This is a genomic window from Shewanella sp. BJSY2023SW001 (assembly GCF_047314685.1).
Taxonomy (GTDB): domain Bacteria; phylum Pseudomonadota; class Gammaproteobacteria; order Enterobacterales; family Shewanellaceae; genus Shewanella; species Shewanella indica.
In genome coordinates, this window is the sequence record NZ_JBKORF010000082.1 from 1 (window position 1) to 55,633 (window position 55,633).

Annotated in this window: 57 protein-coding genes and 4 tRNA genes (1 of these 61 cut by a window edge); 46 read left to right on the forward strand and 15 right to left on the reverse strand. The window is 51.5% G+C overall.

The window, feature by feature from the left end; all coding sequences use genetic code 11:
- The first annotated feature begins 291 nt into the window (after nucleotides 1-291).
- The 4 genes from ACMHXH_RS18675 to ACMHXH_RS18690 all read left to right on the forward strand — a co-directional run bounded on the left by ACMHXH_RS18675 (nucleotide 292) and on the right by ACMHXH_RS18690 (nucleotide 854).
- Nucleotides 292-367: transfer RNA gene (locus tag ACMHXH_RS18675), tRNA-Glu, on the forward strand.
- 35 nt (nucleotides 368-402) lie between these two features.
- Nucleotides 403-478, forward strand: a tRNA-Ala gene (locus tag ACMHXH_RS18680).
- A gap of 189 nt (nucleotides 479-667) precedes the next feature.
- A tRNA-Glu gene (locus ACMHXH_RS18685) sits at nucleotides 668-743 on the forward strand.
- 35 nt (nucleotides 744-778) lie between these two features.
- Nucleotides 779-854, forward strand: a tRNA-Ala gene (locus tag ACMHXH_RS18690).
- A 390-nt stretch (nucleotides 855-1,244) separates the two neighbouring features.
- Here the strand turns inward: ACMHXH_RS18690 and ACMHXH_RS18695 are convergent.
- The gene (locus ACMHXH_RS18695; RefSeq protein WP_039033819.1) at nucleotides 1,245-3,074 is read right to left on the reverse strand and encodes an ABC transporter ATP-binding protein; all 1,830 of its coding nucleotides are present in this window, start codon (nucleotides 3,072-3,074) and stop codon (nucleotides 1,245-1,247) included.
- 278 nt (nucleotides 3,075-3,352) lie between these two features.
- Between ACMHXH_RS18695 and ACMHXH_RS18700 the strand changes: the two genes are divergently transcribed.
- The 7 genes from ACMHXH_RS18700 to ACMHXH_RS18730 all read left to right on the forward strand — a co-directional run bounded on the left by ACMHXH_RS18700 (nucleotide 3,353) and on the right by ACMHXH_RS18730 (nucleotide 10,911).
- Nucleotides 3,353-4,930 (forward strand): DNA-3-methyladenine glycosylase 2 family protein, encoded by a 1,578-nt coding sequence (locus ACMHXH_RS18700; RefSeq protein ID WP_335912021.1) that lies wholly within the window; start codon nucleotides 3,353-3,355, stop codon nucleotides 4,928-4,930.
- Between the two features lie 113 nt (nucleotides 4,931-5,043).
- Nucleotides 5,044-5,613 carry a methylated-DNA--[protein]-cysteine S-methyltransferase gene (locus ACMHXH_RS18705; protein ID WP_413738463.1) on the forward strand — a complete coding sequence of 190 codons (570 nt, stop codon included), beginning with the start codon at nucleotides 5,044-5,046 and terminating at the stop codon, nucleotides 5,611-5,613.
- Nucleotides 5,614-5,700: 87 nt separating this feature from the next.
- Entirely contained in the window at nucleotides 5,701-6,174 is a 474-nt protein-coding gene (locus tag ACMHXH_RS18710; RefSeq protein WP_039033813.1) for a dual specificity protein phosphatase family protein, read from the forward strand.
- A gap of 84 nt (nucleotides 6,175-6,258) precedes the next feature.
- A complete protein-coding gene (locus ACMHXH_RS18715; protein ID WP_335912023.1) occupies nucleotides 6,259-7,776 on the forward strand; it encodes a phospholipase D family protein in 1,518 nt (505 codons plus the stop codon).
- A 75-nt stretch (nucleotides 7,777-7,851) separates the two neighbouring features.
- Nucleotides 7,852-8,748 carry a chemotaxis protein gene (locus ACMHXH_RS18720; protein WP_071476484.1) on the forward strand — a complete coding sequence of 299 codons (897 nt, stop codon included), beginning with the start codon at nucleotides 7,852-7,854 and terminating at the stop codon, nucleotides 8,746-8,748.
- 141 nt (nucleotides 8,749-8,889) lie between these two features.
- Entirely contained in the window at nucleotides 8,890-10,110 is a 1,221-nt protein-coding gene (gene sstT / locus ACMHXH_RS18725; protein WP_144361142.1) for a serine/threonine transporter SstT, read from the forward strand.
- Between the two features lie 465 nt (nucleotides 10,111-10,575).
- Nucleotides 10,576-10,911 (forward strand): hypothetical protein, encoded by a 336-nt coding sequence (locus ACMHXH_RS18730; protein ID WP_233962769.1) that lies wholly within the window; start codon nucleotides 10,576-10,578, stop codon nucleotides 10,909-10,911.
- A 98-nt stretch (nucleotides 10,912-11,009) separates the two neighbouring features.
- Here the strand turns inward: ACMHXH_RS18730 and ACMHXH_RS18735 are convergent, their stop codons facing one another.
- Both ACMHXH_RS18735 and ACMHXH_RS18740 read right to left on the reverse strand, forming a co-directional pair.
- Complete coding sequence (locus ACMHXH_RS18735; protein ID WP_039033816.1) at nucleotides 11,010-11,663, reverse strand: RluA family pseudouridine synthase; 654 nt, start codon at nucleotides 11,661-11,663, stop codon at nucleotides 11,010-11,012.
- 98 nt (nucleotides 11,664-11,761) lie between these two features.
- Nucleotides 11,762-12,355: an ACP phosphodiesterase gene (locus tag ACMHXH_RS18740; RefSeq protein WP_039033817.1), complete on the reverse strand. Its 594-nt coding sequence runs from the start codon at nucleotides 12,353-12,355 to the stop codon at nucleotides 11,762-11,764.
- Nucleotides 12,356-12,499: 144 nt separating this feature from the next.
- On the opposite strand from ACMHXH_RS18740, the gene ACMHXH_RS18745 reads away from it, so the two are divergent.
- The 10 genes from ACMHXH_RS18745 (at nucleotide 12,500) to ACMHXH_RS18790 (ending at nucleotide 20,690) form a co-directional block, all read left to right on the forward strand.
- Nucleotides 12,500-12,661, forward strand: coding sequence for a hypothetical protein (locus ACMHXH_RS18745; protein ID WP_157823027.1), 162 nt, complete (start codon nucleotides 12,500-12,502; stop codon nucleotides 12,659-12,661).
- A gap of 58 nt (nucleotides 12,662-12,719) precedes the next feature.
- On the forward strand, nucleotides 12,720-13,757 hold the full coding sequence (gene queA / locus ACMHXH_RS18750) for a tRNA preQ1(34) S-adenosylmethionine ribosyltransferase-isomerase QueA (RefSeq protein WP_335912026.1): 1,038 nt from the start codon (nucleotides 12,720-12,722) through the stop codon (nucleotides 13,755-13,757).
- Nucleotides 13,758-13,906: 149 nt separating this feature from the next.
- Nucleotides 13,907-15,031, forward strand: a complete 1,125-nt coding sequence (tgt, locus tag ACMHXH_RS18755) for a tRNA guanosine(34) transglycosylase Tgt (RefSeq protein ID WP_071476480.1) — start codon at nucleotides 13,907-13,909, stop codon at nucleotides 15,029-15,031.
- 28 nt (nucleotides 15,032-15,059) lie between these two features.
- Complete coding sequence (gene yajC / locus ACMHXH_RS18760; protein ID WP_025011473.1) at nucleotides 15,060-15,392, forward strand: preprotein translocase subunit YajC; 333 nt, start codon at nucleotides 15,060-15,062, stop codon at nucleotides 15,390-15,392.
- Between the two features lie 17 nt (nucleotides 15,393-15,409).
- Complete coding sequence (gene secD, locus ACMHXH_RS18765) at nucleotides 15,410-17,260, forward strand: protein translocase subunit SecD (RefSeq protein WP_039033823.1); 1,851 nt, start codon at nucleotides 15,410-15,412, stop codon at nucleotides 17,258-17,260.
- Nucleotides 17,261-17,271: 11 nt separating this feature from the next.
- Complete coding sequence (gene secF, locus ACMHXH_RS18770) at nucleotides 17,272-18,219, forward strand: protein translocase subunit SecF (protein WP_039033824.1); 948 nt, start codon at nucleotides 17,272-17,274, stop codon at nucleotides 18,217-18,219.
- Between the two features lie 249 nt (nucleotides 18,220-18,468).
- Nucleotides 18,469-18,786 carry a putative signal transducing protein gene (locus tag ACMHXH_RS18775; RefSeq protein ID WP_039033825.1) on the forward strand — a complete coding sequence of 106 codons (318 nt, stop codon included), beginning with the start codon at nucleotides 18,469-18,471 and terminating at the stop codon, nucleotides 18,784-18,786.
- Between the two features lie 30 nt (nucleotides 18,787-18,816).
- A complete protein-coding gene (locus ACMHXH_RS18780) occupies nucleotides 18,817-19,176 on the forward strand; it encodes a rhodanese-like domain-containing protein (RefSeq protein WP_039033826.1) in 360 nt (119 codons plus the stop codon).
- Nucleotides 19,176-20,087, forward strand: coding sequence for a bifunctional precorrin-2 dehydrogenase/sirohydrochlorin ferrochelatase (locus ACMHXH_RS18785; RefSeq protein WP_413738467.1), 912 nt, complete (start codon nucleotides 19,176-19,178; stop codon nucleotides 20,085-20,087). The genes ACMHXH_RS18780 and ACMHXH_RS18785 overlap by 1 nt, the downstream gene beginning before the upstream one ends.
- Before the next feature lie 54 nt (nucleotides 20,088-20,141).
- Entirely contained in the window at nucleotides 20,142-20,690 is a 549-nt protein-coding gene (locus ACMHXH_RS18790) for a YaeQ family protein (protein ID WP_039033828.1), read from the forward strand.
- A gap of 88 nt (nucleotides 20,691-20,778) precedes the next feature.
- Here the strand turns inward: ACMHXH_RS18790 and ACMHXH_RS18795 are convergent, their stop codons facing one another.
- From ACMHXH_RS18795 to ACMHXH_RS18805, 3 genes are all read right to left on the reverse strand, one after another.
- Nucleotides 20,779-22,221 carry a carbon starvation protein A gene (locus tag ACMHXH_RS18795; RefSeq protein WP_039033829.1) on the reverse strand — a complete coding sequence of 481 codons (1,443 nt, stop codon included), beginning with the start codon at nucleotides 22,219-22,221 and terminating at the stop codon, nucleotides 20,779-20,781.
- 134 nt (nucleotides 22,222-22,355) lie between these two features.
- Nucleotides 22,356-23,066 (reverse strand): two-component system response regulator BtsR, encoded by a 711-nt coding sequence (gene btsR / locus ACMHXH_RS18800; RefSeq protein WP_215774189.1) that lies wholly within the window; start codon nucleotides 23,064-23,066, stop codon nucleotides 22,356-22,358.
- The gene (locus tag ACMHXH_RS18805) at nucleotides 23,063-24,739 is read right to left on the reverse strand and encodes a sensor histidine kinase (protein WP_234501439.1); all 1,677 of its coding nucleotides are present in this window, start codon (nucleotides 24,737-24,739) and stop codon (nucleotides 23,063-23,065) included. Before ACMHXH_RS18805 ends, btsR begins: the two co-directional genes overlap by 4 nt.
- A 121-nt stretch (nucleotides 24,740-24,860) precedes the next feature.
- On the opposite strand from ACMHXH_RS18805, the gene ACMHXH_RS18810 reads away from it, so the two are divergent.
- Entirely contained in the window at nucleotides 24,861-25,103 is a 243-nt protein-coding gene (locus tag ACMHXH_RS18810) for a YecH family metal-binding protein (protein WP_039033832.1), read from the forward strand.
- On the opposite strand, the gene ACMHXH_RS18815 is transcribed toward ACMHXH_RS18810, so the two are convergent.
- The 6 genes from ACMHXH_RS18815 to suhB all read right to left on the reverse strand — a co-directional run bounded on the left by ACMHXH_RS18815 (nucleotide 25,097) and on the right by suhB (nucleotide 29,537).
- Complete coding sequence (locus ACMHXH_RS18815) at nucleotides 25,097-25,447, reverse strand: replication protein RepA (protein WP_039033833.1); 351 nt, start codon at nucleotides 25,445-25,447, stop codon at nucleotides 25,097-25,099. The genes ACMHXH_RS18810 and ACMHXH_RS18815 overlap by 7 nt on opposite strands.
- On the reverse strand, nucleotides 25,434-26,102 hold the full coding sequence (locus ACMHXH_RS18820) for an AAA family ATPase (RefSeq protein WP_039033834.1): 669 nt from the start codon (nucleotides 26,100-26,102) through the stop codon (nucleotides 25,434-25,436). The genes ACMHXH_RS18815 and ACMHXH_RS18820 overlap by 14 nt, the downstream gene beginning before the upstream one ends.
- A gap of 72 nt (nucleotides 26,103-26,174) precedes the next feature.
- Nucleotides 26,175-26,477 (reverse strand): PilZ domain-containing protein, encoded by a 303-nt coding sequence (locus tag ACMHXH_RS18825; RefSeq protein ID WP_039033835.1) that lies wholly within the window; start codon nucleotides 26,475-26,477, stop codon nucleotides 26,175-26,177.
- 271 nt (nucleotides 26,478-26,748) lie between these two features.
- Nucleotides 26,749-27,153 carry a phosphate-starvation-inducible protein PsiE gene (locus ACMHXH_RS18830; RefSeq protein ID WP_039033836.1) on the reverse strand — a complete coding sequence of 135 codons (405 nt, stop codon included), beginning with the start codon at nucleotides 27,151-27,153 and terminating at the stop codon, nucleotides 26,749-26,751.
- Between the two features lie 85 nt (nucleotides 27,154-27,238).
- A complete protein-coding gene (locus tag ACMHXH_RS18835; protein ID WP_052248038.1) occupies nucleotides 27,239-28,405 on the reverse strand; it encodes an NnrS family protein in 1,167 nt (388 codons plus the stop codon).
- A gap of 331 nt (nucleotides 28,406-28,736) precedes the next feature.
- On the reverse strand, nucleotides 28,737-29,537 hold the full coding sequence (suhB, locus tag ACMHXH_RS18840) for an inositol-1-monophosphatase (protein WP_039033837.1): 801 nt from the start codon (nucleotides 29,535-29,537) through the stop codon (nucleotides 28,737-28,739).
- A gap of 150 nt (nucleotides 29,538-29,687) precedes the next feature.
- Between suhB and trmJ the strand changes: the two genes are divergently transcribed.
- From trmJ to ACMHXH_RS18915, 15 genes are all read left to right on the forward strand, one after another.
- Complete coding sequence (gene trmJ, locus ACMHXH_RS18845; protein ID WP_039033838.1) at nucleotides 29,688-30,416, forward strand: tRNA (cytosine(32)/uridine(32)-2'-O)-methyltransferase TrmJ; 729 nt, start codon at nucleotides 29,688-29,690, stop codon at nucleotides 30,414-30,416.
- A gap of 14 nt (nucleotides 30,417-30,430) precedes the next feature.
- Nucleotides 30,431-31,252: a serine O-acetyltransferase gene (cysE, locus tag ACMHXH_RS18850; RefSeq protein WP_039033839.1), complete on the forward strand. Its 822-nt coding sequence runs from the start codon at nucleotides 30,431-30,433 to the stop codon at nucleotides 31,250-31,252.
- A gap of 197 nt (nucleotides 31,253-31,449) precedes the next feature.
- Nucleotides 31,450-31,911 (forward strand): Fe-S cluster assembly transcriptional regulator IscR, encoded by a 462-nt coding sequence (gene iscR / locus ACMHXH_RS18855; protein WP_025011489.1) that lies wholly within the window; start codon nucleotides 31,450-31,452, stop codon nucleotides 31,909-31,911.
- Nucleotides 31,912-31,992: 81 nt separating this feature from the next.
- Nucleotides 31,993-33,207 (forward strand): IscS subfamily cysteine desulfurase, encoded by a 1,215-nt coding sequence (locus ACMHXH_RS18860; RefSeq protein WP_039033840.1) that lies wholly within the window; start codon nucleotides 31,993-31,995, stop codon nucleotides 33,205-33,207.
- Nucleotides 33,208-33,239: 32 nt separating this feature from the next.
- Nucleotides 33,240-33,623: a Fe-S cluster assembly scaffold IscU gene (iscU, locus tag ACMHXH_RS18865; protein WP_039033841.1), complete on the forward strand. Its 384-nt coding sequence runs from the start codon at nucleotides 33,240-33,242 to the stop codon at nucleotides 33,621-33,623.
- A gap of 14 nt (nucleotides 33,624-33,637) precedes the next feature.
- A complete protein-coding gene (gene iscA, locus ACMHXH_RS18870; RefSeq protein ID WP_025011492.1) occupies nucleotides 33,638-33,961 on the forward strand; it encodes an iron-sulfur cluster assembly protein IscA in 324 nt (107 codons plus the stop codon).
- Between the two features lie 23 nt (nucleotides 33,962-33,984).
- Nucleotides 33,985-34,509 (forward strand): co-chaperone HscB, encoded by a 525-nt coding sequence (hscB, locus tag ACMHXH_RS18875; RefSeq protein WP_039033842.1) that lies wholly within the window; start codon nucleotides 33,985-33,987, stop codon nucleotides 34,507-34,509.
- 83 nt (nucleotides 34,510-34,592) lie between these two features.
- Nucleotides 34,593-36,455 (forward strand): Fe-S protein assembly chaperone HscA, encoded by a 1,863-nt coding sequence (gene hscA / locus ACMHXH_RS18880; RefSeq protein WP_101096039.1) that lies wholly within the window; start codon nucleotides 34,593-34,595, stop codon nucleotides 36,453-36,455.
- Nucleotides 36,456-36,463: 8 nt separating this feature from the next.
- On the forward strand, nucleotides 36,464-36,799 hold the full coding sequence (gene fdx / locus ACMHXH_RS18885; protein ID WP_039033844.1) for an ISC system 2Fe-2S type ferredoxin: 336 nt from the start codon (nucleotides 36,464-36,466) through the stop codon (nucleotides 36,797-36,799).
- Nucleotides 36,800-37,015: 216 nt separating this feature from the next.
- Nucleotides 37,016-37,915 (forward strand): 30S ribosomal protein S6--L-glutamate ligase, encoded by a 900-nt coding sequence (gene rimK / locus ACMHXH_RS18890; protein ID WP_071476477.1) that lies wholly within the window; start codon nucleotides 37,016-37,018, stop codon nucleotides 37,913-37,915.
- Nucleotides 37,916-38,006: 91 nt separating this feature from the next.
- The gene (gene iscX / locus ACMHXH_RS18895) at nucleotides 38,007-38,204 is read left to right on the forward strand and encodes a Fe-S cluster assembly protein IscX (RefSeq protein WP_039033846.1); all 198 of its coding nucleotides are present in this window, start codon (nucleotides 38,007-38,009) and stop codon (nucleotides 38,202-38,204) included.
- Between the two features lie 105 nt (nucleotides 38,205-38,309).
- Complete coding sequence (locus ACMHXH_RS18900; RefSeq protein WP_162835833.1) at nucleotides 38,310-38,477, forward strand: hypothetical protein; 168 nt, start codon at nucleotides 38,310-38,312, stop codon at nucleotides 38,475-38,477.
- A 126-nt stretch (nucleotides 38,478-38,603) separates the two neighbouring features.
- Nucleotides 38,604-39,035 (forward strand): nucleoside-diphosphate kinase, encoded by a 432-nt coding sequence (gene ndk / locus ACMHXH_RS18905; protein ID WP_025011497.1) that lies wholly within the window; start codon nucleotides 38,604-38,606, stop codon nucleotides 39,033-39,035.
- A gap of 389 nt (nucleotides 39,036-39,424) precedes the next feature.
- Entirely contained in the window at nucleotides 39,425-42,094 is a 2,670-nt protein-coding gene (locus tag ACMHXH_RS18910) for a TonB-dependent receptor (protein WP_071476476.1), read from the forward strand.
- Nucleotides 42,095-42,545: 451 nt separating this feature from the next.
- Nucleotides 42,546-45,197 carry a TonB-dependent receptor gene (locus tag ACMHXH_RS18915; RefSeq protein WP_039033848.1) on the forward strand — a complete coding sequence of 884 codons (2,652 nt, stop codon included), beginning with the start codon at nucleotides 42,546-42,548 and terminating at the stop codon, nucleotides 45,195-45,197.
- A 129-nt stretch (nucleotides 45,198-45,326) separates the two neighbouring features.
- On the opposite strand, the gene ACMHXH_RS18920 is transcribed toward ACMHXH_RS18915, so the two are convergent.
- Together ACMHXH_RS18920 and dusC are read right to left on the reverse strand one after the other, a co-directional pair.
- Complete coding sequence (locus ACMHXH_RS18920; protein ID WP_071476474.1) at nucleotides 45,327-45,668, reverse strand: TraR/DksA C4-type zinc finger protein; 342 nt, start codon at nucleotides 45,666-45,668, stop codon at nucleotides 45,327-45,329.
- Between the two features lie 126 nt (nucleotides 45,669-45,794).
- Nucleotides 45,795-46,748, reverse strand: coding sequence for a tRNA dihydrouridine(16) synthase DusC (dusC, locus tag ACMHXH_RS18925; protein ID WP_335912104.1), 954 nt, complete (start codon nucleotides 46,746-46,748; stop codon nucleotides 45,795-45,797).
- Nucleotides 46,749-47,041: 293 nt separating this feature from the next.
- Between dusC and ACMHXH_RS18930 the strand changes: the two genes are divergently transcribed.
- From ACMHXH_RS18930 to recR, 9 genes are all read left to right on the forward strand, one after another.
- Complete coding sequence (locus tag ACMHXH_RS18930; protein WP_039033850.1) at nucleotides 47,042-47,464, forward strand: hypothetical protein; 423 nt, start codon at nucleotides 47,042-47,044, stop codon at nucleotides 47,462-47,464.
- 58 nt (nucleotides 47,465-47,522) lie between these two features.
- Nucleotides 47,523-48,359, forward strand: coding sequence for a DUF692 domain-containing protein (locus ACMHXH_RS18935; protein WP_039033851.1), 837 nt, complete (start codon nucleotides 47,523-47,525; stop codon nucleotides 48,357-48,359).
- The gene (locus ACMHXH_RS18940; protein WP_052248029.1) at nucleotides 48,359-49,147 is read left to right on the forward strand and encodes a DUF2063 domain-containing protein; all 789 of its coding nucleotides are present in this window, start codon (nucleotides 48,359-48,361) and stop codon (nucleotides 49,145-49,147) included. Before ACMHXH_RS18935 ends, ACMHXH_RS18940 begins: the two co-directional genes overlap by 1 nt.
- A gap of 652 nt (nucleotides 49,148-49,799) precedes the next feature.
- Entirely contained in the window at nucleotides 49,800-50,174 is a 375-nt protein-coding gene (locus ACMHXH_RS18945; RefSeq protein ID WP_234501444.1) for a YbaN family protein, read from the forward strand.
- A gap of 87 nt (nucleotides 50,175-50,261) precedes the next feature.
- Nucleotides 50,262-50,657, forward strand: coding sequence for a response regulator (locus ACMHXH_RS18950; RefSeq protein ID WP_052248030.1), 396 nt, complete (start codon nucleotides 50,262-50,264; stop codon nucleotides 50,655-50,657).
- A 95-nt stretch (nucleotides 50,658-50,752) separates the two neighbouring features.
- A complete protein-coding gene (gene apt / locus ACMHXH_RS18955) occupies nucleotides 50,753-51,304 on the forward strand; it encodes an adenine phosphoribosyltransferase (RefSeq protein ID WP_039033853.1) in 552 nt (183 codons plus the stop codon).
- 121 nt (nucleotides 51,305-51,425) lie between these two features.
- The gene (dnaX, locus tag ACMHXH_RS18960; protein WP_335912035.1) at nucleotides 51,426-54,374 is read left to right on the forward strand and encodes a DNA polymerase III subunit gamma/tau; all 2,949 of its coding nucleotides are present in this window, start codon (nucleotides 51,426-51,428) and stop codon (nucleotides 54,372-54,374) included.
- 130 nt (nucleotides 54,375-54,504) lie between these two features.
- Nucleotides 54,505-54,834, forward strand: a complete 330-nt coding sequence (locus ACMHXH_RS18965) for a YbaB/EbfC family nucleoid-associated protein (RefSeq protein WP_025011505.1) — start codon at nucleotides 54,505-54,507, stop codon at nucleotides 54,832-54,834.
- Nucleotides 54,835-54,847: 13 nt separating this feature from the next.
- The gene (gene recR, locus ACMHXH_RS18970) at nucleotides 54,848-55,447 is read left to right on the forward strand and encodes a recombination mediator RecR (protein WP_039033855.1); all 600 of its coding nucleotides are present in this window, start codon (nucleotides 54,848-54,850) and stop codon (nucleotides 55,445-55,447) included.
- Nucleotides 55,448-55,488: 41 nt separating this feature from the next.
- Here the strand turns inward: recR and ACMHXH_RS18975 are convergent, their stop codons facing one another.
- Nucleotides 55,489-55,633, reverse strand: the end of a protein-coding gene (locus ACMHXH_RS18975) for an AraC family transcriptional regulator (RefSeq protein ID WP_234501446.1). It continues 389 nt past the right edge of the window; the window shows 145 of its 534 coding nt (coding positions 390-534); its start codon lies beyond the right edge, outside the window; it ends in the stop codon at nucleotides 55,489-55,491.

A 55,633-nucleotide genomic window follows, 5' to 3' on the forward strand; every position in this document is an offset into this window, starting at 1 on the left:
AGAGGCCTAGGACAGCGCCCACTTTCTCTGGGTAGAGAGTCGGCGGTAACCGTGGTTCGAATCCGCTAAGGGATGCCACATTTTGCAGTGTTTCGTAAAACCTGTACTCCTTTCACAGAGTCTAAACAGTGAGTCCGGGGTTGGCTTAGCCTAGAGGCCTAGGACAGCGCCCACTTTCTTTGGGTAGAGAGTCGGCGGTAACCGTGGTTAGAATTCCTTAGGGGATGCCACATTTTGCAGTGTTTCGCAAAACCTGTACTCCTTTCACAGAGTCTAAAACGTGAGTCCGGGGTCCCCTTCGTCTAGAGGCCTAGGACACCGCCCTTTCACGGCGGTAACAGGGGTTCGAATCCCCTAGGGGATGCCACATTTTTCAAGAGATTTTGTTTTTGACAGAATTTCGGGGCTATAGCTCAGCTGGGAGAGCGCTTGCATGGCATGCAAGAGGTCGACGGTTCGATCCCGTCTAGCTCCACCAAATACTGTTATCACAGAGTGTGAACAGTGAGTCCGGGCTTGGCTTAGCCAAGAGGCCTAGGACAGCGCCCACTTTCTCTGGGTAGAGAGTCGGCGGTAACCGTGGTTCGAATCCGCTAAGGGATGCCACATTTTGCAGTGTTTCGCAAAACCTGTACTCCTTTCACAGAGTCTAAAACGTGAGTCCGGGGTCCCCTTCGTCTAGAGGCCTAGGACACCGCCCTTTCACGGCGGTAACAGGGGTTCGAATCCCCTAGGGGATGCCACATTTTTCAAGAGATTTTGTTTTTGACAGAATTTCGGGGCTATAGCTCAGCTGGGAGAGCGCTTGCATGGCATGCAAGAGGTCGACGGTTCGATCCCGTCTAGCTCCACCATAGATTCTCTCTTCAAGAGAAACACTAACCACCTCAGGGTGGTTTTTTGTTATCTGTTTCTTCAACGTTTGCGTCCTAGCAAAAGTACGCTCTAACCCCGAATGGCTTGTTAGAGTATTTATCCAACCATGTATCGAAACGTGGCTCTAAAATGCAGTTCTTATTAACTGCTCTTATCAGGCACAGGCCTCATTACCGATACGCCAGATTGTTTTGCCCGGATACCCGCCTAGTTACTACTTGAATAAAAAGTCGCTACTTGAATAAGTATGTGGCAGTTAGTCAAGGTGAGTGTCTCTTTATATGGTATGGAAGGCTTAAAAAACCAGGAAGCCGTGATGGCTTCCTGAAATGTTGTTCTATGCCGAAAAGCAGGGCGGTAAAGATATCTCAGTCTACACCGATAAAACCGCCTGTTTGGTGAGCCCACAGCTGGGCGTAAATTCCTTTGCTGCGGATCAGTTCCTGATGGCTGCCTTGTTCGACCACTTTGCCCTGATCCAGCACTATCAATCTATCCATTGCGGCTATGGTTGATAGTCTGTGGGCGATAGCGATAACGGTTTTTCCTTCCATCAGTTGATAGAGGCTTTCCTGAATTGCTGCTTCCACTTCCGAGTCGAGTGCCGAGGTGGCTTCATCCAGGATCAATATTGGCGCATCTTTCAATAGCACTCTGGCGATGGCAATACGCTGCCTTTGACCGCCGGATAATTTGACGCCCCGTTCACCCACCTGGGCATCCAGCCCGGTATTTCCCGACGGATCTGTCAAAGAGGCGATGAATTCACTGGCTTGGGCCTTGATGATCGCCTGCTCCAGTTCCTCTTCCGTGGCATCGGGACGACCATAAAGAATATTTTCTCTGATGGATCTGTGCAGCAAGGAGGTATCCTGAGTCACCATGCCTATCTGTGAGCGCAGCGAATCCTGGGTAACTTTACGGATATCCTGACCGTCTATCAGAATTTTTCCCTTTTCCACATCATGAAAACGCATCAGCAGATTGACCAAGGTGGACTTACCGGCACCCGAGCGCCCCACCAGACCGACTTTTTCACCTGGCTTGATCTGTAAATCCAGGCCTTCCAGCACACCGCTCTGTTCTCCATAGTGAAAGCTGACCTTATCGAAATCGATTTGCCCTTGCTCAACCAAAATGGCTTTGGCGTCTTCGGCATCCAGAATGCGGGTGGGTTTGGACAGGGTGCTCATACCATCGGCCACTGTCCCTATATTTTCAAACAGTGAGCTGATTTCCCACATTATCCATTGCGACATGCCGTTGAGGCGCAGAGCCAGGCTGACGGCAATCGCTATGGCGCCAACACTGATGGCACTGTCGCTCCAGAGCCAGATGGATACGGCTGCCACGCTAAAGGCCAGGAAATAGTTCAGTAGCTGCACACTGACGTTAATTCCGGTGACCAGACGCATCTGCCTGTGCACGGTATCCAGGAAGGTTTTCATGCTCGACTGCGCGTATTCGGCTTCCTGCTGGGTGTGGGAGAAGAGTTTGACCGTGGCAATATTGGTGTAGCTGTCGACGATTCGACCTGTCATGGTTGAGCGGGCATCGGCTTGCTCGGTAGACACGGCTTTCAACTTGGGCACGAAATACCACTGCAGGCCGATATAGATGGCAAGCCATGCCAACATGGGCAGCATCAAGCGCATATCGGCACTGGCGATCATCACCAGCATGGAGGTGAAATACACCATTATGTAGACCAGCACGTCCAGGAGTTTCATCACGGTTTCCCGCACCGCCAGAGAGGTTTGCATCACCTTGGTGGCTATGCGGCCGGCAAAGTCGTCCTGATAGAAGGAAACACTCTGTTTCAACAAGTATTTGTGCGCCAGCCAGCGGATGGCCATCGGATAGTTGCCCAAGAGACTTTGGTAGACAATCAAGGCGTGCAGCAAGATGAGTACAGGCAAGAGCACGAGTACCAGCAAGGTCATGCCGAGTAACTTGAGTCCTTCATCCTGCAGCAGGGTTTGTGGATCCTTGTCTACCAGCCAGTCAACCAACTGCCCCATAAAGCCAAACAACGACACTTCCAGCATGGCCAGAATTGCGGTCAATATTGACATCAATATCAACGGTCGCTCGAAACCTTTGGTGTAGTGGCGACAAAAAGCATAGAGCCCTTTGGGCGGTGGAGATGGTTCTATATCCGGCAGTGGATCCGTCCAGTGTTCAAAGCGGGAAAACAACGTCTTTATCATGGCCTTCTCTTGGCAAACTGTTATGGGCGATTTATCTCTTGGCAAAGAATGATTCTTGCCCGGTTATGCGGGCAGACATCGGGCCTTGCGGATCTGGAGTGATTTTTATTCAAGCCGTTCCAGCATACCCAATTTTTACCGGCAGGGCAGCTATTATTCCGGATCAACTGTTTGGGTTTAGTCTCGGGGTCCAGTTCCGTTTTCCGCTGGTTTCCCTCGTGTTTGCGGGGTAATCTGCATCCAGGTTATAGACGATAGCGAAACAGATGATGACGATTTTTACTGAGCTCAGCGCCGACACCTGCCGCCGGGCGAGACTCAGTCGCGATCCCAGGTTTGATGGCCGTTTCTTTATCGGGGTGAAGACGACGGGGATCTATTGCCGGCCTATCTGTCCGGCGGTGGCGCCGAAAGAGGAAAATGTCGAATATTTTTTCTCGGCCGCAGCCGCAGCAAATCAAGGTTTGCGCCCCTGTTTGCGCTGTCGGCCGGAAAGCGCGCCAGGTTCCTGTGCCTGGAAAGGCACGAGAACCACGCTGGAGCGGGCGGTAACTCTGATAGAGCAGGGCGCCTTGAGCGGCGAGTCGGCGAAAGGTGTCGAGCACTTGGCACTGCGTCTCGGGATCAGCAGTCGTTATCTGCGCAAGCTGTTTGTCGAAGCGCTGGGCCTGTCTCCCAAGCAATACGCTGCGTTTCAGCAATTGATGTTTGCCAAGCAGTTGCTGCACCAAACCCGGCTCCCTATCACGCAGGTGGCCTTGGCTGCGGGATACACGAGTATTCGCCGTTTCAACGAAGTGTTTCAGAGTCAGCTGCAGCTAACCCCGTCGGCACTCAGACGTAGCGCTGATACGCAAATGGACGACAGTAACAGGCTGCAACTGTTTTTGAGTTACCGGCCGCCTTATGCCTGGCAAGCGCTGCTTGATTTCTATCGCCTGCGGGCGGTAACAGGAATGGAGTGGTTTGAACTTAATGGCCGCCAGGGCTATGGTCGCAGCCTGTTACTCAACAGCGACAAAGGCGGGTTCAAAGCTTGGTTTTTTGCCGAGTTGCAGGCCTCGCAAAATAGAGTCGCAGTTACCCTGGCATTGGAAGAGGGCGCCGAGCTTAGCTTGTTGCCGGTATTGGTCAATCGGATAAGAAGGATATTGGATCTCGACGCTGATATGCAGCAGGTTGAGCAAGTGTTGCAACCTATCACACTGGCAGACTCCACCTTTGGTTGGGAGCCGGGGCTGAGGCTGCCGGCAGCAGGCTCTCTGTTTGAAGCCGGGGTGCGGGCTGTTCTGGGCCAGCAGGTCAGCGTTACCCAAGCCACAAAACTGTTGGGGCAGTTGGTGGCAGCCAGAGGTGAGCGGCGAGTTATCGCCGGGCGCGAAATCAGCTTCTTTCCCGAGCCCGAAAGTATGTTGGCGGCGGACTTTGACGAGTTGAAAATGCCCGCAAGCAGAAAGATGGCACTGGCCGAGTTGGCGCGTTTTCAGCTTGAGCATGGTGATACCGAGCCTGAGGCTTGGCTCAGTTTGAAAGGGATTGGCCCTTGGACCATAGCCTACGCCAGAATGCGCGGGTTGTCGGATCCTGATGTGTTGCTCGGCGGCGATTTGATAATCCGTAAACGTCTGCTCAGGCTACTTGTTGAAACAGCAATCTCGACCAAGGGTAACGATAGTTTGGCTCAAATTAATCCTGATTCGGTTAAACAAGGCGCAGTTGCTCAGCATAAAGGCAATCAAGGTGCGGGCCATTACCAAGCATTACTGCAAGGTGTCACTGAAGCGGCGTCGCCCTGGGGCAGCTACCTTACTCTGCAACTTTGGCATTCGGCACAGCGCCCATAGACAGCTCGGAATGAAAGCACTGAATGAAAGCGCTGAATGAAGAGAATGGAATGGGTTGCAAAGGCATCTGTCAAACACCTATTCAAAAGCTATAAAATCAAAGGATTAATCCTATGAGTACACAAGATAATCCGAGCTTGGCCGTATCGTTGAGTAAAGAGTGGCCGATAGCAGAATTGCTGCCGGTGGCGGAGCTTAGCATGGATTCGGCTGTGGGCAGGCTGTGGCTTGCTGCGGGGCCCCATGGGTTGTCACATCTGTCGGTTTTGACGGGGGATGACAGAGAGCGCCGGATCCCGCTGGCTAGCGCGAGTACGGCGCAAAAGGCGCGGGCAGAGGCGATATTGACACAGACCAAGAGCCAGCTTTTGGAGTATTTTGCCGGTACCAGACAGGTCTTCGAACTGCCTTTGGCTCCCAAGGGGACACGCTTTCAACGCGCTGTTTGGCAGGCATTGGTGGGGTTGCCCTACGGCAGTTTTACCAGTTACGGTGAGCTGGCCGTAAAGATTGATAACCCCAAAGCTGTTCGCGCTGTCGGCACTGCCAATGGCGCCAACCCGATAGCGATTATCGTGCCTTGCCACAGAGTCATAGGCAAGGATGGCAAGTTGACCGGCTATGCCTGGGGCCTCACCATGAAGCAACAATTGCTTGACTTGGAAGCCGGTCGTCCCAGTTAATCTTTTGGCATAAATCAACGAAACTCTCTATCGATTTGGGGTATTCTGAAGCCAAGCAAAAGTTGCGTATTACTGAGGAAAACACAGATGCAACCACTCTTTTGGCTGGAAGAGGGAGAGTTGGCAGGAAGCCGGGGTCCGGTAGGCCAGAACTGGGATTTTGATGAGCTGCAACGCTCCGGGATAGGCGCCATTCTTTCCTTGGCTGACAATATGGCTGGTAACTTGGCCGCCGATTGGCCTCAGTCGCCATTTGAGTTTGCCTGTATCCCTTTACCGAGTGGAGAAGCCCCGTCGGATGCCGATTTGCGGCTCTGCGTCGAGCAGTTACCCAAGGCACTCGACTTTATCCAGCGTCAGCGTGCGGCCGGTCTAGGGGTATTGGTACATTGTGAGTCGGGGCAAAACCGTACTTGCCTATTACTGGCCTACTACTTGATGGAGCATGGCGTGGCGCCGCTGCATGCAGTTGCCCGCATTCGTGCGGTGGCAGATGTTGCCTTTGAATCCCATGGTTGGGATCAGTTTGTGTTCGATGTGCTCTATGCTTTACAGGATTAGCAAATTAACGCCGGAGGCGGGAATACTGGATCCCGGAACGAATTAATGCTTGAATACTCTTCATTATTTCGAAGAATATTCAGAATGTTGCCACAGTTTGGAATATTGCTGGTCCTCTTGTCCTTGCTTAGCGCTTGCAGTTCGGCACCGACACGGGATCCCGCATACAGCGACTCCAGCTATCTGGCAACGCCGGAGAGTTCTGTCTTGCTGGATTATCTGGAACCTCAATTGTCCGTCCACCCATCGCAGACGGGCGTACTACCACTGGCCGAAGGTGTTGATGCCTTCATTGCCAGGTTGGCACTTATCCGCAGTGCCCAGAGCAGTATCGATTTGCAATACTATATCTATCGGGCCGATGAAACCGGTAAAACCCTGGTGTGGCAATTATTGGAAGCTGCTGAGCGCGGCGTGCGGGTAAGGCTGCTGCTGGATGATACCACGAGTGCGCCGCTCGAATCCGGACTGGCGGCCTTAAATCATCATCCCAATATTCAGGTTCGCCTCTATAACCCGGTATATTCCCGCACCTTCAGAGGCTTGTCTTGGCTGTTCAGTTTCGCCCGCTTGAACCACAGAATGCACAATAAGTCGCTGACGGTGGACAACATGGTTTCTGTGGTGGGAGGGCGCAACATAGGCAATGAGTATTTTTCCGCTAACGATGAACTTGAGTTCGGTGACTTTGACTTGCTCGCCATAGGCGAGGCGATACCGGCTATCTCTGATCAGTTTGATCTTTACTGGAATGCGCCGCTGACTATTCCGCTTGAGCAATTGCTGCCCAAGCGTCTGACCCGGGAAAAATTGCTGCAGGCCGATACCAAGATGCGGCAGGAACAGCAGGCGATGCAGGATCACCCTTATTATCAGCGCTTGTTGCAGAGCCAGTTGATAACCAACATGGAGCAGCAGCAACTCGACTGGTATTGGGGCGAAGCCAAGGTGTTGTTCGACCCGCCCGATAAGCTGCGCAGCGCCGAGCCCGAGAGTTGGATGCTGGCCGATATCGGTCGTTTTCTGTCCCAGGTTGAAAACAACATACTGATCATCTCGCCCTATTTTGTGCCCACATCCAAAGGGGCAGATGCCCTGGCACAGGCGGTAGCCAACGGCATTGAGGTTACTGTGGTGACCAATAGCCTGGCAGCCACAGATGTAGTGGCCGTGCATGGTGGCTACAAGAAGTATCGTCGGCAACTACTGGAAGCCGGTGTCAGCCTCTATGAAGTCAAGGCTGACCCCGACCATAAGCCTTCTTCATGGCGCGGCAGCTCACGCACCAGCTTACATGCCAAAACTTTTGTGCTGGACGGCGAAGATGTGTTCGTCGGTTCGTTCAATTTTGATCCTCGTTCTGCCTGGATCAATACTGAAATGGGCATACTGCTACATCAGCCCGAGCTTGCCGAACACATGCAGCGGCAACTGGGCGGCGCCTTACTACGTAATGCTTACCGCTTGGCGCTGGAGGAGGATGAGCTGGTGTGGCATGACGATGCCAAACAAGAGGTGTTCTATAACGAGCCAGCCGCCGGTTTCTGGCGCCGTCTCAGTGCCGATATCCTCAGCCTTTTGCCTATTGAGTCGCAATTGTGAATTGCAGCTGACCACCATAGGTTCAAGCCTGTGTTATCCTGAAGCGTTTAACTTATTGTCTGTAATGGTGTTGTTATGAAGAGTAAGGCCAATCAATCTCAGGGACTGCTGCTGTTTCATCTGTCGGCAAGCCAGCTGTTTGCCATAGGTACCCTGAAGATCCGTGAGTTGGTACCTTATATGCCACTAAACCAGATCCCCCAATCTCATCCGGCTGTGATGGGGGCGGTAAACTTCAGAGGACATACCATTCCTGTAGTGGATATGGCGGCGGCCGTTGGTTATCGCCCGGTTACTGCAGAGGAGCGCAAGAGTTGCTTTATCATCATCACAGATTGTCAGCGGATGGAGATAGGCTTTCTGGTTCGCGGTATCGACAAGATCCTCGAATGTAACTGGCGTGATATTGAATCACCGCCGGATAACCTGGGACGCAATGCCTATCTCACCGGAGTGACTCGTTACGACAATAAGCTGGTGCAATTGCTGGATGTTGAGTTGCTGCTGTCAAAGATTTTCCCGATTGCGGCCCAGAGTGTGGCCATGCTGACCGATGTGCAAAGGGAAAGGTTGAAACCGCTGCGGATCTTGTTGGTGGACGACTCTAAAGTAGCCAGAAAGCAACTGTCTGATGCGCTGGACTCCATTAATATCCCTTATGAGGTCACCTCAAACGGTGCCCAGGCTTTGGCTATCATGGAAAAGGCCGCGGCCGAAAAGCGCCCAGTGGATCTCCTGGTGAGTGACATCGAAATGCCGGGTCTGGATGGTTATGAGCTCGCCTTTGAGGTGAGAGACAAACCGGCACTCGCCGGAGCTTACATTATCCTGCATACCTCGCTGTCCAGTGAGATCAGTGTCAGCCAGGCGCACCAGGTAGGTGCCAACGAAGCCCTCACCAAGTTCGATGCCCATGAACTTATTGATGCCATGCTCAGAGGCGCCAAAATTGCACAAGATAGTCAAAAATGACATCGCTGTTGCCAAAATGCGTGTTCAGGGTTATCCAGACGACACAAATAGGCTTCAAAGCTAGACATTAGCGGTTTCATCCGCTAAAAACGTAACTCCTGTGGCACTGGTGCCAGAAAGATAATAACGACAGGTCAGGCAATGAACCAATCTTCTTTACTTTTGGCCCGATTGGCCAAGAGCAGTCTTGTACTGCAAATCCTTTTGGGGATCATCGCGGGCATGGGGCTCGCACACTTTGCTCCGGAATGGGCAAAGAGCGTTTCTTTTCTTGGAGATCTTTTTGTCGGCGCGCTTAAGGCGATCGCGCCGATCCTGGTATTTCTGCTGGTGGCGGCATCGATTGCCAATCAGAAGAAAAATACCAAGAGCAATATGCGGCCAATTATCGCCTTGTACCTGTTCGGTACTTTTGCCTCGGCACTTACAGCTGTGGTAATGAGCTTTATGTTTCCCACCACACTCAAGCTCAGGGCGCCTGAACAGTTACTGTCGCCGCCGCAAGGTATTCTGGAAGTTCTCAATACTCTGTTGTTCAAATTGGTCGACAACCCAGTCAATGCTCTGATGAATGCCAACTATATAGGTATTCTGGCTTGGGGTATTGGTCTTGGATTGGCGCTGCATCATTCCAGTGACTCGACCAAACAGGTATTTGCCGATGTCAGTCATGGTATCTCACAGATGGTGCGCTTTATTATCCGCTTGGCGCCGATAGGCATTTTCGGTCTGGTGGCCGTGACCTTTGCCGAGAGCGGTTTTGAGGAAGTGTACAATTATGGCCGTCTGCTAGGCGTCTTGCTGGGAAGCATGGCTATCATAGCCCTGGTGGTGAACCCGCTCTTGGTGTTCTACAAGACAAGACGCAATCCTTACCCATTGGTGTTCGCTTGCCTCAGAGAGAGTGGCGTAACCGCCTTCTTTACCCGTTCGAGCGCGGCCAATATTCCGGTGAACATGGCCTTGTGTGAGCGCCTCAAACTGCATAAAGACACCTATTCGGTTTCTATTCCTCTGGGGGCCACTATCAACATGGGGGGCGCGGCAATTACCATTACCGTACTGACCCTGGCAGCTGTGCATACCACGGGAACCAGTGTCGACTTGCCAACTGCCTTGCTGTTGAGCCTGGTGGCCGCCGTGTCGGCTTGTGGTGCCTCCGGGGTAGCCGGTGGTTCATTGCTGCTGATCCCTCTGGCTTGTAGCTTGTTTGGCATCAGTGACAGCATTGCCATTCAGGTGGTGGCTGTTGGCTTTGTTATTGGGGTCATTCAGGATGCGGCTGAAACTGCGCTGAACTCTTCCACTGATGTGTTGTTTACCGCGGCAGTCTGCCAGGCCGAAGATCGCAAGCTAAGCTAAGGAAGGTGCGAACAAGCCCCATGTGTGCTCTGCGTCGACTTACAGGCCTGGGTGCAAGGCGTGGTTCGCAGCAAATGGCCCTAGTCCTTTGCAAGAAGCATTCCCTAGGAAACATTGTTGAAGATACAGGGCGGCCTCTGGGCCGCCCTTTGTTTTTGGTCCCCATTTGCCACGGTGTGACCGTTCAAACGGCCGGTGGTAAGGGGATTGTGTGAGTTATTTCATAAATTGCTTAAATTCTCCGCAATAAGTGATCTTGATCACACTTTTATTTTGTCACTGGGCTACACTGCGCACATTCGAGAGATTTCATTCTAACTTATTGGTTTTTAATGATTTGGAATCAAATTTTTCACTTTTATGTTACTTTTGGCCGGGTAAAGGGGCACTATGAGTTCTATGCTTAATGTCATGCATTTGGGGTCAGCCAAAGAGGCTGGGCTGACATGGTTTAAGGGTATGGATATGTCTGGAGTAGAAAAGCGCAAGCGTCTGCACCGACAGAACGAACAACAGCGAGAATTTCTTGGTTGTTGGCAGGATAGTCGCCCAGGCAGTGGTGAAGAACTGACCTTGTATCGTCAAGGTGGCAAGCTGTTTCTGGAAACCTGGTTCAGCGATGGTTGCCACAGCGTGGATGAGATGAAGTCCAAACAGACCAATGCCGGTTTATGTCTGGAAGATATGGGTGGTAACCTGTTTGGTGAATACTTTATTTTAACTGCAGAGGGCAAGCTGCAGTTTTGCACTGAAGGAGGCGATAGCTTCAGTCTGGAACCCAAATCAGTGATGAGTGCTTAATAATTGTTTGACTCATTGTAAAAAAAGAAAACGCCCGCTAAGCGGGCGTTTTCTTTAGCTGCTTTTTCTAAGGCTTTCTTTATCAAGCCTTGCAAGGGTCAGAAAGGCGACAGGCTGACAAAATGCATCTCGGCACCCGAGTAAGGGTGGCAAAATGCCAGGCTGGCAGCATGCAGACAGAGTCGCGGACGGGCATTTTCAATCTCACATCCACCATAGAAATCATCCCCTAAAATCGGATGCCCCAATGCGAGCATGTGGACTCTGAGCTGATGAGTCCGGCCGGTTTCCGGTTGTAATGCCACCAGGCTGGAATCCTCACGGCGCTCAAGCACTTTGTAGTGAGTGACCGCTCTCTTACCTTGCTCTGAGACTTGCTGCAGCGGTGGGTTGGCCTTATCCGCTGCCAGAGGCAAGTCGATAACACCGGCTGGCTGTTCAAGATGTCCAGCCACCTCGGCCACATACAGTTTATCGCTTTGCCGTTCCTGAAACTGAGTCTTGAGACTGGACTCGGCGGCTTTGTTGCGGGCGAAAACCATTATCCCTGAAGTGGCGCAGTCCAGCCTGTGCACCAATATGGTTTCCGGATACAGGCGCTGTAAGCGGGTGAGGGCGCAATCATGGGTTACGGCGGCGCGCCCAGGGTTGGATAACAGCCCGGATGGCTTGTTGATGATAATAATATCGCGATCCAGATAGCGGATATCGAGCCAGGGCAGGGCCGGTGGGCGGTACTCAAAAACTTGCATGAACTCTCCTTCGTGAAGGCGCAATTTTAACAAAGCCATGGGCCCGGCAAAAGTGGCTTTGTGGGTTCAACCGAAGCGGCCCTTGGGCTGGGTTTAGATCAAAGAAATTCCGCGGGTGTCTTTCTGGCCCATATCCGGCTGTAAGCCATCAATTGTGGGTAAAAGGTTCGAAAGGCGATTTCAATTTCAGTATCGAGTTTTTGCAGCGCTTGTTGGGCACCGTTGAACAGCTCAGGTTTTGAAAGTCGGCGACTCACACCGGTTACAGCACTGTTGAGCCCCTGGCGACTTTGATAATTCAACAGCCAATTTTGCTGCTCCATCACTGGCGCCAGTTTGGCTAAGCCTTCGGGTAGGGATTGCGTTTGTCTGAGGCTCTCGTAGGCCTTATCGCAAAAGGCAGCCAAAGGTTGATGATGATATTCCTCCCAGTACTTTGCCAGCATATGGTCAAAGGCCAAATCCATCAGTACAGGTGCCACTCTGGCAAGCGGTTTGGGGAAAGTACGCACTAACTCGCGGGTTAATTCGTGGCTATCGGTCAACTTGTCTATCTGTCTGTGGAGCCAGAGCCCCTGCTGCAAATGTTTGGGAAACTGTTGAATATTGCCTTTGGCAAAGTCGCCGGCGAGATTGGCGCCGAGAGATGTTTGGCTGATATCGGCCAGATGCAGGTGTGCAAGGAAGTTCATATTGGTTACTGGGTGTCGAATTCGCCCTCAAGTTACCATGACAAGCCGGCAAATGAAAATAGTCTCTGACGCTGGTGAATGTTCTCTTTTTGCTCAGTGGAAAAAGATGCTACGCTTAGCGTTCGGTGACACAGAGGATCAAGGATGATGTGGGACTGGTTCAATAAACTTATCAACAAAACGCCAAGGCCCCAGAGGCGCAGGGTAGATATAGATATTCCGTTCGAGCAACTCGAATATCGGCGCGAACCCTTCGATGACAACAAGCCCCTTGCCGAAAAGGCAAACGAACCGCTGGAGCCTTGATCTTAACGCCTCAAATCCCTAGACTAGCCGCCGTTTCCAGCTAAGCCGAGGCCCATTCATGCGTGTAGCAGACTTTTCTTTCGATCTTCCAGAGGAACTGATTGCCAAGTTCCCTATGGAGAAACGCAGTGCGTCCAGATTACTCACTCTGGATGGTAACAGCGGGGCTCTTAGCGACTGCCGCTTCACCGAGTTGTTGAACCTGGTTCAACCCGGCGATCTCATGGTATTCAACAATACCCGGGTTATTCCGGCGCGCCTGTTCGGGCAGAAGGCAACCGGCGGTAAGCTGGAAATCCTGGTGGAACGGATGCTGGATGACAAGCGGGTGCTTGCTCATGTGCGTAGTTCAAAGTCGCCGAAGGAAGGCAGTGAAATTTTGCTCGATGGCGGCTTCAAAATGTTGATGCTGGCACGTCACGACGCGCTGTTTGAACTTGAACTGGTATCCGGTCCGAGTGTGCTTGAAGTGCTGGAGCTGGTAGGCCATATGCCGTTGCCGCCTTATATCGACCGTCCCGATGAAGATGCCGACAAAGAGCGCTATCAGACAGTTTATAACCAAACTCCGGGCGCGGTTGCGGCGCCGACGGCCGGTTTGCACTTTGATGACAATATGTTGGCCGAGCTGAAAGCCAAAGGCGTGGATATCGCCTTTGTGACTCTGCATGTTGGTGCCGGTACTTTTCAGCCGGTACGGGTCGACAACATACTGGAACATAAGATGCACTCTGAGTGGGCCGAAGTGCCGGCCGAGGTAGTGGCTAAAATCCATAACACCAAGGCGGCCGGAAAAAGGGTGATCGCGGTGGGCACAACCTCCGTGCGTTCGCTCGAGAGCGCTGCTCGCGCGAGTGAAGGCGAACTGCAGGCCTTCAAAGGGGATACAGATATTTTCATCTATCCCGGATATGAGTTTCAGGTAGTGGATGCCATGGTCACTAATTTCCACCTGCCGGAGTCGACTCTTATTATGTTGGTCAGTGCTTTTGCCGGCTTTGATGAGGTAATGAACGCCTATCGGCACGCGATTGCCGAAAAATACCGCTTTTTCAGTTACGGTGATGCCATGTTTGTGACTAAAAAAGCTCACTGATTACGACTTTTGCTTTAAAATACCCGCCTCAATGAGCGGGTATTTTGTCTTAAGGGTGAACCTTTTGCCTTTTCGACCCTCTGTTGTTTAAACACTGCGGCCCGAGTCCGCGCAATTAAGGTCAGACTGTTTCTCTGACGAGGTAAATCATGAAATTTGAATTGGATACTACTGATGGCCGCGCGCGCCGAGGCCGATTGATTTTTGAACGAGGTACGGTCGAGACTCCGGCCTTTATGCCGGTTGGAACATACGGCACTGTGAAGGGGATGACTCCGGAAGAAGTGCGTGCCACCGGAGCCGATATTCTGCTGGGGAACACTTTCCACCTCTGGCTGCGCCCAGGTGAAGAGATCATGCGTAAGCATGGTGATCTGCACGATTTCATGAACTGGCAACGGCCGATTCTCACCGACTCGGGTGGTTTCCAGGTTTTCAGCCTAGGTGATATCCGCAAGATCACCGAAGAAGGGGTGCATTTCCGCTCGCCCATTAATGGCGAAAAGATTTTCATGGATGCCGAGAAGTCGATGCAGATCCAATATTCGCTCGGCTCGGATGTGGTGATGATTTTTGATGAGTGCACGCCGTATCCTGCCACTCACGACGAAGCCCGCAAGTCGATGCAGATGTCACTGCGCTGGGCAAAACGTTCACGGGACGAGTTCGACCGCCTGGAAAATCCCAACTCACTGTTTGGGATTATTCAGGGCAGTGTCTATGAAGATCTGCGTGATGAAAGCCTCAAGGGCTTGTTGGAAATAGGTTTTGACGGCTATGCCGTCGGCGGCTTGGCTGTAGGGGAACCCAAGGCGGACATGCACAGAGTACTGGAGCATGTTTGCCCGCAGATCCCCACAGACAAGCCTCGTTATTTGATGGGGGTAGGCAAACCGGAGGATCTGGTTGAAGGCGTGCGTCGCGGTATCGACATGTTTGACTGTGTGATGCCAACCCGTAATGCCCGCAACGGCCACTTGTTTGTCACAGAAGGTGTTATCAAGATCCGCAACGCGCGGCATCGTGACGACACATCACCGCTGGATCCGGAATGTGACTGCTATACCTGTAAGAACTACTCACGGGCATATCTGTACCATCTGGACCGCTGTAATGAAATTCTCGGGGCCCGTCTCAATACCATACATAACCTGCGTTACTACCAAAGGTTAATGGAAGGTTTGCGCGGCGCCATTGAGACAGGTACATTAGACGCCTTTGTGAAGGACTTCTATGGTCGTCAAGGCCGTGAAGTACCTGAATTGGTGGATTGATTTTATTTGCTGATAAGAAGAGAAAAATATGTTTATTTCAAATGCTTACGCTAGTGCGGCCGGTGCTCCTCAGTCTGGCGGTACCATGGAATTGGTGTTCATGCTGGTGATCTTCGGTCTGATCTTCTATTTCATGATCTTCCGTCCTCAGTCCAAGCGTGTTAAAGAGCACAAAAATCTGATGGCGTCCCTGGGTAAGGGCGACGAAGTCCTGACCAGTGGTGGCATCATAGGCAAAATCGCCAAGATCAGCGATGAGAATGATTATGTTCTGCTGAGCCTGAACGACAGCACCCAGATCACCATCAAAAAAGATTATATCGCGGCGGTATTGCCAAAAGGCTCTATCCAGTCGCTATAAGCCAAGGGGGCTGAGGCGTGTTAAATAAGTATCCTTTATGGAAGAACCTGATGGTGATCATTATCATCGCCATCGGGGCTTTCTATGCCGTGCCTAACCTTTTTGGTGAGGATCACGCGGTACAAGTGGTGGGCACCCGCGGTGCGGATGTGACTGTCACGACTCAGACACAAGTGAACGACTTGCTGCAAAGCAAGGGGATAGGTGTCAAGCGTTCCGAGTTGGAAAACGGTCAGCTACTCGTCAGAGTCAACAATGCCGAACAGCAGTTGTTGGCCAAAGAAGCGATAGCCGAAGCCTTGGGTGACAAGTTCAGCGTAGCGTTGAACCTGGCACCGGCGACACCGGCCTGGCTCGAGTCTCTCGGTGGTTCACCGATGAAATTGGGTCTTGACCTACGTGGTGGTGTGCACTTCCTGATGGAAGTGGACATGGGCGAAGCCATTCGCAAGATGGAAGAAGCCAAGATCGCCGATTTCCGCAGTCAACTGCGGGAAGAGGGGATCCGCTACTCGGGTGTCAAGGCTACGGCCAAAGGCATTGAGATCAAGTTCCGTGATGCCGAGAATCTGGCTAAAGCCGAGAGTTTCCTGAAGAGTCGCTCCAACGATATGGTGTTCAGCGACGCCAGCGAGGGTAATAACTTTGCCCTGATGGCCACCATGAGCGAAGTCTACCTCAAGCAGGTGAAAGAAGACGCTCTGTCGCAGAACATCACCACTATTCGTAACCGGGTGAACGAACTTGGGGTTGCTGAACCCGTAGTACAACGTCAAGGCGCCGAGCGCATTATCGTTGAACTGCCGGGGGTACAGGATACTGCTCGCGCCAAAGAGATCCTCGGGGCGACCGCTTCCATTGAATTCCATATGGTCGATGAGAAAGCCGACATGAATGCGGCGCAATCGGGCCGGGTGCCACCCGGCTCCGAGGTGTATCCACGTCGTGAAGGGGGTATTGCGGTATTGAAGAAAGAAGTGATGCTGACCGGTGATCATATTACCGGCGCTCAGCCAAGCTTCGATCAATACAGCCGGCCTCAGGTGAGTATCAGCCTGGACGCCAAGGGCGGGAATATCTTCTCCAACGTGACCAAAGACAACATCGGCAAGCCGATGGCGACCTTGTTTATCGAGTATAAGGACAGCGGTAAGCGTAACCCTGATGGCAGCGTGAAGATGGATAAGATCGAGGAAGTCATCTCTGTCGCGACCATTCAAGCCCGCCTCGGCCGTAACTTTGTTATCACGGGTCTGTCTCATGGCGAAGCCCAGAACCTGGCGTTGCTGCTGCGCGCCGGTGCGCTGATTGCACCTGTATCCATAGTGGAAGAACGTACCATAGGCCCAAGCCTGGGTGCCGAAAACATTGAAAACGGGATGCAGGCAATGCTCTGGGGTATGGCTGTGGTATTGATCTTTATGCTGATCTACTACCGTGCCTTTGGTGTTATTGCCAACCTGGCGCTGTGTGCCAACCTGATCATGGTGGTGGGTGTGATGTCGATGATCCCGGGCGCAGTACTGACGCTGCCGGGTATCGCCGGTATGGTGCTGACAGTGGGTATGGCGGTGGATGGTAACGTGCTTATCTACGAGCGTATCCGTGAAGAGCTTCGCGCAGGTCGCAGTGTTCAGCAGGCTATTCATGAAGGTTATGGCAACGCGTTCTCCACCATTGCCGATGCCAACATTACCACCTTCATCACCGCACTTATCCTGTTCGCAGTGGGCAGCGGCGCCATTAAAGGCTTCGCCGTGACCCTGATGATAGGTATCGCGACATCCATGTTTACCGCTATTGTCGGTACCCGGGCGGTTGTAAACGCCATGTGGGGCGGCAAGCGCGTGAAGAAACTGTCGATCTGAGGAAGCTGATTATGTTGCAGATTTTATCAATTAAAGGCTCTATCAACTTCCTGCGTCATGCTCTGCCTATCAGTATTATGTCGGCAGTGTTGGTCGTAGCTTCTCTGACTTCCCTGGCAACCAAGGGGATCAATTGGGGGCTGGATTTTACCGGTGGCACCTCTGTCATCATGGAATTTAGCAAACCCGCTAACCTGGACGAGCTGCGTCTTGCCCTCGATACCGAACCGACCTCGGGTGCCGTGGTGCAAAACTTCGGCTCCAGTCGTGATGTGGTAGTGCGCCTGCAGGTGCGCGAAGACATCAAGAGCGACCTTCAGGTTAAGGAAGTTTTTGCCGCTGCTGCCAAGCAAGACCCGGCAGTGCAGCAAAAGAGCGTAGAATTTGTCGGCCCTCAGGTCGGTAAGGAATTGGCAGAGCAGGGTGGCCTGGCGGTACTGGTTGCGCTGATCTGTATTCTTATCTACGTCTCTTTCCGGTTTGAATGGCGTCTGGCTATGGGTTCGGTCGCCGCATTGGCGCACGACGTGATAGTGACGCTGGGGGTGTTCTCCTTCCTGCAGTTGGAGTTCGACCTGACGGTACTGGCAGGTTTGCTGACCGTGGTGGGGTACTCGCTTAACGATACTATCGTGGTGTTTGACCGTATTCGTGAGAACTTCCTCAAGATGCGTAAGGCAACACCTGTGGAAGTGGTGAATACCTCAATCACCCAGACCATGAGCCGTACCATTATCACTACCGGAACCACGCTTATTACTGTGGTAGCGCTGTTTCTCAAGGGGGGCACCCTGATCCACGGCTTTGCCACGGCATTGCTGATGGGGATTTTGGTGGGTACTTACTCCTCCATCTATGTGGCGAGTTTCCTGGCCATTAAACTTGGGATCAACCGCGAGCATATGATGCCGGTGGAAGTGGAGAAGGAAGGCGCCGATCAGCCTTCCATTATGCCCTGATAAACCGGGTAGAAAATAGCCACCTGCGGGTGGCTTTTTTGTGTCTGAGCATTACGGAGATAGCTCCGAGTTGGAATAAAACCTGAGTTTATGGCTCAAACATGCGCTTTTGTTATCAAAAGGTAAATTCACTTAATGCTGTCACTCGACAGTCCAGGCGTTTATCAGTAGCATGGGCTGCGGATCCTTCCACAGGATCCATTCCTTAATTTCTCTGCCGTGGCAGAGCCTAAAGTTGTAGGAAGAAACATGGAAGAACGAAAAGTCATGGTAGCCGGTGGTAATCTGCTGCAGGCCCATACCTGGAAGGGAATGCTGGAAACCTCAGGATTGAGGGTTGAGCTGCGCGGTGAAGCCTTGCTGGGCGGCGTGGGAGAGTTGCCGGTTGATATGCAAACCGTAGAGCTGTGGGTTCCTGAATCGCAGCGGGAGCAAGCACAATCACAATTGGCTAGTCTCGATGCCGATAGGCCTCAGTGGCAGTGCCTGCAATGTCATGAGTTCAACGACGCCAGTTTTGAACTTTGCTGGCAGTGTAGCGCCGAACGCAGCGAGTGCCATAATTAAGCTATCGATGGCAGGGCCCGGAGGTGACAAATGACAAATAGCCTTGATTTTACGGCCTTGGTTGAACAGGCCAGGGATCTGGTTCGAGAGTTAAGCATAGAAGAGTATCAGCATGATGATCGCTGGCAGCTCATTGATGTACGAGAAGATCATGAGTGGCTAAAAGATCGCCTGCCGCTGGCCAAGCATCTGTCCCGAGGCATACTGGAGCGGGATATTGGTAAGCGATTCCCGGACAAGTCAGCGGCGCTGCTACTCTACAGCGCCGGTGGGCAACGCGCTATACTGGCGGCATTGAGTTTGCAACGCTTGGGGTACCGGAATGTGGCTGCCCTTGACGGTGGTTATCGCGCCTGGTGTGCCCACGAACTGCCTTTGGTACAGGATTAATGCAGTATTTTCCTCTTTTTGTTGACACCTCACGCATAAGAGTGCTGTTGGTCGGTGGTGGTGAAGTGGCCAGCCGTAAACTGGATCTTTTGGCCAGAACTCAAGCTGAAATTCACCTTGTGGCGCCCAAGGTGAACGCCGAGGTGGAAGCCTATGCCGCCAGCGGACGGATTTGGCTGTCTCGCCGGGGCGTGGAAGAGCGGGATCTTGCCGAGCGAGAGCTGGTTTATCTGGCTACAGCTGATAGTAATCTAAACCAAACCCTGGCGGCCAAGGCACGCGAGCTTGGTGCATGGGTCAATGTGGTTGATACCCCATCCGAGTGTGATTTTATCACGCCCTCCATCGTTGATAGAGGACGGCTGGTAATGGCCATCAGTACCGCCGGTGCCGCGCCTGTGTTTGCGAGAGACTTGAGAGCTAAACTTGAAACTCTGCTGCCGCCAAGCCTTAGCTCTTTGCTGGATTTTATTGCCGATCACAGAGAGGAAGTGCAGCAGCGCTTGCCTTCGGTGGATGCCAGGCGGCGCTTCTGGGAGCATTTTTTTAAGCTCAATGGTGACAGGTTTGATGCCAGCACCCGGGAGAATTTTGAGCTGAGTTTTGTCTCAGGCGAGGTGCAGGGAGAGTTATTGCTGCTGGCAGATGATTGCCATCTGCAGTTGTTGCCGCTGGCCGCGATGCCGATGCTGCAGCGGATAGACAGCCTGATAACAGATGGCGCCCCAACGGCTGAGTTACTGGAGCTTATCCGCCGGGACGCGTCACGCACAGCCCCCATGGCCGACAGTGCCCTGTTGGCATCCTATCAAGCCGGCATGCGGATGCTGCGTCTGGCCGACGCAAACGAAGTCGCCAGGCTCAAAGCGGCGTTCCCATTCGCCAAACATTTGCGCCCCGGCGCTATTTAAACCCTTTATTTCCTTATTGAGGCTGCATCTGCCTCCTATCACAGAGAAGTTATCATGGCCTTGAAGGCGAGTATTTTTAAAGTTCAGCTCAGTATTGCTGATATGGACCGGCATTATTATCAGGATCATCAGCTGACCATTGCCCAACATCCGTCGGAAACCGACGAGCGTATGATGGTGCGTTTGTTGGCTTTTGCGCTCAACGCTTCTGACAGTTTGGCCTTCAGCAAGGGTTTATGTGTTGATGATGAACCCGAACTTTGGGATCGCGAGCTTAACGGTGATATTCGTTTGTGGGTCGAGTTTGGCCAGAGCGATGAAAAATGGCTGCGCAAGGCTAGCGGCCGTGCCGACGAAGTGCAGCTGTTTGCTTATGGTGGCCGCAGCGTGCCGGTATGGTGGCAACAGAATCAACATGCCTTTAACCGTTATGCCAACCTTAAGGTGTGGGAGATACCCGAAGAGCAGGTGAAGGAGATGGCGCAGTTGGTCAGCCGTTCAATGAAACTGGGCTGCAATATCAGCGACGGGATTATTTATCTGAGCAGCGACAGTGCCAGCGTGATGGTAGAACCTAAAGTGTTGAAGCCCTTGGCATTGTGATTGGCTCGGTTGCTGCGAATCGTTTTACATAACAAGAGCCGCCTCAAAAGGGCGGCTCTTGGTTTATGCAACGTTTTACCTCCAGAGCTTAACCTTCTTCTGGGAGTATTTCATCGACCTCGTTGCGGCCCTTGGTCTTTATTATCACCAGGGCGGTTATCAGCAGAGTCACCACTATGCCGCTGATGGTGGATACTGTCATTGGCAGACCTGCGCCCAGGGTACTGGAGTTGAGCAGGAAGCTTATCACCACTGTGGTCATAAACATCGCCGGAATGGTACAGATCCAGTGCAGCTTGTTGTGGCGTAGCAGGTAGGCTGAAGCTGTCCATAGCATCATCACTGCAGTGGCTTGGTTGGCGACCCCGAAGTAGCGCCAAATGACACCGAAGTCCACTTGGGTCAGTATGGCCCCTATGATGAACAGCGGAATTGCCAACATCAGTCGCTTGGGCATCTCAGTCTGAGGCATATTGAAGTACTCAGATAAGATCAGCCGGGCGGAGCGGAAGGCGGTATCGCCGGAGGTGATAGGCAGAATGATTACCCCAAGCACCGCCATGAAGCCACCGACTGCACCGAGAAGGCCGGTTGAGGCGCTGTAAACCACGTTGGCAGGGTTGCCGTCCATGCCGGCTTTCAGTCCCTCGACACCGTCGAAGAAAGACAGAGCCACGGCACACCAGATAAGGGCAATGATACCTTCGCCTATCATGGCACCGTAGAACACGAAGCGGCCATTGGATTCATTTTCAACACAGCGTGCCATCAGTGGGGACTGCGTCGCATGGAAACCTGACACGGCACCACAGGCGATGGTGATGAAGAGCGCTGGCCACAACGGGGCATTGTCAGGGTTCAGGTTCTGCAGAAAGTCACCGGCTTCAAAGCCCGGCAACAGAGTATGTTCACTGGATAGGATTATGGCTATGGTCAAACCGATAGACATGAACAGCAGTAAGGCGCCGAAGAAGGGATAGAGGCGACCTATAATTTTGTCTACCGGCACTATGGTGGCAATCAGGTAGTAAACGAAGATAATGCCGACAAACAGACCGACGCTGCCGCCGGTAAGCTTACCGAGCAAGCCGGCAGGAGCCGAGATAAATACCACACCTACCAACAACAGCAGTATGATGGCGAAGATGTTCATAAAGTTCTTGGCGCCTTTACCAAGGTACTTACCCGCCAGGTTAGGCACTGACTGACCGCCGTTACGTACCGACAGCATGCCGGAGAAGTAGTCGTGCACCGCACCGGCAAAGATACAGCCGATAACAATCCACAACATGGCCGCCGGGCCGTATAGCGCCCCCAGAATAGGACCGAAAATAGGCCCCACGCCGGCAATATTTAACAATTGGATAAGGTAGACCTTGCCCTTGGACATGGGCACATAGTCAACACCGTCTGTTTGGGCGTAGGCGGGTGTTTGTCTTTTATTGTTGATCCCGAATATTTTTTCTACAAAAGTACCGTAGATGAAGTAGCCGCCAATCAATAGACCGACACACAGCAAAAACCACATCATAGTTGTAATCTCCCCGATTTGAGTTGACGCAATTGTAAACACTTTGGTTACAAGGCCCAGCGGGAACTGGGTCAGCGGTCAAAAGTCGGGGGTGAGCGGTTATCTAGGCCGCTGAGCGGTTGTTAGCTTGTGCTTTACTGATAACCAAACAGCTGCTTCAGTGGCTTGAGAAAGCGCCTAGATACCGGGATCTTGGCGCCGCTGCGAGTGGTGACTTCGGCGCCTGTTTCCAGCAGTTCTATTTCGGCAATGGCCTTGGGGGCCACCAGATACTGGCGATGACATCTGAGCAGCGGGGTTTTTTCTTCCAGCAGTTTCAGTGTTAACTGGGTATGAACCTTTTCTCTGGCGGTCGCAACATGCACTCCACTGAGATCGCTGAAGACAAACTCTACCTCAGTGACCGGGATCACCTTGAGACGGTTGCCGCTGAAACAAGGAAGGTGTTCCAGTTGTTGCGGTGCTATGGCTGACAGCGACTGAGGTCTGAGATCCCGGCGCAGCTTATCCAGGGTCTGACTGAGGCGCTTCTCATCCAAGGGTTTGAGCAGATAGTCGAAGGCATGGTTATCGAAGGCCTTGACGGCAAATTCATCGTAGGCAGTAACAAATACCACTCTGGGCATATTGTCGGGATCCAGCATGGCGATAAGCTCCATGCCACTGATCCTCGGCATTTGAATATCCAGGAACAGTAACTGAGGCTTGAGCTTGGCTATCGCCTGCATGGCCTCAATGGCGTTGCCACATTGACCGAGAATTTCAATGTCGCCGGCCTGAAGCAGCAGCTCGGCCAACTCTTCGCGGGCAAAAGGTTCGTCATCGACAATAAGACAAGTGATCATAGGGCTGTTTCCGTTATAGGTAGATGTATGCTGACTCTAGTGTAACTGTCACGTTGGTATTCGACACTCACGCCATAATCGGGGCCGAAGAGATTTTGTATTCTTTTATGCACCAGATTCATCCCCAGGCCATCGGATTCTTCGGCGGGTTGATAAAGCCCGGCATTGTCGGTGACTTCCAGTATGAGTCTGTCATCTGTGCGGCGGCCTTCTACCTGAATACGGCCAGTGTCTATCAGATGCGAAGTGCCATGTTTGACAGCATTTTCTATGATGGGCTGCAGGGTAAAGGCCGGTACTCTGATGGTCAGCAGAGATTCGGGTATGGCGATATCCACCTCGAGCTTATCAATGAAGCGGGCTTTTTCTATGGTGAGATAGGCTTCGATATGCTCGAGTTCATCTCCCAGGGTCACCAGGCCGGCAGTACGCTTGAGGTTAATCCGTAAAAACTGACTCAGCTGTTGTAGCAAGGTTCTGGCCATGGGCGGATCGCGACGTATGATGGCACCTATGGTATTAAGCGCGTTGAACAGAAAATGTGGGTTAACCTGAGCCTGCAACAGTTTGAGTTCCGCCTGGGTGAGCAGGTTTTGTTGCTGCTCGAAACGGCCGTAGAGAATCTGGTTCGACAGCAGGCGGGCGATCCCTTCTCCCAAGGTGCGGTTGATGTTGAGAAACAGCTTATTCTTGGGTTCATACAGTTTAATGGTGCCTATGACCTCGTTGTCACTGCGAAGTGGGATCACCAAACTGGAACCCAGTTTACAGTTGGGGGAAATGGAACAGGCATAGGGAACTTCCACCCCATCGGCAAACATAACCTTGTTCTGGTGTATGGCATCCAGGGTTATTTGGGACGATATCAAGGTGCCGGGCAAGTGGTGGTCGGCACCTATGCCGATAAAGGCCAGGAGTTTTTCCCTGTCCGTGATGGCCACTGCGCCGACATTGGTTTCCTCTATGACTATCTTGGCAACCTGAGTACTGGTTTCCTCGTTGAAGCCGGAGCTCAAGAGCCCCACGCTGCGCTCGGCAATTTTCAGCGCCTTGGTGGAAAAGCTGGAGGAGAGCTTATCGAACATGGTTTTTTGATCCCGTACCATGCTCATAAACAGGGCCGCACCTATGGAGTTGACCAGCAACATGGGCGGAGCTATTTGACGCACCAGCCCCCAAGCTTCATCAAAGGGTTCAGCCAGCAGCAAGATAATGCTCATCTGCATCATCTCGGCATAAAAGGTGATAAGACACACCAGAATGGGATTGAATACCAACTCGGCCTTGCCTTGACGGCGCAGATAATAGCTGATCATCCCGGCCGATAAACCTTCCAAGGTAGTGGAAACCGCGCAGGCCAGATCGGTGAATCCACCGAGACTGTATCTGTGTAAGCCGCCGGTCAAGCCGACCAGCAAACCCGTAGTCGGGCCACCGAGCAGACCACCGAGTACTGCACCCATGGCGCGGGTATTGGCGATAGCGCCATGGGTTTGCTCACCGAAATAGGTTGCCATGATGCAAAAGCCGGAAAACACCAGATAGAGAAAGATCTTATGGGGCAGGCGGGTCGATGCTTCGGTAAACAACTTGAACAAAGGGGTCTTGCTGACCAGATAAACGATCACCAAATACAGGCTCATCTGCTGTGTCAGCAATAGAATAAGGGACATGACAACTCCTCTTGCACAAGCAAACAACCGCCATAACGACAAACAAGTTGCGTTAAATCAGGGAATACTGCAGCAAAATCCGTTAAAAATCGACTGCGACTCATAGTTTTGTGGAGGATACATGAATTCGTCGGTACATGGCCATCAGGTGTTGCAGTTGTTGCTGGAACAAACCGCTCCCATTAAACGGGACAATCTCAAGGCATTGATGCAGGAGCGTTTCGGTAGAGACGCCCGCTATCATACCTGCAGCGCCGAGGGAATGGACGCAGAGGCTTTGCTCAACTTTCTGGCCGCCAAGGGTAAATTTATCGAATCATCTCAGGGGCTGAGCACCCTTGAGAGCAAAATTTGTCGTCACTGAGTTTCATTCGCCTGATCTTTGGCAATCATTTCGGCTTGGGCTTTGTCGCTCAGACTGTGAAAGTTACGAATGAAGATCCGCAGCAGTTTGGACTTGGCAATACCAGTCTTGCGGGCAATGTTGTCCAGTTGACTAATGCTGGCTTCAGTCAGGGTAAAAGTGGCATGGCGATAGAGACGGGTTGATTTTTTATCCAGTCCCGTTCGTGATTTGGCCAAAGAGCTCCCGCCTAAGCGACTGGGTTTTCCATGGGCGTAGTTATTGGCATCTTCGATGAAATCGTCGACAGAGACCTTTTTGGCCTTGGGTTTGATCTTGTGACGTTTGAGATCAGTTAAGCTCATAAGAGTTTTCCGGCGGGATGGATAACAGCTCGTCGGCAATATTGCGTATCTCCTCGGCGGCTTTTCCATCGGGCTCAATTTCGATGACCGAAGAGCCTTTTTCTTCACTGTCATCATAGATATTGCGGCTAAAAGTGACCGAGTCCAGCGCCCTCAGACCGAACGATTTTACTACATCTTTCGCTTCCAGAATGCGTTTGAACTGTGAAGGCAGCGCCGGACATTGAGTCAACACTATTGTTGCCACCATCTTGGGGTTGACCATCTTACAGGTGCTGAGCATATCTTCCATATGGGGCAAGGTTTTTAAATCACGCCGCTTGGGTCTCAAAGGGATCACCACATAACTGGCCACCGACATGGCGGCCCGCATTGCCAGGTTATCCTGGCCACCGCAGTCGACTATCACATAGTCGAAGCGTTCATCCAGGCTCAGGAGATCGTTACGGATCTTGCCGTAGAGCTGAATACAGTTGATCGCAGGCAGGGAAGGGTCATTGTTGCGGGCCTGGATCCAGTCGGATGTGGTGCGCTGGGGGTCACAGTCGACCATTAACACGTTGGCCCGATATTTCTGGGTAATGTGTACAGCCAGATTTTGGGCCAGACAGCTCTTGCCACTGCCCCCTTTCTCTCCGCCTACGAGCAGTATCATGGATTTTCTCCCCGTGTCCTTGGTACTTAAGTTGATGTAAAGTATAGAACACCCCGGATACTACGTCGGGGTCTAGATAAGTTGCATGGCGATGTGAAAACGCTTTGGGTTGATCTCGCTGCAACGGCACACCTGTCCCTTGATGGTATTTTGTGAATCGGTTCCTGCATGGAAGGTTACAGATACCAGTTCTCCCAAGGTAAAGGGCTGATGGTATTCAAACAGAACTCCCCGTCTGGACAGATCGATACAGATGCCATCGTCATTGAGTTCATCACCCGCTTTATTTATCCAATGAAGCCTGATCCGCTCCGCCTCCAGATCGACCCGCAATGATCTGCGTCTTTCGATAAAGTCATCCAGATTTTCATCCATGGCAGTCCCCTTAAGTTCAATGGATAGTAGGCCGTTATCCCATATTTACTAGGTTTGAGTCTCTCGAGGCTGTGGATGCGGAAACGGCTCTGGACATGTGTCCTGACAACTCTGATTTAGCGTATTTGCACCATACATTTTCATTATCGATGTGAGAATCAAACCCTATGTGAAATGGGGTAAGTGTTTTAAAAATAGCATAGATTTGTCGATAGCTAGGGTCAGTTCTAAAGAGCAGATAAAAAAGAACCCGGCGTCTGCCGGGTTCCAGTTAGTTGTCATACTCTTGATTCTTGGGGTAGGGCATTTTTAACTGTCCCCAGCGGATCACTATCACGGTTGCGGCAAGTACCAAGGTTGAGATTGAAATGGCCACTATGCGCCAATCTTCCATCGATTTCATGTCCAGGATGAGATAACGGGCCAAAGCTACTATTGCGATATAGAGTGGCATACGAACAGGTAACTTGCCGGATTCGGCATAATTGGCCACCATAGCCAGCACTTCCAGATAAATAAATAGCAGCAGCAGATCGGCAAGGGCCACAGCGCCCATTTTGAAGATATGCACTATCTCCTGGCCAATGGCGACGACTGTGGCAATGGCAATAACAAACAAGACCAGATGTTCGACGGCTTTAAGGCTCTTAGAGCCGTATTGGCGATACAGTTCCATGAAAACTCCCTGAAATCATTTCCTAAATAGTATCAGTAAATTTCCAGTTCGCCGCGAAATCTGTGTGATAGCTTTCACAGAACCTTTAACCGGGGCGGCCATCCAACCTCGCTCGGCAAAGAATTGGCGCGTAAAGCACTATAAAAGTGGTAAATGCCAATAGCCAGCAGAGAATCGCGCCCATAAGTAAGATTTGACTTAGCTGAGGCACAATGGCTGCCGCGACCCTCAAGGCTGCAGCCAGTAACATTAAGCCAAAGGCGGGGATCATAGGCCAGGCAATCTGCAATGGTCTGCCGGAATGCCCCAGAGATACCCTTGCCATCATAGCCAAGATCATTCCACCCATACCGCCAACGGTCAGAGCATGAAACCCCAACATCATCTGGCCGCTGACACCAATAATCAGCAGTCCTATCGGAATACACAGGTAACTTAAATGCAGTGACCATAGCAGTGGTACCTTGAGGCTGGCATGCCAGCCCCAGCGTGCCCAGCGCAACAACAGTACTGTGCCAGCCAGCAAGGCCAATGTTTGTGTCAACCAGGAATAGGGTAAAAACAAGCTGATCAGCATGAGAATCAAAGAAGCGAAGCTAAGTGCCTCGAGTACAGGGCTTGGCGCCCCGCGCTTGAAATCTGTGGCGCGTTCGGTAAAGAAGGGGATCACCCTGCCGCCGAGCAGGGCCACCAGAATAACGATCAACAACGCCGCGGCCTGCAGTGCCTTTTGTGCCAACCCTGGCTGTTCAAGGCCGAGATAAGAGAGGACGTTGGCGCCGAAGAGCAACAGCAGCAGCGGCACAAACACCAGGTTACGCCACTGTTTGACTCGAATAACGGCTAAACCGAGTAGTAGCGCCGTGATCGGGAAGAAGGCCAGATCCAGCAGCATGACCCAGGTAAAAGGAATTGTGTCGGCATCGAGCAAGAGTAGTCTGGGAGCCAGCCATAGACACCAGAGCAGCAGTAAAGGCCAGCCTCTTATGCCGGGGATCCCTGTCCAGTTTTGAACTGCTGTTAACAAAAAGCCCGCGATAACAGCGCCGGTGAAACCGAATAACATTTCGTGACCATGCCACCACAGGGGATTGGCGTGGAACGTCAGTTGGGTTTGACCACTGAGCAAGGCTCCCCAAAGCAAGAGCGACAACAAGCCGAACAGGCTGGCACCGAGAAAAAAAGGCCTGAAGCCCAAACGAAAGAGCGCCAGTGGAAACTGCTTGTTGGCCGGTTCATCGATGTTGAGGATGCTGCCTCGGATGTTGCGAGTGCCGGATTTGCTCATAGTCTTGCCTCAAATACCCAAACAAAATACTCGGGTATTTTAAGGTGTAATGTAAATGCATGTAAATACATCCAAAGAGTTATCTGCTTGAAGGGTAGGGGGAAGATACTCATCCTTGGTTATTTCGGCTTGGCTCGTCCAACGCCTTATTGATTAATCCCGGTTTGAGCAAATCTTGATTCCATCAAGCAAGGGGCGAATGGACTGAGGTTGGCTTCACTTTCGCGGCACCCAGGTATAAAAAAACCGCCATAAGGCGGTTTTCTCTATTTAATTAAGCACCTTGCTTAATAACTTACTTCAGAGCGTCGCTCAACAGAGGACGGAAGCGTTTGACCAGCAGGCTGGTGGCTTTAGGCGCACCGGCAACTATGTGGCCGGAGAGCAGGTAGTTGTGACCGCCACTGAAGTCGGTAACTGTACCACCGGCTTCACGAACAATCAGATCGCCGGCGGCGATATCCCAAGGCTTGAGGCCCAGTTCGAAGAAGGCGTCTACACGACCGGCGGCTACATAAGCCAGATCCAGAGCGGCAGAGCCGGCGCGGCGTAAGTCGGCACTCAGAGAGAAAGCTTCGCCAAACAGTTTCATATAAGTTTCGGTGTGCTGACGGGCCTTGAAAGGGAATCCAGTGGCAACCAGGCTTCCACCCAGATCGTTGACATTGTTTACTCGCAGACGGAAATCATTCAGCTTGGCCCCTTTACCGCGGACGGCGCTAAACAGTTCGTCGCGAACGGGATCATAAACAACGGCAACTTCAGTTTTGCCCTTGTACTGCATGGCGATAGAAACGGCGAAGTGAGGTACACCATTAACAAAGTTATTGGTGCCGTCCAGAGGATCAACAATCCACAGATAATCTTGGTTGGTGCCGCGGTTTTCGCCATTTTCCTCACCCACTATGCTGTGGTCTGGATAGGACTTGCGGATCTGATAGATAATTGCTGCTTCTGCTTCCTTGTCTACACTGGTCACAAAATCGTTGACACCTTTGGCATCGACTTCAATACGGTCGAGTTCGGTGTAGGCACGCATAATAGTTTGGCCCGCAGCGCGAGCAGCGCGCACGGCAATAGTCAGCATCGGATGCATTGCAATCCCCTGGATGTTAAAGAACGGACAAAAATTCGGCGCAGATTATACCCTAGTTGACGCCGATATCAAATGGCGATTTTTCTATAAGCAAAAAAATATGCCTGTGGTACCATCCGCCTCCTGATTTTTTATTTTTGAAGTTGTTCCATGCTCTCCAATATTCGTGTCGTCCTGGTAGGTACCACGCATCCCGGCAATATAGGTTCTGTGGCCAGGGCCATGAAAACAATGGGATTATCCAACCTTTATCTAGCGGAGCCAAAAGCTGAACCAGACGGTCAGTCCATAGCGCTTGCCGCCGGCGCCTCTGATATTCTCAAACATCTGGTCAAAGTCGACAGCCTGGAAGAGGCAATTAAAGACTGCAGTCTGGTGATTGCCACCAGTGCCCGCAGTCGCACACTCGACTGGCCCGTGCTTGAACCCCGTGAGGCGGGCAGCAAATTGGCGCTTGAAAGTTGCCAGGGGCCTGTCGCTATTGTCTTTGGCCGTGAAAGCCATGGCTTGAGCAACGAAGAGTTGCAAAAATGCCACTATCATGTGTGTATCCCCGCCAACCCGGAATACAGCTCACTCAACCTGGCTCAGGCGGTGCAGCTTATCTGCTATGAAACGCGGGTGGCCTGGTTGGAGAAACATCAACAAGCCGAGCAGGAGCTGGTCGAGTATCCCAGCAGTGAAGATCATGAGCGCTTTTTTGAACATCTGGAACGGACACTGCAAAAAACCGGCTTTATCATTAAGAATCATCCGGGACAGGTGATGATTAAGCTGAGGCGCCTGTTTACCCGGGCCAGAATCGAAACGCAGGAGATGAATATACTGCGCGGGATCCTGACATCGGTAGAAAAAAAGGTCGACAGTAAAGAAGAGTAATCCGAGGAATCAAGATGGGTGTGATAGCCAGACTGAAAGAGGACATAGGATCCATTTATCACAGGGATCCTGCGGCGCGGGGCACATTGGAGATATTGCTCAACTATCCGGGAATGCAGGCCATTTGGCTGCATCGTATCAGCCATAAACTGTGGAAGGCCAATTGGTGTTTTCTGGCGCGCTGTCTGTCTACTTTTTCCCGTTGGCTTACCGGGGTGGAAATACACCCGGGCGCAACCATAGGTAGGCGATTTTTTATTGACCATGGCATGGGAGTCGTGATTGGCGAAACAGCCGAAATTGGTGATGACTGCACTCTTTATCACGGGGTGACTCTGGGGGGCACCACCTGGCAAGCCGGCAAACGTCATCCGACCTTGGGCAATAACGTGGTTATAGGCGCAGGAGCCAAGGTGCTTGGCCCCATTACTATGCATGATGGGGCTCGTGTTGGTTCCAACTCTGTGGTGGTTAAAGATGTGCCCAAGGACACTACCGTTGTGGGCATTCCTGGCCGGGCCGTCACTGTTGCATCGGCTCAATCCAAGGAAACCAGTGCCCGCCGCAGTGCCATGGCCAAGAAGTACGGTTTTGATGCCTACGCCGTTTCTCCCGATAATCCAGACCCTGTTGCCAATGCCATAGGCCAGATGCTGGATCATATGCATTTGATGGACTCCAAAGTACAGGAAGTTTGTCAGGCGGTTCAGAAAATGGGCGGTAGTGTCTGTACTGAACGTCTGCCCGAATTGGATGTGGGCGAGTTCAGTGATGCCGAAACTGCTGCGGCACAAAAGCGTCAACAGTCAATGGATGAGTTTGATCCCATTATCTGATACTCGATGACCATTTTATCGGCTTTTGCCATTGAATAATCGTGGCGAAAAAGGTTAAATACCCCACCAAGCAGACAGGGTATTCAACCTGATTTATGAACCACAATACCCGAGTAAACAAGTAGGATTTATACTTGACTAAATTGCTCGGGTATGTTGAAATTCCCACATACCTGTTTGGGAGCCGTGGTCGTTTTATGAAACTTACATCTAAGGGTCGCTACGCAGTGACAGCCATGCTGGACGTGGCCATACATTCGGCGCAGGGGCCGGTACCGCTGGCAGATATTTCCGAGCGCCAGGGGATTTCCCTTTCTTATCTAGAACAACTCTTTGCCAAACTGAGAAAGCAGGGCTTGGTTGCCAGTGTGCGCGGTCCCGGTGGTGGTTATCGCCTCGGACTGGAAGCCAATGACATCTCGGTGGGCATGGTGGTACATGCGGTAGATGAATCTGTCGATGCCACCCGCTGTCAAGGCCAGGGGAATTGCCAAAGTGGTACCCGCTGTCTGACACATTCGCTCTGGGGTGACCTGAGCAAACAGATTTCTGACTTTTTAAATGGCATCAGCCTTGCTGCACTGATGCAGAAACGAGATGTACAGTTTATCTCGGTAAAGCAAGACAAGATGCAGCAGGAGCAGAGAGTCAGCGCTTGAGCTGATCCTCTGTTGGATATAAAAACGAATAATGTACGTTGTATGTAGCCTCGGCCGAGACTGCGAAGTACGGAGTGTGTAATGAAGCTTCCTATCTATTTGGATTATGCCGCAACAACGCCTGTAGACCCCCGGGTTGCAGACAAAATGGTACAGTACATGACAATGGACGGTGTATTCGGTAACCCCGCATCCCGTTCACACCGCTACGGCTGGCAGGCCGAAGAAGCAGTGGATATCGCCCGTAACCAAGTCGCGGAGTTGATCAATGCCGATCCCCGTGAAATTGTGTTTACTTCAGGTGCCACCGAATCTGACAACCTGGCTATCAAAGGTGTTGCCCACTTCTACCAGAAGAAGGGTAAACACATCATCACCAGCAAGACTGAGCACAAGGCAGTACTGGATACTTGTCGTCAGTTGGAGCGTGAAGGTTTCGAGGTCACTTATCTGGAGCCTGCAGCCAACGGCATTATTCCCATGGAGCGCCTGGAAGCGGCCATGCGTGACGACACCATTCTTGTCAGCATCATGCATGTCAACAACGAGATTGGTGTGATCCACGATATCGATGCCATCGGCGAACTGTGCCGTAGCAAAGGCATCATCTTCCATGTGGATGCTGCCCAGAGTGCCGGTAAACTGCCTATCGATATTCAAAAGACCAAGGTCGACCTCATGTCTATCTCGGGTCACAAGATGTATGGCCCCAAAGGCATAGGTGCCCTGTATGTGCGCCGTAAGCCTCGTATTCGTCTGGAAGCACAGATGCACGGCGGTGGTCATGAGCGTGGTATGCGCAGCGGCACCCTGGCGACTCACCAAATTGTGGGTATGGGCGAAGCGGCAGCCATTGCCAAAGCCGATATGGAAAAAGATAACGAACGTATTCGCTATCTGCGCGACAAGCTGTGGAACGGTATCAAAGATATTGAAGAAACCTATCTCAATGGCGATATGGAGCAGCGTGCCTGTGGCAGCTTGAACGTCAGCTTTAATTATGTGGAAGGCGAGTCGCTGATGATGGCGCTCAAGGACTTGGCCGTATCTTCCGGCTCGGCCTGTACTTCTGCCAGTCTTGAACCCAGCTATGTGCTGCGTGCCCTGGGACTGAATGACGAGATGGCGCACAGCTCAATCCGTTTCTCCATCGGTCGTTTCACTTCTGAAGAAGAGATCGATTACGCAATCGAAACCATTAGAAACTCTATTGGCAAACTGAGAGAAATGTCACCACTTTGGGAAATGTTCAAAGATGGTGTGGACCTCAACCAGGTGCAGTGGGCACACCACTGATCCCCGCGGATAGATGAATTTGGAGCAGTATCATGGCTTACAGTGAAAAAGTGATAGATCATTACGAGAACCCGCGTAACGTAGGTTCTTTCGACAAGAACGACCCATCCGTAGTAACAGGTATGGTGGGTGCGCCCGCCTGTGGTGACGTGATGAAGCTGCAGCTCAAGATTGATGAACAGGGCATTATTGAAGATGCTCGCTTCAAGACTTATGGCTGTGGCAGCGCCATCGCATCAAGCTCTTTGGTGACTGAATGGGTTAAAGGCAAGTCCATTGAGGAAGCGGCCGCCATCAAGAACACGGATATTGCAGAAGAGTTGGCTCTGCCACCTGTGAAGATCCACTGTTCGATTCTGGCCGAAGACGCCATCAAGGCGGCTCTGGAAGAGTACAAGTCCAAGCAAGCTAAATAACGCCAGGAGTTAAGATGGCTATTACTATGACGCCTGCCGCCGCCGAGCGTGTCCGTGCCTTCCTCAGCAACAGAGGAAAAGGTATAGGTTTGCGTTTGGGGCTCAAAACTTCAGGCTGCAGCGGGATGGCTTACGTTCTGGAATTTGTCGACGAACTCAATGAAGATGATGAGGTATACAACATAGATGGTGTTAACATCATCATAGATGCCAAGAGCTTCATCTATCTTCAGGGGATCGAGCTGGACTTTGTCAAGGAAGGACTCAACGAAGGCTTTAAATTCAATAACCCTAACGCCAAAGGTGAGTGTGGTTGCGGTGAGAGCTTCACGGTTTGAGTTCCACCGCCGCCTGAGAGTATATGAATTATTTCGAGCTGTTTGATTTAACTCCCTCCTTTGATGTGGACACCGCCGAGCTGGCCAGTCGCTATCGCGATTTGCAGCGGGCGGTGCATCCCGACAAGTTTGCCAACGCCAGTGAACAGCAAAAGCTGTTGGCCATTTCCCGCACTGCCCAGATCAACGACGCCTTTCAGACCCTGAAAGATCCTATCCGTCGAGCCGAACATATGTTGGCGCTCAAAGGTGTAGATATCAGTCACGAAACCACTACGGTTAAAGACACCGCCTTTTTGATGCAGCAGATGGAATGGCGTGAAGCGCTGGAGGAAATTGGTCAGGGCGCTGATGCCCAGAGTGATATTGATGAACTCGATGCTTCATTCGCGGCTTATCGTAAGCAGGTGACTGAGCTGCTGCGCAACCAACTTCACAGTTCCACAGAGGCCGATGCAATTGCCGCGGCAGATCAAGTCCGTAAGTTGAAGTTTATGGCAAAATTGCAGGATGAACTGCAGCGGGCCCAGGATGCGCTGTTCGACTGAATTCGCTTTCGGCCTTAAAGCATATTCCTACGGTTGGCTCAATTTCTGATTGAGCCAACTTTTTAAACACAAGATGGAAGACTATGGCACTTTTGCAGATTGCTGAACCCGGCCAAATGGCCGCTCCTCATCAACACAGATTAGCCGCCGGGATAGACTTGGGTACCACCAACTCCCTGGTTGCTGCGGTTCGCAGCGGCGAGACCAGTACACTGGCCGACGAGCAAGGTCGGCATTCATTGCCATCTGTGGTGCACTATGGCGAGCAGGGCGTCCGAGTAGGTCACGATGCCCTGGCCGATTCGGCCAAGGATCCTGAAAACACCATAGTGTCGGTGAAGCGCTTCATGGGCCGTTCTTTGGCCGATGTACAAAGCGGTGAGCAAGCTTTCCCCTATCATTTTGAGGCCAGTGAAAACGGCCTGCCATTGTTTGTCACCCGCACAGGTAAAATAAATCCGGTTCAGGTGTCTGCCGAGGTATTGCGCCCCTTGATTGCCCGCGCCGAGTCCACTCTGGGTGGACCATTGGAAGGGGTGGTTATCACAGTGCCTGCTTATTTTGATGATGCTCAGCGTCAGGGAACCAAAGATGCGGCAGCCTTGCTTGGCATTAAGGTGTTACGCTTGCTCAATGAGCCGACGGCGGCCGCCATCGCCTATGGCCTGGACTCGGGTCAGGAAGGCGTTATTGCTGTTTATGACTTGGGCGGCGGCACCTTTGATATTTCTATTTTGCGTCTCAACCGCGGCGTATTTGAAGTCTTGGCGACCGGCGGCGACTCGCGTCTGGGTGGTGATGACTTTGATGAACTGCTGCAAGGCTTACTGCGTGAACGCATGGCGCTGGAGTCGCTTTCCAGCCAGGAAGCGCGGCAGTTGCTGATGGAAGCCCGGCGGGTAAAAGAAGCGCTGACCGATAGCGACAGCACTATTGCTAAGCTGACACTGCAAGACGGTAGTGAGCGTGAAGCCGAAGTGAGTCGCAGTGAGTTTGATCAGTTGATAAACACGCTGGTGAAGAAAACCATTCAAGGTTGCCGCAAGGCTTTGCGTGACGCCGGAGTGGATGCCGACGAGGTGCTGGAAACCGTGATGGTTGGTGGCTCTACCCGGGTGCCGCTGGTGCGGGAAATGGTCGGTGACTTCTTTGGTAAGAAGCCGCTGACGTCTATTGACCCGGATCGCGTGGTCGCCATAGGCGCTGCGGTACAGGCCGATATTCTGGTGGGTAACAAGCCTGACTCGGATCTCTTGCTGCTGGATGTGATCCCGCTGTCGCTCGGCATTGAAACCATGGGCGGTTTGGTGGAGAAGGTGATCCCGCGTAACACCACCATTCCGGTGGCCAGAGCCCAGGAATTTACCACCTTTAAAGACGGTCAGAGCGCCATGGCGTTTCATGTGGTGCAAGGTGAGCGTGAGCTGGTGGCCGATTGCCGCTCTCTGGCACGCTTTACCCTCAAGGGCATTCCACCATTGGCCGCCGGCGCGGCGCATATTCGGGTGACCTTCCAGGTCGATGCCGATGGTTTACTCAGCGTCACTGCCATGGAGAAGTCTACCGGGGTGCAGTCCAGCATCCAGGTTAAGCCTTCCTTCGGCCTGAGTGATACTGAAATTGCCGGAATGCTTAAAGACTCGATGCAGAATGCCAAAGAGGATATTGAGCTGAGAATGCTCACAGAGCAGCGAGTGGAAGCGGCCAGAGTGCTGGAATCGCTGCACTCGGCGCTGGCTAAAGATGGCGAACTTCTCAGCCAAGAGGAACGTGCTCTGGTTGACAGCGCTATGGCTGACTTGAATGAAACTGCCGCCAATGGTGATGTTGATGCCATCAAGGCGGCGATAGAAGCGGTGGATGCGCAGACCCAGGAGTTTGCCGCCAGACGCATGGACAATTCGATTCGGACCGCACTGAAGGGTCAGTCGGTCGATAACATATAGGTGAGACTATGCCACAGATAGTATTTTTGCCCCATGAAGAACTGTGTCCAGAGGGCGCAGTGGTTGAGGCAGAGGTGGGTGAATCCATTTTGGATGTCGCGCTGAAAAACGGCATCAACATAGAGCATGCCTGTGAGAAATCCTGTGCCTGTACCACCTGCCATGTGATAGTGCGTGAAGGTTTCGATGATCTCGAGCCCAGCGATGATCTGGAAGACGACATGCTGGACAAGGCCTGGGGCCTGGAGCCCGAAAGCCGTCTGTCTTGTCAGGCCAAGGTGGTTGAAACCGATATGGTGGTCGAAATCCCCAAATACACAGTCAACATGGTCAGTGAAGGCTAAGGAAGGTCCCAACAAGTCCTCGTGGCCTTCTCTTTTGTAGAGAGTGGCTTGCATAGCAATTGGCGTTCAAGGCACCTTCCCTAAGTGCTGACATCTTTTGAAAACCGGCCCCAAGTGGCCGGTTTTTTATTGCTATGCTTGGCATGCAGAGATTGATTTCCAACACGGCAGGCGTATGATGCGCTGTCTTTTTCACTCTTCGGGATACTGACCGGGATGCAGATTGCAATTTTGTCACAGAACAAAACCTTATATTCCACGCGCCGTTTGGTGGAGGCTGCCCAAGAACGGGGTTATCAGGTGCAGGTGATCAATCCGCTGGAATGCTACATGAATATCAGCATGCAGCAGTCCAGTATCCATATCGGAGGCGTTGAATTGCCGTCCTTCGATGCGGTGATCCCGAGGATAGGCGCCGGCATTACCTTCTACGGTACGGCTGTAGTGCGTCAGTTCGAAATGATGTCGACCTATACACTCAATAGTTCCATGGGGATCTCTCGCTCGAGGGATAAGCTGCGCTCCATGCAGTTACTGTCCCGCAAAGGCATAGGGCTGCCGGTGACAGGTTTTGCCAATAAGCCCAGTGATATTCCGGACCTTATTGATATGGTCGGTGGCGCGCCCTTGGTGATTAAACTCTTGGAAGGTACTCAAGGTATAGGGGTGGTACTGGCCGAAACCCGCAAGGCCGCCGAGAGCGTGATTGAGGCCTTTATGGGCCTTAAGGCCAACATCATGGTGCAGGAATATATCAAAGAGGCTCAAGGAGCCGATATCCGCTGTTTTGTACTCGGCGACAAGGTAATTGCTGCCATGAAACGCCAGGCTCTGCCGGGAGAGTTTCGCTCCAACCTGCACAGGGGCGGCACGGCAACCTTGGTGAAGTTGTCCCCTGAGGAGCGTTCAATCGCGGTGCGCGCCGCCAAAACCATGGGGCTGAATGTCGCAGGCGTGGATATTTTGCGTTCCAACCACGGCCCCGTGGTGATGGAGGTCAATTCATCCCCTGGACTCGAAGGGATTGAAGCCGCTACCGGCAAAGATGTTGCCGGCGCCATCATAGAGTTTATTGCCAAGCAGAAGCGTAAGAGTAAGGCGCCCAGTGAAGCCTGATTTCACCGATGGAAAGTATTAATCAAAGCTATAAAGCCTTCTTCTGCGGCGCTATACTCAAAGTCAGTACTTACCAGAAGCAGGAGTAACCATGGGGCTCAAGTGGATAGATTCATTGGACTTGGCTTTGGAGCTGCTGGAAGCGCATCCTGATGTGGATCCACAGCAACTGCATTTTCCTGAACTTTACGAGTGGATATTGGCGTTGGAAGCCTTCGATGATGATCCCAAACGCTGCAGTGAGAAAATTCTCGAAGCCGTGCAGCAATGCTGGATAGAGGAAAAGTAACACTCTCTGGCGGAAAACAGATCTCGGTCAAATTATCACCATCACGAGTCATCTATAGTTATTTGGTTAATAAATTGTTGATCCCTGTTTTTCCGGAGATGAGTCATGACACGTATTTTCGCCTGTAGTTTTGGATTATTTGCCCCGGCCGTGCTGGCACATTCGGGGCACGGTGGCATAGGTTTTTTTCATCATTTCCCGCCGTTTATGCCTTTGTTGCTGTTGCTTATTGGTCTCGGCGCCGGCTATTTGTGGCTCAAGCATAGGCACTGAGCCGAGAATCGCCTGGCTTGTATCACAGCTTTTACTGAAGGGCTGACCAGATAAGATTAGGATTTGACGCGATTATTTCGTATAATCCGCGCGAATTTTTAAACTCGCTGATTAAGGAATCTAGTCATGGCGATCGAACGTACTTTTTCTATCATTAAGCCTGATGCGGTAGCCAAGAACCACATCGGTGCTATCTACAACCGTTTTGAAACTGCCGGCCTGAAAATTGTTGCCGCCAAAATGGTTCACCTGACCAAAGAACAAGCCGAAGGTTTCTACGCTGAGCACAGCGAGCGTCCTTTCTTTGGTGCTCTGGTTTCTTTCATGACTTCTGGTCCTATCATGGTTCAGGTTCTGGAAGGTGAAAACGCCGTTCTGGCCAACCGCGAAATCATGGGTGCGACCAACCCAGCTGAAGCCGCCCGTGGTACCCTGCGCGCGGACTTCGCTGACAGCATCGATGAGAACGCTGTTCACGGTTCTGACGCGCTGGCTTCAGCCGAGCGTGAAATCGCTTACTTCTTTGCTGCCGATGAGCTGTGTCCTCGCACGCGTTAATTAACAGCAAATAGACAAAAGGGAGCCAATTGGCTCCCTTTTTGTTTGATTTTTGTATGAATTGAAAATGCGATCTATATCACATTTTTTATTAAAAGCGTCGCTCTAACAACAGGTTAAAAAATAATCTTTGTAACAGGTTTGTATCGATACAAAATGATGCAAATTCCCGGAACCCGGCATGGATTCGGTAAAAATATCATTAGATCTTAATTGATAAGATGCTCGTGTTTTACAAATTAAACCAAGTATAAACAAATTGTTATCATTTAAGTGATTGATAATGTTGCTGTTATTGGTATGTTTCTCGTTTGGGGGGCTGAGTATTACATAGAATAAGAACACGGTGTTCCCTCCCTGCCACCGTGCTTTGTAAAAGGAATGAGAATATGTCAACGCAGACTGCCGTCGCTAAGGCTATCCGCTTTAGTCTGTTTGCTTTTGTTTCCACATCAATCCCTACAATGGCTTACGCCGCCGATGAGGCTCAGGCCACTGAACAAGTTGAACGTATCGAAGTCACGGGTTCCCGTATTAAACGCACCGATATGGAGAATGCCTCCCCTATAGTAGTAATGAGCGCTGCTGATATTGAAAAAGGTGGCTTCAACTCGGTTCAGGATGTGCTGGGTAACCTGTCACAAAACTCCGGCGGTTCCATGACCCAGCAGGAAGTCCATGGTTTTACCCCTGCCGCATCATCGGTCAACCTGCGTGGCGTGGGGGCCGGTCGGGTATTGACCCTGATCAACGGTAAGCGGGTGCCCAAGTATCCGTTTGGTGCCGGTGGTACCGACAGCTTCGTGGATACTGCCAATATCCCACTGGGCGCGATTGAGCGTATCGAAATCCTGACTACGGGTGCTTCGGCGATTTATGGCTCAGATGCCATGGGTGGGGTTATCAACATCATTCTTAAGAAAGATGTTGAACAGACCACCTTCAAGTATCGTTTCTCCGATACGGATGAAGGTGGCCTGCGTAACAACCAGTTCTCCTTTATGACAGGTGTCAGCAGTGATACGGCTAACCTGACTTTCTTTGCCGAATATGAAGACAGAACCGCGCTGAAAGGAACAGATCGCCCAGAGTGGGGCACAGATATTGTCGAAGGTCAGCCATACTCGGGTTACAGCTCCTACGGCGCCAACCTGGTGCAGGATCTTGGCAACAACAAAACTGCACTGGAAAAGACCTTGTCACCGGCCGAGTGTGAGGCCCGTGGTTATGTGGTGATGGAAAATGGTCGCTGTGGTTTCGACCGCTCCAAGCAGCGGGATTTCCTGCCGGAGCAGAAGCGTTACTCCACCATGATCAACCTCACCAAGGAGCTGAATGCGGATCATCAGCTGTATTCCCGCATCGATTACACTCATTCCTCGACCTTTACCGAGATTGAGTCTGCGACAGTGGGCAATGACTTCATGTTCAATGTGGCCGGCGACAGTGTAACCATTGCCAATAAAGACAAGGGTATGTCCCAGACCTTCAACAAGGACACCGCATTCGGCGGTGACTTTGCCAATGCTGCAGATGGCGACTACTTCTACACTCGCCGCATGAGTGAGCTGGGGCCACGTACCTCTGACTTTGAAACCAATAATTTCTCTTTCATCATAGGTGCCAAAGGCTTTTTGACCGACAGTATCGAGTATGATACTTCCTGGTCTATTGCGCGTCAGACAGTGGAATCCCGCAGCTCAGGCTCGCCGACTCATCAGGCTATGTTTGACTATCTGACCTCAGGTGAAAACGGCAAGTCTTTGATGGATGTGATCTCTCCTGAAGATGCGGCGCTGCTGAACTACGAAGGTAACAAGAAGGGACAATCTACTCTGTCCAGCTTTAGTGCCGGCATTAATGGCGATGCGTTCGAACTGGCCGGTGGTACAGCCGCTTACGCTGTGGGCCTTGAGTACAGCAAGGAGTGGTTCTACGATAAATCTGACAGCTTTACCTCCAACGGTGGCGTTATAGGCAAGGGGGGCAGCAGCGCCGAAGGTGAACGTGAGCAGTATGCTGCCTATGCCGAGCTGGCTTTGCCACTCTTGGATCAGTTGACCATGACATTGGCCGGACGTTATGACTACTATGATGATGAGTCTGATGTTGGTGGCCAGTTTACTCCGCAAGTGTCACTGGAGTACCGTCCTATCGACAGCCTGATGCTGCGTGCTTTGTATGCCGAGACTTTCCGTGCCCCGGATATGCAGCGTTTGTTTGGCGAACCCACCACTGGCTACAGCACAGTTATCGATACTCCGCGCTGTGAAGCCTATAAGGAATGTGACAAGATTGAGTCTTTACCTATTGCCATCGGTGCCAACCCAGAATTGGAAGCCGAAGAGGGTAAAAACTACAACCTGGGTCTGGTTTGGGACTACGAAGGTATCAATCTGACGGTAGATTACTGGATGGTTGAAATCGATAATCTGGTGAATGACCCAAGTGCACAATACATTTTGGATCACGCCGATGCCTTTGCCGACAAGATTGAACGCGACAGCAATGGTAAGTTGCTGAAAGTGAACACCCAGGCGATGAATATGTCTTCCCGTGAGACTGCCGGTATCGACTTCTCTCTGGGCTATCGCTATGAAACCGAGAGCTATGGTGAATTCAGCAGCCGCCTGGAAGGGACTTACCTGACTCGTTGGAAGGAAAAGCTGACTCCGGATTCCGAAGAGCTGGATCTTATCGATGGTGAAGGCTCTGCGCCTCAGCTGCGTGCCAACCTGAACCTGGGATGGTCTTATAACGACTTCTCCACCAACATTCTGTTCAAGTATATTGACAGCATGAACGGTGAGCGGATGGACTACTTTGTGGAAAATGGCTTAGATAGCGAGTACTCAGTGAAAGTTGACAGTCATGTGGAAGTCAACCTGGCTGCCAGTTACTTTATCTATGACAATCTCAAGGTTTCGGCAGGTATCAACAACCTGTTTGATTCAGGCCCTGAGATCGATTACACCCAGTCCAGCTGGCCTCATTACCCAAGAGCCTATTATAACGTTATCGGACGTGAATATTATGCAGGGGTAGAGTTTACCTTCTAATCATATTTAAATTTAAAAACCGGCTTAGTTTAAGCCGGTTTTTTTATGCCTGTTATTAGTAAATAAGGACTACATTCGATACGTTTTAATTCACATGTTGTTTTGTTGTTATCTTTTTTCTCTTGGCGATTAATTTGTTATTTTTGTTTGTTGTGCCAGATTATTTCATTGGCGCAATATTTTTAACTATTTAAACACCTAGGTATCAATATGTTTCAGTTTGGCCTTTTGGTGGCTATCTTGCTGATTTTCATTGGTTAAATTTAATGCCGTTGAATACCTGTGTAATTATTTGTATCAATTTGTTGTTGCCTAGTTGTTTTGGTGGTTTTTAATATTGACCAAATTGTTTTATTTGTGGAATATCATCGTAAGCATTGCAATATGCTTGCAAATTTTAAAACAAAAATAATCAGATATTTCTCACAAAAGAAACATCAGGGAGACAAGTATGAGTTCCATCAGTTTAACTGCAAAGGCAGTTCGTCGCGGTTTACTTGCTGCGGCAGTTACGGGAATTGCATTCAGCGGATATGCCACTGCTGAGGAAGCAAAAGAAGGCAAAGTTGAGCGGATCGAGGTAACAGGTTCACGTATCAAGCAAGTGGATATGGAAACGGCTTCACCTGTGACTGTTATCACTGCAGCCGATCTTAAGGTTACCGGGGAAACTTCGGTTGCCGATGTATTGAATAACTCCAGCATTAACAGTTTTGGTTCCTGGCGGGGTATGTCCGGTTATGGTGCCGGAGCCAGTGCCACCAGTGATGTAAACCTGCGTGGTCTGGGGTCTCAGGCAACGCTTATTCTGCTCGATGGTCGTCGCATGCCGGGTACCAGCTCAAGCTCAGGAACCGTTGCCGATACTTCCAGCATCCCCATGGCGATTGTTGAGCGAATCGAAATTCTGCGTGATGGTGCCTCGGCGGTTTACGGCTCAGATGCGGTTGCCGGGGTAATTAACATTATTACCAAGAAAGATTTTGAAGGAGTCGAGCTGAACTACACAGGCGAATCTCCGGATGTGGAAGGCGGTGATTCTTCACGCTTTTCCGTGGCCGCCGGTTTTAGCACAGATAAGGGCAATATCACCCTGACGTTCGAGCATTATGATGCCACTTCTGTTTATGATCGCCACATATGGGACGAAGGCGGTGCCGACTGGTTCTTGAATAACGGCAGCTCTTACAGCCCTTCACCCAGCGGTTACTACAATACCGGTGTCTTGAATGAGAAGGGAGAGGAGATATATGACTTTTACTATAACGCCGATACCTGCAACCAGACTGATGCAACCCAGGAAGCCGCTTCACGCTGCCTGTATGATCCAGGCTCTGTGACCAAATTGTTTGGGAATGTGAACCGCAACAGTATTCTGTCTAACTTTAGCTATCAGCTGACTGATGATATTCAGTTCCGTGGCCGCGCTTCTGCCAGCCTGAGTGAGACTAATACCCGTTATGCGGGGACTCCGGTTTCAACTAATCAGCCGGTAATGGATGCTGATAATCCGCTGAATCCTATCGATAAAGATCTTACTCTTTATATGAGATCAGCACAGATTGGTCCGCGGGATACCACCACTGAAACCAACTCAATCGACTTCCTGGCTGGGCTGGTAGGTTATTGGGATGTGGGCAGTGGCATCGACTGGGAAATTAATGCCCAGCATACCCGCTCAACCACTGACTCATTCAACTACAACCTGATCAACGATAATATCGTTCAGGATCTGATCGATTCGGGTGATTACGACATCTTCAATACCACAGGTATGAGTTATGAGGATTGGAATGCGCAGATGACCGATCTCTATGGTCAAGCGGCCCACACAGGTGTGTATCAGGCGCAATTCAACAGCACCCAATTTGATGGTTTGTTGTCCGGCATGTTGTATGAAGGCAATGGCGTTACTTTGGCCGCGGTTGTCGGTGCCGAGTATGAAATGATTGAGTTCGTACAGCTGAGTGATCCGCAATCAGCCGCCGGTATTATCTCAGGTGGTTCAGGTGGTGACGATGTTGATGCAACCCGGGATCGTAGCTCAGGCTACGTAGAGCTGCAATCTTCATTGCCGTACAATATCGACTTGTCAGCCGCGCTGCGTTATGAGCGTTACGAGCAGGAGGGCAACATAGCTTCTGGCCATGTATCTTCTACTTTTGATTCAGTCGTACCTAAGCTTTCTGCCAGCTGGCGTCCGGTTGATTCCCTGTTGCTGCGCGCCAGTTGGGGTGAATCTTTCCGTGCCCCGAATATGGGCGAAATGTTTGCCGGTGAAGCATTGAGCTTTGAATATGCGCTCGATTCTTTATGGTGTGCCGATAATTCAGATGAAAACTATTGTGCCAATAACCAACAGCATAAAACTTTCTACGGCGGTAACCCCAACTTGGATGCAGAAGAAGGTGAATCCCTGACTCTGGGCTTTGTCTGGAACGTGACCGATGATTGGAGTATTGAGACTTCATATTATGACATCAGCTACGACAACAAGATTGAAGTGGTCGATGTTGACGATTTGATTCGTGAAGAAATTGCCAATGGTGGTTCTCAGTACATAGTTCGTGGCAGTGATGGCAAGATTGAGACCATTCACAGCCAGTATCGTAACCTGAGTGCCCTGGAAACCTCCGGCTTTGACTTTGTCACCAGCTACAACCAGGAAACTGATTTCGGTGATTTCCGTCTGAAGCTGGAAATGACCCATGTGTTGGATTACAAGACCAAGGCCGACGCTGAGTCTGACTTCTTCGATGAAGCCGGTCTACAGGATCTTCCTCAGTGGCGTGGCAGTGCATCGGTTAACTGGACCCGTGATAACTGGAGTGCTGCCTGGACGACCTACTACATAGGCAGTCAGGATTCAGGAGCTGATATCTATAAGAATGATGACTTGATTGATGTTTCCAGCTACTTCAAGCACAACGTTCAGCTAACTTATGCTCACAACTGGAATGGTTCTGTCACCCTGGGGGTTAATAACCTGTTCGATGAAGAAGCGCCAACCTGGTATAGCTACGATGGTTATCGTGATGTCAACACAGGGCTGTACGACGTACTGGGCCGCACTTGGTTTGTAACCATTAATCAGAAGTTCTGATAAAACGCCGATCCTCCCTTACGGCTTAGCCCCGTCATTTTGGCGGGGCTTTTTTATTAGCTTTTAAACGCCAAAACATAACCTCAAACAAAAAAGCAACCTCTGGGGTTGCCTTTACTGCTTAACTGACTAGTGATTCAAGCGCAATTCTTGTCGGTGTTCATGTTTATATTGCTCATGGCAACGTTCACAGCGCTGCTCGGTCGGGTCTTTAACGAGTCGATGTGACTCGATTTCTGCTTCACAGTCTGCGCAAAGACCATAAAGCCCTAAATCCAGTTGGCACACCGCGGCATCCAGTCGCAACAGTCTGTGGTAGAGGGGGTGTTTGCAAAGATCGGCTTGAGTCATGGTTTCAATCAGATCACTGAGTGACATCTGGGGATCCCAGTGGGGTCCGAGCACCATTATCTCTTTCCTGAGATCGATTTCTAACGCCGACAATGCTTGTCTGATATGGGAGCTGCTCACTGATAATAGCCTGTAAAGATTGAGTCTACGGTCATTTAGTCTAAACAGCCGGGTCAATGTCACTATGATGAAGATCAAATCTGGGTGACATTTTCTGTCGTTAAGGCGTTAATTTGTCAGAATTGCTCAGATCTTGTCATTTATTTCGCGATAAGCCTGACTGAGCGTGGCCACTATGTCATCGGTTTGCTTGTGTACTCTGAGTTCTCTGAACAGGGCATCGGCCTGAGGGTATTGGCGATTGAGGTAGCTGAACCACTGTTTTATTCGCGCCGGGTAATAGCAACTCTTGCGGCCGTTGAGTTCTTTCTGGCTGTAACTCATCAATAGCGCCAGGGTTTGCTGCCAGCTATATTGCTCGGCATTGTTCTTGATGTGATCCGCCAAATTGGGTAGAGAGATGGCGCCGCGGCCCACCATGATACTGTCGCAACCCGTTACTTCCATGCAGCGAAGGGCGTCTTCCCGGTCCCAAATCTCGCCGTTGGCGATCACGGGAATGGCCAATTTTTTACGGATCTCAGTGATATATTCCCAATAGGCCGGTGGACGATAACCGTCTTTTTTACTGCGGGCATGGATGGCCAACTCAGTGGCGCCGGCTTCATAAATCGCCTGCGCGTTTTCCATAAACAGGCTCTTGTCTTCAAACCCCAGGCGAATTTTGGCGGTCACCGCATGCGGTTCAGGAACTGCTTGACGCATGGCTTTGACTATCTTGTGGATTTGCTCCGGATACTGCAGCAATACGGCGCCGCCCTTGCTGCGGTTAACCATCTTGGCCGGGCAACCAAAGTTGGCGTCTACCCCTTGGGAGCCGAGTTCTATAGCCCGCAAGGCGTTTTCGGCCATCCAACCGGGTTCCTGCCCTAAAAGTTGTACTCTGACCGGCGTACCGCTGAGGGTCATGCCGCCTTGCAGCAGCTCGGGGCAGAGACGATAGAAGACTTTTTCGGGTAATAGTTGATCCACTACACGTACAAACTCGGTGACCATCAGATCATAAGGATTTATTGCAGAGAGCAGTTCCCGCATCAGATTGTCAACAACCCCCTCCATAGGGGCGAGAATAATACGCACGTGTTTAAGGCCTGGCTGAAATAGAAAGTGGCGCATTCTACCTTAAATCCCATCCGGCACCAATCGACAGCTTAAAAGGCACAGGCTTATTTTAGATATGTAACTGTTAACAGCTTGATCTTATCTGCATTTGCTATTTTACTCATGGTTCCCTACATGGGGTTTTGGATAAAAACTGTGATCCGCGGTTGAAAAATATGAAATAGATTCTGCTGTCCCCGGGTCTGATATTGCAAGCCGGCAATTGAGGTCGGTCACTCGTAACAACTCTATGAGCAAAGGCAGGAAAGACAATGAAGACAGTCAAGACAACTACAGTAGCAGCCGCTTTGGGCATGGTTATCGCCGGCAGCGCCGTCGCCGCAGAAGCTAATGCCAACCCATTCGGGTTTCAGACTATGGAAGCCGGTTATCAATTGGTTGGTAATGAAGGCAAGTGCGGCGAAGGTAAATGTGGTGATAAGAAAGTCAAAGAAACCGAGCAAAAAAGCCGTGAGGGCAAATGCGGCGAAGGTAAATGTGGTGAAGGGATGAATAAGGCTGCCGAGGGCAAGTGTGGAGAGGGAGTGAATAAGGCCGCAGAGGGTAAGTGTGGCGAAGGCAAGTGCGGTGAAGGCATGATGCACTCAGCCGAAGGCAAAGCCAAAGCCGAAGAGAATAAAGCCAAGGCAGAAGCTAACAAAGTCAAGGAAGGCAAGTGTGGTAGTAACCACTGAAGTTGAATAGTGCAGGGCGCTTTGCGCCCTGTCTGAAACCACAAGGCGGTAATTATTTATGAATAACAGTGTCGGTTTGGGGCTTAGGCGGGAGATGTTGGCTGAGTTTTGTCAGGCAGCTCCTAAAGAGGCCGACTTCTTTGAAGTGGCACCGGAAAACTGGATGCGTCTTGGCGGTAAGTTTGGCAAGCAGTTTCGACAATTGACCGAAAGGCATTCATTTTATTGCCATGGGCTCAGTCTTTCCATCGGAAGCCCGGATCCGCTGGACCTGGTGTTTATCAAGGAGATTAAGCGTTTCCTCGATTTGCATCAGATAGATGTTTATTCAGAGCACTTAAGTTATTGCTCCGCCGATGGGCATATGTACGATCTTATGCCAATCCCTTTTACCTACGAAGCAGTGCGGCATGTCAGTGCCAGGGTTAAACAGGTTGAAGCGATTCTGGAGCGGCCACTTATTCTGGAGAACGTGTCCTTTTATGCTGCGCCTGGCGCCGAGATGACCGAGCAAGAGTTTGTCTGCGCCGTGCTGGAAGAGGCTGATTGTCGTCTGCTACTTGATGTCAATAACATCTATGTCAACTCGGTTAATCATGGTTATGATCCCAAGGCTTTTCTGGCAGCTATGCCCAGTGAGCGCATCGCTTACCTGCATATCGCAGGTCATTATCAGCAGGATGAGGATCTGATTATCGATACCCATGGCGCCGATATTATCAATCCTGTCTGGCAACTACTGGCAGAGTGTTATCGATTGCACGGGGTACATCCTACCTTGCTGGAGCGGGACTTTAATATCCCTGAAACCCGAGTCTTGTGTCAGGAGTTGAAGCAGATAGGCTCGCTACAAGGGCAGGCCTTGGATGCTTTTGCACAAGAGAGGAGAGCTTAATGGCCCTGGCTCAATTACAACGGGCTTTTGTGGCCTATTTGCGGCAGGAAGATATGCCTTTGCCGGCCGGCACCGACGAACGACACATGCAGGTATATCGCGAGCTTTTGTTCAATAATGTCAACGGCTTTGTCTCCAATGCTTATCCGGTTCTCAAGTCGCTGCACACTGAAGCGCAGTGGTTGGCGTTGGTAAAGGATTTTTTTGCCCGTCATGAATGTCAAAGCCCGCTATTTATCGATATTGCCGCCGAGTTTCTCGACTATCTGTGTCGGGAACAGGCAAGTGCGTTGGATGCAATGCCTTTTATGCTGGAATTGGCACACTATGAACTCTTGGAACTGCAGGTATCCGTGGCCGAAGATGATTCAGCGCCTTGGCTCAAACAGGCTGACATTCAGGCGTTGGAGCAACTGGCTGCAAAACTGCAATTGGCCGCCACCGCCAAAGTGGCGCAATATCAGTTCGAAGTTGACAGAATTAGTCCAGATTTTCGCCCAAATACAGTATCGCCCCTGCCGGTATTTTTCTGCGTTTATCGTGACCTGGAAGAGGAAGTATGCTTTTTAAGGCTCAATCCGATGACGGCGCAGCTGCTGGCAAAATTGCAACAAACGCCATTGAGCTTTACCCGGTTACTTGCTTGGCTTACAGAGACATTTCCCTCATTTTCAGAGCAGCAGCTTTGTCAGGGCGCGGCCACAACTTTGGCTGAGTTGGCGGCGCTGGGTATTGTTCGCAAACAGCCTGCAGCCGCGATCCCTACCACAACTTTTTGTAAGGCATGAGTTTATTTTAGTTGTACCTGCCTTTTGCTGACATTGATGCCTGAAAGCGACATTAATACAAGGGATTGGCTAATCCCATTGAAAAAACATGGTTTTTATCGGCGTGATAAAGGGCTAGAATAGCCGGGTTTTGTGACTGAGGTCACTCCCACACTAGCCCTGGAAGTAGAGGAGCTGTCATGAGTCAGCCGTTTAAAGACCCATTCAATATTTTGTATTTTCTTGGTTTTATTCTGGTAATGCTGTTACCTACATTGCCGGCCAGCCTGTCTTGGCTGAAACACGCGGGATTGATCTGAAGCAGCAAAATACCATTTTTGCTACAATAGCCACCCTCAGCGGTGGCTTTTGTTTAGGGAAGGTGCGAACAGGTCCCATGTGTGCTCTGCGTCGGCTTACGGGCTTGGATGCAAGGCGTGGTTCGCCGCAAATGGCCCTAGTCCTTTGCAAGAAGCACAACACAGCAGGCAGGCCTGTAAGCCACGCCCTTCGGGGCTTTCACAGCAACCGGCTTTCTGCGTTATCCGACTTCGACAGGCCCCGGCATGTCTTCAGTCAGATGCCTTGAACGCCAATTGCTGTGCAAGCCAGAGCGCCACGAGGACTTATTCGCACCTTCCTTAGGCGCGACCGGTTTTCCAGAGGAAATTGGATGGTTATCAAAAGAGGCTTCTTTTTAGTTTTCGGGATCCTGAGTCTGGGCATGGGGTTGCTTGGCATCGTCTTACCTGTGTTGCCGACAGTTCCCTTTATTTTATTGGCCGCCTTCTGTTTCGCTCGTTCCAGTGAACGGCTACATGATTGGTTGCACAGCCATCCTTGGTTCGCCCAGCCTCTTGCCGATTGGCATTCCCGCAAAGCGATGCGTAAGGGATTAAAGCGAAAAGCCTTTTTGATCAGTGGTGCCAGTTTTGCCCTTAGTATTGCCTTGGTACCGCTTTGGTGGGTGAAACTCTTGCTGGCGGTATGTTGTATTAGTCTGTTGTTGTTCCTGTGGCAAATTCCTGAACTGGAAGACAGTGAGTGATCCTGTAGACAAAAATGTCGGCTCGTCGTGCTTTTGTCACTCAGTTGGGGTAGCCTTGGCGCGCCTTGAAACCACCAGGGAAATTTAATGAGTTTCAATATTTTGCTTGTTGATGATAATAACATCAGCCAACAGGCTTTGGCGGAATTGTTCCGGAGCCAAGGTTGGCGCTGTACGCTGGCGGCCAACGGTATGCAGGGGTTAGCTTGTGCCGAACGGCAAAGTTTCGATGCAGTGATCAGCGGATTTTTCATGCCTTTGCTTGACGGGCCGCATTTCATCCCGCTGCTCAGACAACTGGAAGGCTATGGCAGTTTGCCCATAGTAGTGCTCAGTACTCACACTCGAGAGGAAGTCGCTGCCAGTATGGATATGTCCCAGGTTAATGGCTTTTGGAGAAAACCATTGAACTGTGACACAAAGCAACAACTCCTGGATCACTTATCGACAGAGATTGTTGCATGGCGGATTAAAGCGGCTTAAGCTTTAGCCGGATTTTTGAAATGCAGTCCACCTCAGTGTGGACTTTTTTGTTGTAAAGAGCCGGGCCCAGTGTCTGGAAACGAAGTATTGAGACTATGGCAATGAACTCCGACAGCTTAAGCCTGATTAAGCAAAGCATTAAAACCATTCCGGATTATCCAAAAGCCGGGATCCTATTCCGTGATGTGACCAGTTTGCTCGAAGACCCGGTCGCCTATCAGTTAAGTATTCGCTTACTAGTGGATCATTATAAAGATCATGGTTTTACCAAGGTTGTCGGTACCGAAGCCCGAGGTTTTCTCTTTGGGGCTCCGCTGGCGCTGGAACTGGGATTGGGCTTTGTTCCTGTGCGTAAGCCTGGCAAATTGCCAAGAGAAACCATAGCCGAGAGCTATGAGTTGGAATATGGTCACGACACCTTGGAAATGCATGTTGATGCCATAGTGCCGGGTGACAAGGTATTGGTTATTGACGACCTGCTGGCAACCGGCGGCACCATTGAAGCCACGGTTAAGCTTATCCGACGTTTGGGAGGCGAGGCCAAACATGCAGCGTTTATCATTTCTCTGCCTGATCTGGGTGGTGAACAACGCCTGACCGAACATGGGCTTGAGTTAGTCAAACTGTGCGAGTTTGAAGGCGAATAAAAGCTCATCCCTGCCGCTTTGCGGGTCATCTCGGTAGCATGAAGCTATACCTCATGTTATTGTTTTACGATCCGCGGAGCTTGCTCCCGCAAAGATATTTTTATGGATTTTGGGGAGTTTCATGTCCTATCAGGTACTAGCCAGGAAATGGCGGCCTGCCAGTTTTGATCAGGTAGTCGGCCAATCACATGTATTGCATGCATTGACCAATGCCCTGGGTCAGCAACGACTGCACCATGCTTATCTGTTTACCGGTACCCGCGGCGTCGGCAAGACCAGTTTGGCGCGCCTGTTCGCTAAAGGGCTCAACTGTGAAACCGGGATCACCGCCAAGCCATGTGGCCAATGCAGTGCCTGTCAGGAAATTGCCCAGGGGCGTTTTGTCGACCTTATTGAAGTCGATGCCGCTTCCCGTACCAAGGTAGATGATACTCGCGAACTGCTTGACAATGTTCAGTATCGCCCGACCCGGGGGCGGTTCAAGGTTTACCTGATAGACGAAGTGCACATGCTATCCCGCAGCAGTTTTAATGCACTGCTCAAGACACTGGAAGAGCCCCCAGAGCACGTCAAATTCCTGCTGGCCACCACAGATCCGCAAAAGCTGCCGGTGACAGTGCTGTCCCGCTGCCTGCAATTTAACCTGAAGAGCCTGGATCAGACTGAGATGGCCGGCCAGTTGCAGCATATTTTGCAAAGCGAAGGCCTCAAGTTTGAAACCTCTGCGCTGACGCTTTTGGCGCGAGCCGCCAACGGCAGTATGCGTGACGCCCTGAGTCTGACCGATCAGGCCATCGCCTTTGGGGCCGGGCAAGTGATGCTGGAGCAGGTTCAAACCATGCTCGGCGCCATAGATGAGCGCCAGGTGCTGGCGCTGTTTGATGCGCTCCTTACAGGTGATATCGCCAAAATGATGCAGGAGGTGGCCAAGGTGCTGGCATTTGGCGCCGATGCCGCCGAAGTGCTACGTAGCCTGCTGGAGCTCTTGCATCAGATAACCCTGAGCCAGTTTGCGCCGGCGGCGGCTAATCTGTCGCTGTTTGGTCCTCAAATTACCCATTATGCTGAAAACCTCGCCCCCGAGCAGGTGCAGCTCTATTACCAGTTGCTGCTCAGTGGTCGCAAGGAGCTGCCTTATGCGCCGGACCCTAAGTCAGGGCTGGAGATGGCGTTACTCAGAGCCGTTGCCTTTGTGCCGGAAACGCCGCCCAAACGCTGGCAAAGGGGGGAAGTCGCCGATCTATCTGCCTTGGATAACAGCAATAGTGCAGCTGCAGTTGCAAGGGCGCCGAATCAAACTGTGGCAAGCAGTAACGCCGATGAGATAAAGCCTCAAGCCGCCTCTGCTCAATCTGTTACCAGCCATGCTGTCGAAGCGCAAGTCGAGAAGCCGCAAGCTGCCAAGATGCCAACACAGGTAAGCTCGGTGGCTGAGACGCAGCAGAGTGGCGTTGACTCGCAGACGGCTGCCGATAAGGGCGAAGATGCGGGTGAGCAGGCGTTATTGGCCGAACAAGCGCTGCTGTTATCCCAGGCCGGTAGCATGGGGTTTCGGAGTGAGGTCCCCGTGCCTTTGCAAGCTTCCCCTTCACAGATGAATTCGTCTGAAACAGGTGTGGTTGAAGCAAATGCGGTAGTTGAGTCAGTTAAAGTGATCGAGTCTCTGCCGGCAGAGCAAACGACTGCAGTTCAGCCTCACCAGCCTGTTTCACAAGCTGAAACCTCGGCTATTAACGATGAGCAGCAGTCCCAGGATGACTTCTACGCTGCCATGAGCTATTCACAACAAGGTGAAGCGCAGGATAGCAGCCTGGATTTTTATCAGCAGCAGATGTCGATGGACGGTCAGATGCCATCCGCTGCCGACAAGAGTGCCTCCGAAGTATCGCTGCCAAGTAAGCCATCAAGCGAGTCAGTGCCTGCCGATGCCAACATAGAATCTGCCAGCGATGACATCTTGGGTGATGATCTGCTCGATCAGGTGCTTGCCACCCGGGAGTTGCTGCTCAGCGATATAGAGGCGGCCAGCCCCAAGGACGGTGAAGAAAAAAAGCCTTTGCCGGAGCGCCGCAGCGCGGCCGCAGCTCCTGAGTCCGATGCTGTAGCGGCCACTCAGCCTGAAGCGGCAGTAGAATCAGAAAACAACCCTGAGCGGCATAATGGTCTTGAGCTGAGCAATAGCCCTGAGCCGAAAAACAGCCCTGAGCGGTTCAATAGCCCTGAGCCCTCCCAAGCAGAACCGCAAACTCCTGTCGCCGGGGAAATGCCTTTCGGATCTGGCCCAAGTCATGTTGCGGCGCTCAAGGAAGACAGGCCACCATGGGAAGATGCTCCAGAGGGTGCGATTGCAGCGGGTCGCGAGATGATGGAAGGCAGTGAAACGGTTCAAAATGCGGCTTTCCCACAAGCCGAACCTGAGTCTGTGCCTGAACCTGAGCCACAGAATACTGCGCCGCAGACAGTACAGGACGCTGTACCACAGACGATAGATGAGCCGGTACAAGAGCCTGCCAAAGCGATTGGGCAGCAGCCAAGTCTAAATATAGTGGCAAATGCCGAGGCTAAGCCCGCATCCGAACCGGGCTTAGCACCTCACCCAGGGGCCGCGGATGTCTTTGCCCATGCTCTGCCCAGCGGTCATCCACAGGATCTCTATTGGTATAAATTGATGTCCGCGCTGGATATAGGCGGCCGGGTACGGCAACTGGCGGTGAACTCAGTCTGTGAGAGGATAGCTGAACCGCTACCTTTGTTACTCAAGCCGGATCAGAAACACTTGGCGGCAGATTCGGCCATCAAACAGCTCGAAGAGGCGCTTTCCAAACTGTTTGGGAAACCTTGCCGCACCGAGATTGTCGTAGGAGTAGATGACCAACGGGAAACGCCGTTGGAAATTCGTCATCGTTTTCATCAGGAACTCCTGAGCGGAGCTCATGCTTCATTGATGAATGATGAAAATATTCAATGGCTTGTTAGTCATATGGGGGCCGAACTGGATCAGGATACTCTCGGCTACCCCCCTGAGCTGCTCAGTCAAAGGGCTAATTTGATTGCAGACAAGGCGCCCTAGGGCCGGTGGATGTTACCCGCTTCATAAGATTGCCGTTCAATGCGACTCTTGGATTGCCAAGCGGGTTTATTTCAGTAAGATTAGCCAACTTTGACCTGTTACTCACAACTTGAATTGAAGAGATAAAGCTATGTTTGGAAAAGGCGGTATGGGCAACCTGATGAAGCAAGCCCAGATGATGCAAGAAAAAATGGCCAAAATGCAGGAAGAGATCGCCCGCATGGAAGTCACAGGTGAGTCAGGCGCAGGCTTGGTGAAAGTCACCATGACCGGCAGCCACAATGTTCGCAAAGTCGAGATAGATCCCAGCCTGCTGGAAGACGACAAAGAGATGCTGGAAGATCTGATCGCCGCGGCCTGCAACGATGCAGCCCGTCGTGTTGAAGAAAACCAAAAGTCCAAGATGGCCGAAGTGACAGGTGGCATGCAGCTGCCTCCTGGCATGAAGATGCCATTCTGAGTCGGAATAACAGATGAAATTCAGCCCATTGGTTGATGAATTGATCCAGTCGCTGCGCTGTCTGCCCGGTGTCGGCCCTAAATCGGCACAGCGGATGGCGTTTCAACTGCTTGAGCGCGAGCGTAAAGCCGGACTCAAGTTGGCTGAAGCATTGGAGCGGGCCATGAAAGAGGTGGGGCATTGTCAGTCTTGCCGTACTTTCACTGAGGAAACGCTTTGTCCCATCTGCGCCAGTCCGCGGCGCGGCAATGCCGATACCATCTGCGTGGTTGAAACGCCGGCCGATGTATTGGCTATTGAAGCCGGTGGGCATTTCAGTGGCCGCTATTTTGTATTGCTGGGGCATCTATCACCGCTCGATGGTGTCGGACCCGAAGAGTTGGGACTGGCGCTACTGGAAGAACATCTTGCCAAAGGTGAGATTGCCGAGCTTATTCTGGCCACTAACCCGACAGTGGAAGGTGATGCTACCGCGCATTTTATTGCCGATATCGCCCATCGCTACCAGGTCAAGGTGAGCCGTATCGCTCATGGAGTCCCGGTAGGCGGTGAGCTGGAATATGTCGACAGCACCACTCTGGCATTGTCGTTCAATGGGCGATTGCCGCTCTGAAGTTTGCTTTAATGAGCCTTCTGTGAATATACCGGCCCCGCCTATGCGGGGCTATTTTTTGCCTGCAGAGCGTTGAATAAGTAGCGGCGGGCGTAATGTTTCGGCGTGATATTGGCCAAGGTACGAAATTCACGGGTCATATGTGCCTGATCGGCGAAGCCAAAGTCGGCTGCCAGTTCGGCCAGT

Excerpts from the sequence above, each read along its gene's own strand:
- ACMHXH_RS18700 (WP_335912021.1), top strand. The coding sequence starts at position 3,353 with ATGATGACGATTTTTACTGAGCTCAGCGCCGACACCTGCCGCCGGGCG.
- ACMHXH_RS18705 (WP_413738463.1), top strand. The coding sequence starts at position 5,044 with ATGAGTACACAAGATAATCCGAGCTTGGCCGTATCGTTGAGTAAAGAG.
- ACMHXH_RS18710 (WP_039033813.1), top strand. The coding sequence starts at position 5,701 with ATGCAACCACTCTTTTGGCTGGAAGAGGGAGAGTTGGCAGGAAGCCGG.
- ACMHXH_RS18715 (WP_335912023.1), top strand. The coding sequence starts at position 6,259 with ATGTTGCCACAGTTTGGAATATTGCTGGTCCTCTTGTCCTTGCTTAGC.
- ACMHXH_RS18720 (WP_071476484.1), top strand. The coding sequence starts at position 7,852 with ATGAAGAGTAAGGCCAATCAATCTCAGGGACTGCTGCTGTTTCATCTG.
- sstT (WP_144361142.1), top strand. The coding sequence starts at position 8,890 with ATGAACCAATCTTCTTTACTTTTGGCCCGATTGGCCAAGAGCAGTCTT.
- ACMHXH_RS18730 (WP_233962769.1), top strand. The coding sequence starts at position 10,576 with ATGTCTGGAGTAGAAAAGCGCAAGCGTCTGCACCGACAGAACGAACAA.
- ACMHXH_RS18735 (WP_039033816.1), bottom strand. The coding sequence starts at position 11,663 with ATGCAAGTTTTTGAGTACCGCCCACCGGCCCTGCCCTGGCTCGATATC.
- ACMHXH_RS18740 (WP_039033817.1), bottom strand. The coding sequence starts at position 12,355 with ATGAACTTCCTTGCACACCTGCATCTGGCCGATATCAGCCAAACATCT.
- ACMHXH_RS18745 (WP_157823027.1), top strand. The coding sequence starts at position 12,500 with ATGATGTGGGACTGGTTCAATAAACTTATCAACAAAACGCCAAGGCCC.
- queA (WP_335912026.1), top strand. The coding sequence starts at position 12,720 with ATGCGTGTAGCAGACTTTTCTTTCGATCTTCCAGAGGAACTGATTGCC.
- tgt (WP_071476480.1), top strand. The coding sequence starts at position 13,907 with ATGAAATTTGAATTGGATACTACTGATGGCCGCGCGCGCCGAGGCCGA.
- yajC (WP_025011473.1), top strand. The coding sequence starts at position 15,060 with ATGTTTATTTCAAATGCTTACGCTAGTGCGGCCGGTGCTCCTCAGTCT.
- secF (WP_039033824.1), top strand. The coding sequence starts at position 17,272 with ATGTTGCAGATTTTATCAATTAAAGGCTCTATCAACTTCCTGCGTCAT.
- ACMHXH_RS18775 (WP_039033825.1), top strand. The coding sequence starts at position 18,469 with ATGGAAGAACGAAAAGTCATGGTAGCCGGTGGTAATCTGCTGCAGGCC.
- ACMHXH_RS18780 (WP_039033826.1), top strand. The coding sequence starts at position 18,817 with ATGACAAATAGCCTTGATTTTACGGCCTTGGTTGAACAGGCCAGGGAT.
- ACMHXH_RS18785 (WP_413738467.1), top strand. The coding sequence starts at position 19,176 with ATGCAGTATTTTCCTCTTTTTGTTGACACCTCACGCATAAGAGTGCTG.
- ACMHXH_RS18790 (WP_039033828.1), top strand. The coding sequence starts at position 20,142 with ATGGCCTTGAAGGCGAGTATTTTTAAAGTTCAGCTCAGTATTGCTGAT.
- ACMHXH_RS18795 (WP_039033829.1), bottom strand. The coding sequence starts at position 22,221 with ATGATGTGGTTTTTGCTGTGTGTCGGTCTATTGATTGGCGGCTACTTC.
- btsR (WP_215774189.1), bottom strand. The coding sequence starts at position 23,066 with ATGATCACTTGTCTTATTGTCGATGACGAACCTTTTGCCCGCGAAGAG.
- ACMHXH_RS18805 (WP_234501439.1), bottom strand. The coding sequence starts at position 24,739 with ATGTCCCTTATTCTATTGCTGACACAGCAGATGAGCCTGTATTTGGTG.
- ACMHXH_RS18810 (WP_039033832.1), top strand. The coding sequence starts at position 24,861 with ATGAATTCGTCGGTACATGGCCATCAGGTGTTGCAGTTGTTGCTGGAA.
- ACMHXH_RS18815 (WP_039033833.1), bottom strand. The coding sequence starts at position 25,447 with ATGAGCTTAACTGATCTCAAACGTCACAAGATCAAACCCAAGGCCAAA.
- ACMHXH_RS18820 (WP_039033834.1), bottom strand. The coding sequence starts at position 26,102 with ATGATACTGCTCGTAGGCGGAGAGAAAGGGGGCAGTGGCAAGAGCTGT.
- ACMHXH_RS18825 (WP_039033835.1), bottom strand. The coding sequence starts at position 26,477 with ATGGATGAAAATCTGGATGACTTTATCGAAAGACGCAGATCATTGCGG.
- ACMHXH_RS18830 (WP_039033836.1), bottom strand. The coding sequence starts at position 27,153 with ATGGAACTGTATCGCCAATACGGCTCTAAGAGCCTTAAAGCCGTCGAA.
- suhB (WP_039033837.1), bottom strand. The coding sequence starts at position 29,537 with ATGCATCCGATGCTGACTATTGCCGTGCGCGCTGCTCGCGCTGCGGGC.
- trmJ (WP_039033838.1), top strand. The coding sequence starts at position 29,688 with ATGCTCTCCAATATTCGTGTCGTCCTGGTAGGTACCACGCATCCCGGC.
- cysE (WP_039033839.1), top strand. The coding sequence starts at position 30,431 with ATGGGTGTGATAGCCAGACTGAAAGAGGACATAGGATCCATTTATCAC.
- iscR (WP_025011489.1), top strand. The coding sequence starts at position 31,450 with ATGAAACTTACATCTAAGGGTCGCTACGCAGTGACAGCCATGCTGGAC.
- ACMHXH_RS18860 (WP_039033840.1), top strand. The coding sequence starts at position 31,993 with ATGAAGCTTCCTATCTATTTGGATTATGCCGCAACAACGCCTGTAGAC.
- iscU (WP_039033841.1), top strand. The coding sequence starts at position 33,240 with ATGGCTTACAGTGAAAAAGTGATAGATCATTACGAGAACCCGCGTAAC.
- iscA (WP_025011492.1), top strand. The coding sequence starts at position 33,638 with ATGGCTATTACTATGACGCCTGCCGCCGCCGAGCGTGTCCGTGCCTTC.
- hscB (WP_039033842.1), top strand. The coding sequence starts at position 33,985 with ATGAATTATTTCGAGCTGTTTGATTTAACTCCCTCCTTTGATGTGGAC.
- hscA (WP_101096039.1), top strand. The coding sequence starts at position 34,593 with ATGGCACTTTTGCAGATTGCTGAACCCGGCCAAATGGCCGCTCCTCAT.
- fdx (WP_039033844.1), top strand. The coding sequence starts at position 36,464 with ATGCCACAGATAGTATTTTTGCCCCATGAAGAACTGTGTCCAGAGGGC.
- rimK (WP_071476477.1), top strand. The coding sequence starts at position 37,016 with ATGCAGATTGCAATTTTGTCACAGAACAAAACCTTATATTCCACGCGC.
- iscX (WP_039033846.1), top strand. The coding sequence starts at position 38,007 with ATGGGGCTCAAGTGGATAGATTCATTGGACTTGGCTTTGGAGCTGCTG.
- ACMHXH_RS18900 (WP_162835833.1), top strand. The coding sequence starts at position 38,310 with ATGACACGTATTTTCGCCTGTAGTTTTGGATTATTTGCCCCGGCCGTG.
- ndk (WP_025011497.1), top strand. The coding sequence starts at position 38,604 with ATGGCGATCGAACGTACTTTTTCTATCATTAAGCCTGATGCGGTAGCC.
- ACMHXH_RS18910 (WP_071476476.1), top strand. The coding sequence starts at position 39,425 with ATGTCAACGCAGACTGCCGTCGCTAAGGCTATCCGCTTTAGTCTGTTT.
- ACMHXH_RS18915 (WP_039033848.1), top strand. The coding sequence starts at position 42,546 with ATGAGTTCCATCAGTTTAACTGCAAAGGCAGTTCGTCGCGGTTTACTT.
- ACMHXH_RS18930 (WP_039033850.1), top strand. The coding sequence starts at position 47,042 with ATGAAGACAGTCAAGACAACTACAGTAGCAGCCGCTTTGGGCATGGTT.
- ACMHXH_RS18935 (WP_039033851.1), top strand. The coding sequence starts at position 47,523 with ATGAATAACAGTGTCGGTTTGGGGCTTAGGCGGGAGATGTTGGCTGAG.
- ACMHXH_RS18940 (WP_052248029.1), top strand. The coding sequence starts at position 48,359 with ATGGCCCTGGCTCAATTACAACGGGCTTTTGTGGCCTATTTGCGGCAG.
- ACMHXH_RS18945 (WP_234501444.1), top strand. The coding sequence starts at position 49,800 with ATGGTTATCAAAAGAGGCTTCTTTTTAGTTTTCGGGATCCTGAGTCTG.
- ACMHXH_RS18950 (WP_052248030.1), top strand. The coding sequence starts at position 50,262 with ATGAGTTTCAATATTTTGCTTGTTGATGATAATAACATCAGCCAACAG.
- apt (WP_039033853.1), top strand. The coding sequence starts at position 50,753 with ATGGCAATGAACTCCGACAGCTTAAGCCTGATTAAGCAAAGCATTAAA.
- dnaX (WP_335912035.1), top strand. The coding sequence starts at position 51,426 with ATGTCCTATCAGGTACTAGCCAGGAAATGGCGGCCTGCCAGTTTTGAT.
- ACMHXH_RS18965 (WP_025011505.1), top strand. The coding sequence starts at position 54,505 with ATGTTTGGAAAAGGCGGTATGGGCAACCTGATGAAGCAAGCCCAGATG.
- recR (WP_039033855.1), top strand. The coding sequence starts at position 54,848 with ATGAAATTCAGCCCATTGGTTGATGAATTGATCCAGTCGCTGCGCTGT.